Raw genomic sequence first — 57,671 nt, 5'->3', positions numbered from 1 at the left:
CCGACAACACGCCTTCGCTGTTCATCTCGAAGGTGTTGCGGATCATAGCAAACAGGGATTTCTCCTGACCTTGCCCGTCGATATCCCAGGACGCATTGAAAATCTTGTGGCGGCAGTGCTCCGAGTTGGCCTGCGCGAACATCATCAGTTCCACGTCGGTCGGATCACGCTCAAGGCCGGTGAACGACTTCACCAGGTAGTCAATCTCGTCTTCCGCCAGCGCCAGGCCCAGCCGGGCGTTGGCTTCAACCAGGGCATCACGGCCGCCGGACAACACCGGTACACGGCCCAGCGGGCGGGGTTCATCGTGGCTGAACAGCAGCACGGCACCGCCGGTTTCGTGGAAGACGGTCTGGGTCATGCGGTCGTGCAGCAGGGCGGCAATTTTTTCCCGCTGCTCCAGTCCCAGCTTACGGCTGGACTGCACATAATAGGCAATACCACGCTCGATCCGGCGAATCTGGCGCAAGCCGCAGTTGCGGGCAATGTCCGTGGCCTTGCTGGACCAGGGCGACAGCGTGCCCGGCCGGGGCACCACAAGGAACAGAACCCCTTCAGGTTCTTCAACCTGTACACTGGGGCCGTATGTCAGCAGCCTGTCCAGAATCGCGTGTTCCGCGTCGGAGAGGTCATCATCGAGATCCACAAAGTGCATGAACTCGGCATACACATGGGCTACATCCGGAACAATATCCTGGATCCTGGAGTGCAGCTTGCGGAAACGGAAAGGCGAGAGCGCGGGAGCGCCGCGAAGTTCAAGCATGATATCAACCTGTATCGCGCGAAATCGGGAGACGTCTGAAAGGCGGCCATGATACTCGAAACGGGCGGCGGGATACAGCATCAGGTAGCCGGCCGGAAAAGCGTACAATTGACATTGTTTTGCACATGGATTGAACAGATCAATTGACCACCTTCCGGCAAGGAGGGATCATTCACCTGACTGCATGGAACGTCGACTGATGCGGAGCGCAGGGATTTGTCACGATTGATCAGCACCTTTAAAACCAGCCACAGGCCTGTGGCCCTGATTCTGCTGGCTGCACTGGCGGTCAGCGGCTGCTCCCGGCCGACTGCCCTTCAGGAAGTTCGCAACGAAGGTGTCCTGCACGTTATTACCCGCATAGCTCCTTCTATTTATTACCAGGAACGGGAAACCACAACCGGGTACGACTACGAACTGGCCAGTGACTTTGCCCGGGAACTGGGCGTAGAGCTGCGAGTCCGTATTGCTGAAGACAACTCCGAAATCCTCTCGGTGCTGTCCCGAAACTACGCCCACATCGGCATGGCCGGGCTCGCCAGGCTGCCGGAGTTCGAAGGCAAGTTCCACACCGTGCCCACCGGCATCAGTGTTCAGTCCGTAGTGGTCTACCACCGGGATGCAGACAGGCCAGAAACCCTCGACGACCTGCAGGGCGATACTGTCCACATGCTGGCTGACAGCAACCACGAACACCTGCTTGAAGCACAGGAAGGCGAGTCAGCGCCGGTTATTGCCGTTCACTCTGAAATCGATGCAGCCGGCCTTCTGGCCCGGGTGGAAACCGGGGAATTCGCCTACGCGGTGGTTTCATCGAACGAGCTCGACCTGAACCACGTCTTCTTCCCCGATGTCTTCGAAGGCTTCGCCCTGAACGAACCGGAAGAGCTGGTTTGGCTGTTCCCGGCGGAGCAAGATGATTCGCTGGCCAATGCCGCTTCCAGATTCATGGAAGCCCAGCGTGATAGCGGCCAGATGGAGCAGCTGGCAGAGCGTTTTTATGGCCACCTGGACCGGCTCAATTTTGTGGGTGCCCAAACCTTCATGACCCACGTGGACAACCGGCTGCCCACCTACCAGACCACCTTCGAAAGCTACGCCCGTGAAACCGGCCTGGACTGGCGCCTGCTTGCAGCGATCGGCTACCAGGAATCCCACTGGCGCGCCAATGCGGTATCCCCCACCGGCGTGCGCGGGCTGATGATGCTCACCCGCACCACCGCCAACTATATCGGCGTGAGTAACCGCCTGGACCCGGAGCAAAGTATTAAGGGTGGTGCCCTGTATTTCCTCCGGGTGCTCGAGAAAATCCCCGACCGGATTCCGGAACCGGACCGCACCTGGTTTGCCCTCGCCTCCTATAACGTGGGCTATGGCCACCTTGAAGATGCCCGACGGTTAACGGAATCGGCAGGTAAAAACCCGGATCGCTGGATGGATGTGAAGGAATTCCTGCCGTTGCTGGCCCAGAAGGAGTGGTACACCAAAACCCGCTTTGGCTATGCCCGTGGGCACGAGCCGGTGGCCTACGTGCAGAACATCCGTCGCTACTATGATGTGCTGGTAAGGGTCACGGAACCGGAGCTGCCAGAACCGTCTGAAACCGATGTAGACCTGGCCGCCCTCAATGCCAGAGATGAAAGCGCCGAAGACGGAACCAACGGTTCCGACAACGCGGACAATCCAGAATCGGGCTCACCCAGCCTGCGAGCCGCACTGCCGCCTGAGCTGGGGCTGATCCCGCCCACACTGTAATCCGGCCAACCGGGTTACTCGTCTTCGGGAGCCCGCGCTTCCAGTGCCCGCTCAACCTGTGAACGGGAAAAGCCTCTCCCGGCCAGAAACCGTGCCTGTCGCAACTTTTCTTTCAGGTCATCATCCAGCCTTGCCAGCCCGAACCGCCTCTCCCTCAGGCGCACGGCCGATGCCAGCCATTGCTCTTCGGTGGTTTCACTGAGGCACCCGGGGCTGAAGTTCACCCCACGCTGCTGCAAGTCCGCCAGGATTCTCAGGGGCCCGTAGCCCGCATCCATCCGTTGCCGGGCAAACACATCGGCAAAGCGGTGATCATCCAGCCATCCTTCATCCTCGTATTCATCGAGGACAGTGTTGATCAGTGCCGGCTCAATCTTCCGTTGGCGAAGTTTCAGCGCCAGCTCCTGGCGACTGTGTTCACGCCGAGCCAGCAGGCGCAGCGCCACCGAGCGGGCCTTGTAATCCTGGTCTTCGGGATTTTCATCTCTTTTTGCCATACAGCCCCTTTCCGCGATGGCTTGCAAAACGCTAGACTACCGGCCGATTTCACACACCGCCCGGCACACCCGACCGTGCTTGTGGCCGGTGGCAGCACACTTTGCCGCCACCGCAGACTGGTTTCAATCCCGAAGGATACCTTTATATGGCTGCATTCATTCAGAGACTGTTCAAATCCCGCAAGGCAACCCCGGCAAGCGCTCCGAAAAACAGCACGCCAAAAGCGGCCGAGGCCAGCCAGCAGGAAGCCCAAAACGAACGACAGCTTCTGCGGGAATCCCAGGAAAACCAGCTCAGAAACAATCCGCCACAGCCCGAACTCGCCCAGCTTGCCATTGACGGCGTAACCGCTGCCATTCGCCTGGAAGCCGCCAACGGCCTTCAGCAGGAAGAGCTCCTGCAGCAGGTGCTCAAGCAGGCCAAGGGCCGGGACAAGGGTGTCTACCAGGCAATCAAGCAAAGCCTGCAAACCGTGAAAGACCAGCAGGCCGCCGAAACCGCCGTACAACAGCGTATCGAAGCCCTGATCACCCAGGTACAGGACCAGGCCCGCAGTGAAGACACCAAGCTTTACGAAGCCCGGCTCGACGCAGCACAGGAAAGCTGGCGCAGCGTTGAAGCCAGCGCCAGTGCCGAACAGGCCGGGCAATTCCTGGCTGCCGTGCACGACTGCCGGGAGCGGCTGAAACAGTTTAAACAGGTACAGGAAGACGAAAAGCGCCACCAGGAGCAGGCCCGCCAGAGAACCGAGACCCTGGAACTGCTCCAGCAGACCCTGACAGACCTGCAAACTGCCTCCGCAGAAGACCTGCCTTCGGCCTCGGCCCTGGACGCCCTGCAGAAAACCCAGGAAAACCGCTGGCTGGAGGCCACCCGTGACACCCAGGTAAGCAAGCAGGAGCAGAAAGAATACGAGCAGCAGATGCTGGGCTTGCGCAACTACCTGAGTGCCGTGCGCCGCCTGGAAACCATGAAAGACAGCATTGCCAGCCTGGGTGAAGCGGCCGGATCAGACGAGGCAACCGACGAGCAACGTGATGCTGCAAGGCAACTGCTCAAGGAACTGGAGTGGCCGGCAGAATTCCCCCAGCCCGCCAGGCTGGAACCTGTACGCAAGCTGGCCGGCAAACCCAGAGCCGCGAAACCGGCAGATGCCAACCAGGAACAGCAAAGCGCGGTTATGTCAGCTCTGAAGGCCACCCTTCCGGACCTGGAAGCTGCCCTGGAAGCCAGGCAGTTCAAGGAATCAAAGCAACTTCTGAAAACCGCCCAGAACCAGTTCCAGCAACTGGATGGCCGAAACCGTCGTGGCTTCCAGGCCCGCATGCAACTGCTTGCCGGCCAGTTCCGGGAGCTCAGCGACTGGCAGGGCTTTGCTACCGAACCCAAGCAGGTATCCCTGTGCGAGCAAATGGAATACCTGGCAGAACAACCCATCGAGCCGGAAGCCAAGGCGGAGCGCATCAAGGAGCTGCAGAGTGAATGGCGTGACCTGGGCGGTTCGTCTGACAGGGCCCTGTGGAGCCGGTTCAAGGCCGCGTCTGACAAGGCCTACGAACCCTGCAAAGCCTACTTCGAGGCAAAATCGGACCTTAAACAGGCCAACCTGCAGAAGCGCCAGGCCATCTGCGACCAGCTGGCTAGTTTCCTGGACAACGCAGACTGGACCGCCATCGACTGGAAAGGCGCCGAGCGCATTCACCAGACTGCCCGGCAGGAGTGGAAATCGGCCTGGCCCGTGGACTTCCGCGACAACCGGCAAATCCAGAAGCGTTTTGACGACTTGCTGAAGCAGCTTGAGCGCCCGCTGGACGAAGAGCGCAAAAAGAACGAAACCCTCAAACAAGGCATCGTCGAAAAAGCCGGGGCGCTGATCAGCCACGAGCCCCTGCAGGAAGCCATGGAGCAAGCCAAGGCCCTGCAAAACGACTGGAAAGCCGTCGGCATCACCCGGCACCGGGAAGACCGCAAACTCTGGCAGGCGTTCCGCACAGCCTGTGACCAGATCTTTGCCCGCCGCGATGCCCAGCGCTCCGCACAGCAGGAGGCAACCGAACAGGCAGACCAGGCGGCACTCGAAACCGTTGCCCAGCTGCGGGAACTTGGCACTGACTCCGATGACCAGTCCATCGCCGGCGCCATCGAACAATTGAACGGCCTGGCCGGTAATCCGTTGTCCAAGCCGGTTCGGGAACAGGTTCAGGAGCTGAAAAAGCGCCTGGCCCAGACCGCCCGCACCCGTAAGTTGAAACAGAAAATCGACGACTGGCAAAGCCTGGTGGCGGGCCGGGTAAACAACTCCCTGGATCCGCAAACCGCGCCTGACAGCTGGGCCCGCCTGGCACAGAACCAGCCAGCAGTGTCAGGCCGGGACCTGGCCATTCGTGCGGAGATCCTCGCCGGCGCCGATACCCCGGAACAGGACCAGCCTCGCAGGATGGAAATCCAGGTGCAGCGCCTGACCGAAGGTATGGGCAACACAGAAACAGAAGCGCCGGCACAGGAGCTGGAAAAACTGATTGCCCTGTGGTGCCTGCACCCGGAGGTAGAGGACGTATCCGCCAGCAACGCCGACCGCCTGAATCGCGCACTGGAGGTTATGCTCGGCAGCGATTAAACAGTCGCCCCGCTCCTCTGATCCAAAATCCCTGCTCCGGCAGGGATTTTTTGTTTCCGGGCTGAGCAATTTCGCCAATGGGATTGGCAGCGGCTGTCATTACCGGGTACTACACTGAACCGCTATGGTTATCACTCTTTGACAACAAGCCCGGATAACAATCAGAGGAACAGATATGACCACCGAGGCGTACATATTCGATGCCGTTCGCACTCCCCGCGGCCGCGGCAAGAAAGACGGTTCACTGCACAGCGTAAAACCCATCAGCCTGCTCACCACGGTACTCAAAGCCCTGCAGGAACGTAACCAGCTGGATACCGCCCAGGTGGACGACATTGTCATGGGCTGCGTCACCGCCGTAGGCGACCAGGGCGCAGACATTGCCAAAACCGCCGCACTCGCCGCCGACTGGGACGAGAAAGTGGCCGGCGTCACCCTGAACCGTTTCTGCGCCTCCGGCCTGGAAGCCGTCAACCTGGCCGCCATGAAAGTACGCTCCGGTTGGGAAGACATGGTGGTCGCGGGCGGCGTTGAAGCCATGTCCCGCGTACCCATGGGCTCCGATGGCGGCGCCTGGGCCACCGACCCGGAAACCAACCTGCACACCGGCTTTATGCCCCAGGGCATCGGTGCAGACCTGATCGCCACTCTGGAAGGCTTCAGCCGTGAAGATGTCGACGGCTTTGCGGTGAAATCCCAGCAAAAAGCCGCCAACGCCTGGGGCAAGGGCTACTTCGCCAAATCCATTGTCCCGGTCACCGACCAGAATGGCGTGGTGATTCTGGACCGGGACGAGCATGTGCGCGGTAACACCACCGTAGAATCCCTGGCCGGCCTCAAGCCCTCGTTCCAGATGATGGGTGAGATGGGCTTCGATGGCGTGGCTCGTGAAAAATATCACTACGTGGAAAAGATCAACCACGTGCACCACGCCGGCAACTCCTCCGGCATTGTCGACGGTGCCACCGCCGTGCTGATTGGCAGCGAAGCCAAGGGCAAGGAACTGGGCCTGAAGCCCCGTGCCCGCATTGTCGCCACCGCGGTCACCAGCACAGACCCCACCATCATGCTCACCGGCCCTGCCCCCGCCGCCCGCAAGGCGCTGGAGAAAGCCGGCATGACCGTGGACCAGATCGACCTGTTTGAAGTGAACGAAGCCTTTGCCTCAGTGGTGATGCGCTTCCAGAAAGAACTGTCCGTTCCGGACGAGAAAGTGAATGTAAACGGCGGCGCCATCGCCATGGGTCACCCGCTGGGTGCTACCGGTGCCATCATCCTCGGCACCCTGCTGGATGAACTGGAACGCCGTGAACTGCGCTACGGCCTGGCCACCCTGTGTGTGGGCGGCGGCATGGGCATTGCCACCATCATCGAGCGCGTCTGAACGCCACTTTCAAATAAAAGGAACCGACCATGAGTGCCATCCAATACGACCTGGGTTCAGACCAGATTCTGACCCTGACCATCGACATGCCGGGCCAGTCCGCTAACACCATGAACGGCGAGTTTCGCACCGCCCTGACCGACACCGTCAACAAGGTCAAAGGTGACCTGGACAACATCAAAGGCATCATTATCGCCTCAGCCAAGAAAACCTTCTTCGCCGGCGGCGACCTGAACGAACTGTACGAAGTCACCCGCGAGCAGGCCAAAGACTTCGAGGCCATGATCAACTGTCTGAAAGCCGATATGCGGGCGCTGGAAACCTGTGGCAAACCCGTGGTGGCCGCCATTAACGGCACCGCCCTCGGCGGCGGACTGGAACTGGCGCTGGCGTGTCATTACCGCGTTGCCATTGATGACGACCGCACCCAGCTGGGCCTGCCGGAAGTGACCCTGGGCCTGCTGCCCGGCGGTGGCGGCACCCAGCGCCTGCCCCGGATGATTGGCCTGGAAGCGGCTTTCCCGTTCCTGATGGAAGGCAAAAAGGTGAATCCGAAAGCGGCCCTGAAAGCCGGCATCATGAATGAATTGGCCAGTTCACCGGAAGACATGATCGCCAAGGCCCGGGCCTTTATCGAAGCCAACCCCAAGTGCCAGCAACCCTGGGACCAGAAAGGCTTCAAATTCCCCGGCGGCGCCCCACATCATCCAGCCATGGCACAGAAACTGGCCATCGCACCGGCCATGCTGCGGCAAAAAACCAAGGGCTGTTACCCTGCCCCTGAGCGGATTCTGGCAGCAGCCGTGGAAGGCGCTCAGGTGGACTTCGACAACGGCAGCCTGATTGAAACCCGATACTTTGCCGAGCTGGCCACTGGCCAGGTTGCCAAGAACATGACCGGCACCTTCTGGTTCCAACTCAACGCCATCAAGGCCGGCGGCAGTCGCCCGGATGGTGTGGAAAAAGAAACCTTCAAGAAAGTGGGCGTACTGGGTGCAGGCATGATGGGTGCCGGCATTGCCTACTCCACTGCCAGCCGCGGCATTGAGGTGGTGCTGAAGGATGTTTCCGTGGAAAACGCGGAGAAGGGCAAAAGCTACTCCGAGAACCTGCTGGCCAAGAAAGTCAGCCGCGGCCGCATGACCGAAGCCCAGAAAGACGAGGTGCTGGCCCGAATTAAAGCCACGGCTTCCGCCGACGATCTGGAAGGTTGCGACCTGATCATCGAAGCCGTGTTCGAAGACAGCGATTTGAAGGCAAAGGTTACCCAGGAATCCGAGCCGAAAATGGTGACCAACGGCATCTTTGCCTCCAACACCTCCACCATCCCCATTACCCAGCTGGCCAAGGCCTCCGCCAAGCCGGACAACTTCATCGGCCTGCACTTCTTCTCCCCGGTGGACAAGATGCAGTTGGTGGAAATCATCGTGGGCGAGAAAACCTCCGATGACACCCTGGCCCGCGCATTCGACTACGTGCAGCAGATCGGCAAAATCCCCATTGTGGTGAACGACAGCCGCGGCTTCTTCACCTCCCGGGTGTTCGGCACCTTCGTGAACGAAGGCATCAGTATGCTGGCCGAGGGCATTCACCCTTCCAGCATCGAGAACGCAGGTTTGCTGGCCGGCATGCCGGTGGGTCCACTGGCGATTTCTGACGAAGTCAGCATGACCCTGATGCAGCACATCCGCGCCCAGAGCCGGAAAGACACCGAAGCCGCCGGCGGCACCTGGCAGCCACATCCGGCCGAAGCCGTCATCGATGCGATGGTGGATACCCACAACCGCAAAGGCAAAGCCGCCGGCGCCGGTTTCTACGAGTACCCGGAGAAGGGCAAAAAATACCTGTGGCCGGAGCTGGAGAACTTGTTCGTAGACCAGGCCAAGGCCCGCAGCGTGCAGCTTCAGGACCTGAAAGACCGCATCCTGTTCATCCAGGCCATCGAGACCATCCGCTGCCTGGAAGAAGGCGTGTTGAGAACCGTGGAAGATGCCAACATCGGCAGCATCTTCGGCATTGGCTACGCGCCCTGGACCGGCGGCGCCATCCAGTTCGTCAATCATTACGGCGTTCGCGCCTTTGCCGAACGGGCCCAGCAACTGGCGGACCAGTACGGCGAGCGCTTCGCACCGCCTGCGCTGCTGATGAGCAAAGCAGAGAACAACGAAACCTTCGCCTGACCCTGCCGGCCGGAGGGGACCTCCCTCCGGCCACTTTACTTCCCGCAACCTGCCCCAATCTATTACCCCGGGGCGCAACGTATATGGACATATTGTCACGAAGCTATACCCAAGGCCTATGGCAACAGGTGTAGCGGTTGCCTACAATAAATTTATCAGTCACGGGTAGAACAGCGGCTTACGCGTTACCAGACACCCAGTATCGCCAGGTATGCATTTATGAGCATTGCGGAAAGAATCAGACAACACAGCCCCCGGCCGGCCACCCTGAAAAAAGCGGGGCTTTGTACAGCACTGGGCCTTGCCCTGCTGGTGCCGGGACTGTCCGGTTTGCAGGCAAAGCTGGATGACTCGGCTATCTACGAGCCGGTCGCGCCCACCATTGACCAGGCCCGGGCCAACATCCTGATTGCCCGCCAGCTTCAGTTCACCCATTTCCGCAACCTGGGTATCAGTGACGAACTCTCTGGCGATGTGTTTGATGCCTACCTGGACTACCTGGACAACCAGCGCGTTTACCTGACCCAGCAGGACATCGACGCACTCTCCAGCGTCCGTAACCGCCTGGGCTCGGCCCTGAAAACCGGCCAGCTGCAACCGGGCTTTGATATCTACAACCTGGTGCAGCAGCGGGTTATCGAGCGCCTGCAGTTCGCCCTGTCGCTGATCGACGAGGGCATTGATAACCTGGACTTCGAAGGCAACGATCAAATCCGCGTTGACCGGTCCGAAGCACCCTGGGAAGCCGACAGCGCGGCACTGGACCAGCTCTGGATCAAACGCATCAAGAACGCGGTGCTGGCCCAGCGCCTGAACGGTACTGAAGACGACGTCATCGAAGACAACCTGCGCCGCCGCTACGAAGGCCAGCTGAAGCGCGCTTACCAGGCTCGCAGCGAAGATGCCTTCCAGGCCTACATGAACGCCTTCACCGGCATGTGGGACCCGCACACCTCCTACTTCTCTCCGCGCACCTCGGAGAACTTCAACATCAACATGAGCCTGTCCCTCGAGGGCATTGGCGCGGTGCTGCAGTCCGACAACGGATACACCAAGGTGGTGCGCCTGGTTCCCGGCGGCCCGGCCTCCAAACAAGGCCAGCTGCAACCGGCAGACCGCATTGTGTCAGTTGCACAGGAGGGCGAAAAACCGGTCAACGTGATCGGCTGGCGCCTGGATGAAGTGGTGGACCTGATTCGCGGCCCCCGCAACTCAACCGTCACCCTGGAAGTGATTCCGGCCAACGCTTCGGACGAAAGCGTTACCCGCTCGATCGATATCAGCCGGGACGAGGTCAAGCTGGAAGAACAGAGCGCCAGCAAGGAAGTGATCGAACTGGAACGTAAGGGCCAGGACTATCGCATTGGCGTGATCACCATTCCCACCTTCTATGCCGATTTCCAGGCCATGCAGGCAGGTGATCCCAATTATAAAAGCACCACCCGGGACGTTCGCAGGCTGATCAGCGAACTGAAAGAAGACGGTGTCGATGGCGTGGTGATGGACCTGCGCAACAACGGTGGCGGCGCCCTGCACGAAGCCAACGACCTGGTAGGCCTGTTTATCGACAAAGGCCCGACAGTGCAGATCCGTAACGCCAACAACGATGTTCAGGTGCTGAACGACGAAGACCCCACCGTGGTTTACGACGGCCCGCTGGTGGTGCTGGTTAACCGCATGAGTGCCTCGGCTTCGGAAATCTTTGCCGGCGCCATCCAGGATTACGGTCGCGGCCTGGTTGTAGGCTCCCAAACCTTCGGCAAGGGTACGGTACAGGCGGTTCGGCCCCTGAACCACGGCCAGCTGAAGATTACCCAGTCCAAGTTTTACCGGGTATCCGGCGGTTCTACCCAGCATAAAGGGGTGATTCCGGACATCGAGATTCCGTCACGCATCGACAAAACCCGCATCGGCGAAGATGCCCTGGACCACGCCCTGCCCTGGGACCAGATTGAAGCGGTGCCCCATAACCGTTACTTCGACTTCAGCGGCATTATCGATGAACTGCGGGAGCGCCATGAAGACCGGTTTGCGACCAACCCGGAATTCAGCCTGCTGCAGAAAGAAATCGAATTCCTTACCCAGCAGCGGCAGATGGACTACGTAAGCCTGAACCACGCCGAGCGGAAGGACCAGCACAGCCAGATTGAAAATACCCGGCTGACCATTGCCAACGCCCGCAGGGAATTGCGCGGTGAAGAGCCGTTCGACACCCTGGAAGACCTCGAGCAATGGCAGGACGAGCAGGCCGCAGACCTGGACACCACCGATGACGAACTGGACTTCGTGATCCGTGAAGGCGGCCACATCATGGCTGACCTGCTGGAACTGGACCAGCGCACCGCCTCTATCCTGTCGCCCACACAGTTCGCGGCCAAAGCCGAAACCCGGTAACCGCATGGCAGACACCGACCGGGAGCCAGCCAACCAGGATAGCCAGCAGCGCGCCGCCCTGTTCCGGGACATGCTGCTGGATGCCCTGCACGCCATGCGCTCCATGGAAGAAGTGGAAAGCCTGGCAGGCCGCGATAACAAGGCCAGGAGCCCGGAAGGCATACTGGAGCGGATAGCGGGATTTACCGGTTCTGCCCTTCGCCTGGGTGCCAAGGCAACCGATACCTCCCTGCGGGTGGGCCGCGCGCTGATTAACTCCCAGGATCAGCTGCGGGCCATGCTCACCGCCGGCCAGTCCATGAAAGACATCCGCGAAGTGGCCGGGCTTACGCTTTCGGAAATGAGCGAAGCCCTCAACCTGAAAGACAAGTCCCTGCTGGAAGCCATCGAGAACGGTACGTCTACCCTGTCCTTCGAGCTGATTCTGCGCCTTGCGGCACTGATTGCCCGCAACGATCCGATCCCCTTCATCATGCGCACCACCCGCAACTACAACCCGGAGGTGTGGCAACTGCTGAACGACTGGGGCATCGGGCGCATACCGCTGCAGTTCGAGCGGGAGCGGGAATTTATCAATATTTTCCGGCGCCATGACGATGCCCGCACCCTGTCGGATGAAGGCTTCCGCAAGGTTCTGGAATTCACCCGCCACAGCTTTGAGATGTCCATGCACTTCGTGGAAGAGCAGGAAAAGCAGGTGGCCGACCTGAAAGCAAACCTCCAGGCCGGCCAGGCCACCGCAGGAAAGTCCGGGGCCGGCAAAGAATCAGGCAAATAGCGCCTGCATGGCCGCCAGGTCCGGATGCCGGACAGCGCCCTTCTCGGTTACGATCGCATCAATCAGGCTGGCCGGGGTAACATCGAACACCGGGTTGAACACCTCCACGCCCGCCGGCGCCAGCGCAATGCCCCGAATCTCCCGGACTTCCGTACCTTCCCGCTCTTCAATGGGAATCTGCGCGCCAGACGCCAGGGCCATATCCACGGTGCTGGACGGCGCCACCACCATAAAGCCCACATTGTGATAACGTGCCAGCACCGCCAGGTTGTAGGTACCGATCTTGTTGGCCACATCACCATTGGCCGTAATACGGTCTGCCCCCACCACAATCCACTTCACCTTACCGCTGGCCAGGATGGCGGCCGCTGCACCATCGGCATTCAGGGTGACGGGGATTTCATCACGGGTCAGTTCCCAGGCCGTCAGACGACTGCCTTGCAGCCAGGGGCGGGTTTCATCCGCGTACACCCGTTCCAGCAACTGCTTCTCATGCAAGCGACGGATTACTCCCAGTGCCGTGCCATAACCACCAGTGGCCAGGGCTCCGGTATTGCAGTGTGTCAGCACGGATATGGGTGCCTGTAAGTCCATGACCTCCAGCGCATGGTCCGCCATGGCAAGGTTGGCTGCCAGGTCTTCCTCGTGAATACGTACCGCTTCGGCAGCCAGTTGCTCCGCTGCTTCGGGCAAGGACTGGCACGCCCGGAAGACCCTGCCCATGCGCTCCAGGGCCCAGAACAGGTTTACCGCGGTCGGGCGGGAACGGGCCAGTTCATCCATCGCCCGCTCAATCTCGCCCTGCCAATCGTCAGTACCGGCATGGCGTGCCGCCAGGGCAACTCCGTAGGCGGCACTGATACCAATAGCGGGCGCCCCCCGAACCACCATATCGGTAATACACTGAGCCACGCCGGAAGCGCCCTCCGAGGTAATCCAGTGCTCCTCCCCAGGCAGCAATCGCTGGTCCAGCAGCTCAAGCCGGTCGCCATGCCAGCGCATGGCTACAGTGCCCATGGAACGGGAGGAAGGGGAATTGGCCATAAACAGCTCCGCAGAGGGTGAAAAAAACGCAGTATAGCTTTTTCCTACCTCGTTTATACCTCCATTGGCCCGGTGGCCGGGGTAGTTCTGTTGCAGCGGGCTGGTTATACTTCCGAGTTGAATTTTCCGGCACGATCAACCGTGCCAATAGCTGACAAGGCAGGTTAATGACGGCAGACACCATTACTGCGGCCGACACCCGGATCAACGCGCGCTGGCTGATACCCATGGAACCCTTTGGCGTGGTTCTGGAACACCAGGCCGTTATCCTTCAGGGCAGCCGTATTGCCGATATCCTGCCCCAGAGCGAAGCAGACCAGAAGTTCCGCACCCGGGAAACCATCAACCTGGACCAGCACGTGGTCCTGCCGGGGCTGATCAACCTGCACGGCCACACCGCGATGTCCCTGTTCCGAGGCATGGCCGACGACCTGCCACTGATGACCTGGCTGAACGACCACATCTGGCCGGCCGAAGGCCGTTTTGTCAGCGAACCCTTTGTTCTGGACGGCACCCGCCTGGCCATGGCCGAAATGCTGCGCACCGGCACCACCACCTTCTCGGATATGTATTTCTTCCCCGAAGTGACTGCCCAGATGGCCCACGACGTTGGCATGCGCGCACAGATCTGCTTCCCCCTGCTGGACAACCCGACGGTGTGGGGCTCCGGCCCGGAGGATTACCTGCGCAAAGGTGCTGACCTGATTGCCCAGTGGCAGCACGACGAATACATCATGCCCGCCATCGGCCCCCATGCACCCTATACCGTGTCTGACCAACCGCTGACGGCAGCCGTTAAGCTGGCAGAGGAAACCGGTGCGCCCCTGCAAATACACCTGCACGAAACCGCCTTCGAAGTGGACGAAGCCGTCAAAGCCACCGGCAAACGCCCGGTATCCCGGATGGCAGAACTGGGCGTACTCGGCCCGAACAGCCAGTATGTGCACATGACCCAGATTGACGATTCCGACCTGGAGCATCTGGCCCGGGCCGGAGGACACATCGTCCACTGCCCGGAATCGAACCTGAAGCTCGCCAGTGGCTTTTGCCCGGTCCAGAAGCTGATCGACAGCAACATCAATATCACTATCGGTACCGACGGCGCCGCCAGCAACAACGACCTCGACCTGTTCGGCGAACTGAAAACCGCGGCCATGGTGGCCAAGGTGGTGGCCGGGGATGCTGCCGCCGTGTCGGCACACAGCGCACTCAGGATGGCGACCATTAACGGTGCCCGGGCCCTGGGCCGCGACCACGAACTGGGCTCGCTGGTGCCCGGCAAACTGGCCGACCTGATTGCCGTTGATCTCAGCGACCCGTTCCTGCAGCCCGTGTACGACCCGGCCTCTCACCTGGTGTACAGCAACCATGGCCGGGCAGTAAGCCACAGCTGGATTCACGGCGTACCTCAGGTACAGGACGGCCGTTTGACCCGTATCGATGTGCCAGACCTGATGCTGCGTGTCAGCGACTGGCGCAACAAGATTCTCAGTTAATTATCTCAACCAGGTGCACTCCATGAGCAACCAGAACGTAGACCAGAACGAGATTGCCAAGTTTGAAGCACTGGCCGGCCGCTGGTGGGACCCCAGCAGCGAGTTCAAGCCGCTTCACGACATCAATCCCCTGCGCCTGAACTACATCGACGAGCGGGTATCGCTGGCAGGCAAGAAAGTACTGGATGTTGGCTGTGGTGGAGGTCTGCTGTCTGAAGGCATGGCCCTGCGTGGTGCCCACGTTACCGGCATCGACATGGGCGAAGCCCCGCTGAACGTAGCTCGGCTGCACGGCATGGAATCCGGTGTGAAGGTGGACTACCGCCAGACCACCATCGAAGAGCTGGCCCGGGACCCGGAACATGCCGGCCAGTACGACGCCGTCACCTGCCTGGAAATGCTGGAGCACGTTCCGGACCCGGGCTCGGTCATCAAGTCTTGCGCGGCCATGTTGCGCCCGGGCGGCCACCTGTTTGTGTCGACCATCAACCGCAACCCGAAGTCCTTCCTGTTTGCCATTGTGGGCGCGGAATACGTGCTGAACATGCTGCCCAAGGGCACCCACGAGTGGAAGAAGTTCATCCGGCCCTCGGAAATGTCCGACTACCTGCGCCACGCCGGGCTGGACGTGCGCGAGCTTACCGGTATGACCTACAACCCCATCACCAAAAGCTACAAGCTGGGCCGTGATGTCGACGTCAACTACCTGATGCACGCGCGGGATATTCGTGAAGACTGACCAAAAACCCTCTGCGGTACTGTTTGACCTGGACGGCACCCTGATCGACACCGCACCGGATTTCATCCGCTGCCTGAACCAGCTGCGCCAGCTCCATAACCTTGAACCGCTGGCGGCCGAGCAAATCCGCCCTTCGGTGTCCAATGGCGCAAGGGCCATGATCCGGGTCGGTTTCGGGCTGGAGCCAGAGCATGACGGCTACGTGGAAAAGCACACGGCTTTCCTGGACCTATACGAGGCGGGCGTAGCGGTAGAAACCACCCTGTTCGAGGGCATGGACTCACTGCTGGCAAACCTGGAAGCCCGGGGCATTCCCTGGGGCATTGTCACCAACAAGCCGGTGCGCTTTGCTGAGCCGCTGGTACAGGCACTGGGGCTGGCCCAACGTTGCGCCACCCTGATCTGCCCGGACCACGTCAGCGAACGCAAGCCACACCCGGAGCCGCTGTTCCTGGCCTGCCAGAGAATTGGTGCTGCGCCGGAACAGGCCGTGTATGTTGGCGACCACGAAAGGGATATCGAAGCCGGCCGTAACGCCGGCATGCGCACCATCGCTGTGCGCTACGGTTACATCGAGCAACCCCACACGGTTGATCTGTGGCAAGCCGACATCATTGCCGACACCGTCAGCGACCTGGCAAAGCTGTTACAATAAGCCCCCTTTTTCGTTCAACCCCGGCACTATTCGGGCCGGAAAACGCCTGAACACGGAGACAGGTTATGCAAGATTACCAGGCACCCGCCGATCTTCTGAAAGACCGCATTGTCATGGTAACCGGAGCCGGTAGCGGCATTGGCCGCGCCGCCGCCAAAGCCTACGCCGCCCACGGCGCCACCGTGATTCTGGTGGGCCGCACCGTAGGCCGGCTGGAAGAGGTCTACGACGAAATCGAAGCCGCCGGCCATCCGCAACCGGCCATTGTGCCGATGAACTTCGAAGGCGCGGCGGTCAAGGACTACGAAGAACTGGCCATGACCATCGAGGAAAACTTCGGTCGGCTGGATGGCCTGCTGCATAACGCCGGTATTCTGGGCTCCCGCAGCCCGGTAGAACTGTACGACCCGGAAACCTGGAACAAGGTGATGCATGTAAACGCCACCGCCCCGTTCCTGCTCAGCCGGGCGATGATTCCGCTGCTGCGCAAATCCGATGATGCGTCGATGATCTTCACCTCCTCCGGTGTCGGCCGCCAGGCACGCGCCTACTGGGGTGCCTATGCGGTATCCAAGTTCGCCGTGGAAGGACTGGCCCAGTTGCTGGCCGACGAGCTGGACGACGAACGCAATAACATTCGGGTGAACAGCCTGAACCCGGGTGCGACCCGCACCGGCATGCGCCTGCTGGCCTACCCGGCGGAAGATCCGAAGAAAAACCCGGAGCCCGAAGCGCTGATGCCGGTGTACCTGTACCTGATGGGTAAAGACAGCCGGGGTGTAAACGGCCAGCAAATCGACGCACAGCCGAAAAAGTAATGGAACTGTTGTTTTACACCACCTCCAATTGCCACCTGTGCGAACTGGCAGAAGCCCTGCTGGTAAACACGCCCATGCCGGAGCCCATCCCGGTGGATGTGGTGGATATTGCCCAGTCGGAAGAGCTGGTTGAGCGTTACGGCACCCGCATCCCGGTGCTGCGCCGTAACGATACCGGTGCGGAACTTGGCTGGCCGTTTACCAGGGACCAGTTACTCACGTTTCTGCAATGAGGATCTGCTGACATGCTGATGATTATTTCCCCCGCCAAGACTCTGGATTACGAGAGCCCGCTGGTGACGGAAACCTATACCCAACCGGACTACCTGGATGATGCCTGCGAGCTGATCGACCAGCTCAAGGAACTGGAACCCCATCAGGTGAGCAACCTGATGAGCATCAGCGACAAGCTCGGCCAGCTCAACGCCGAGCGCTTCCGTACCTGGCACACACCGTTCACTCCGGACAACGCCCGCCAGGCCATCCTGGCCTTCAAAGGCGATGTGTACACCGGGCTGGACGCTGAAAGCTTCAGCGAAGACGACTTCGCCTTTGCCCAGCAGCACCTGCGTATGCTGTCCGGCCTGTATGGCCTGCTCAAGCCGCTGGACCTGATGCAGCCCTACCGGCTGGAAATGGGCACGAAGTTCGAGAACAAGCGTGGCAAAGACCTCTACGCCTTCTGGGGAAGCAAACTCACCAAGGCCCTGAACGAGCTGCTCGCAGCAGACGACAAGGTGCTGGTTAACCTGGCCTCCAACGAATACTTCAAGAGCGTTCAGAAGAAAGACATCGACGGCCGCCTGGTGACCCCCCAGTTCAAAGACTGGAAGAACGGCCAGTACAAGATGATCAGCTTCTACGCCAAGAAAGCCCGCGGGCTGATGTGCCGCTACGCCATCCAGAACCGGATTACCCAGGCCGATGACCTGAAAGGATTCAACCTGGAAGGCTACTACTTCAGTGAAGAGCAGTCCGATAACAACAACTGGGTGTTCCTGAGAGACGAGCAGTAACCGGCGTGTTCCAACCTGCAAAGATCAGTTTCAGTTGATATCGGAGTAACCATGAACGAAGCAGTATTTTCCCAGATCGCCATGCTGGTGTTTCTGACCGGCCTGATTGTCTGGATGGGTTTTATCGTTTGGGACCTGGCCAAGAAATCCCAGGCCGGCAAGTTTGGCACCATCGCCCTGTTTACCGTGCTGGGCGCAGGCGTTGTAGGCTTTCTTGTGAAGACCGTACTGGTCGAGATCATGCACATCTGACCACTCGGCCGTCACTTTACGGCTACCGGCGGTAGCCGTATCATCCCCCTCCTTTTTGTACCAACAGCCTCTAGCAAGGATTTAGCCCCATGTGGTTCCGCAACGCCCGGATTTTCCGTTTTACCAAGCCTTTTGATATCTCCGCCGAAGCACTGGAAGAGAAGCTTCAGGCCGATGCTTTCAAACCGTGCGGCCCACAGGAAACCACCCGTCAGGGCTGGGTTCCACCGCTGGGCAAGCACGGCGATCAACTGGTACACAGCGCCAACGGCTATCACCTGATTGCCCTGCGCAAGGAAGAAAAGATTCTGCCGGGCCCGGTGGTCAAGGAAGCCGTGGAAGAGCGGGCCGAAGCCATTGAAGTGGAACAGGGCCGCAAAGTTCGCAAGAAAGAGAAAGAAGAGATCAAAGAACAGGTCATGCTGGAAATGCTGCCCCAGGCCTTTTCCCGCAACCGCCGCTGCTTTGCCTACCTGGCACCCCAGGACGGTGTGCTGGTGGTGGATGCCGGCTCGGCCAAGCAAGCGGAAGACCTGGCGTCTACCCTGCGCAAAAGCCTGGGTTCCCTGCCGGTTCGCCCGCCGGCGGTGGAACAGGCCCCGGCCTTTACCTTCACCGGCTGGCTGAATGAAAGCATCGACCACCCGGCTACCATTGTGCTGGGCAGCGAGTGCGAGCTGAAAGACCCGTCAGAAGATGGCGGCGTGGTGCGCTGCAAGGGCCTGGACCTGAAAGCCGATGAAATCCGCAACCACCTGGAAACAGGCATGCAGGTAACCAAGCTGGCCCTGACCTGGGACGACAACGTATCGTTCGTGCTGGATGAAGAACTGGGCATCCGCCGGCTGAAATTCGGCGAAACCCTGCAAGACCAGCTGGACGGCGTGGATGCAGACGACGCCCTGGCCAAGTTCGATGCCGCCTTCACCATCATGACGCTGGAACTGTCCCGGCTGATTCCGGGACTGCTGGAAGCACTGGGCGGAGAAGACCGCTCCGCCATCGTCGAAGAATAATCAGACAGGGGGGGCTACAGGTGCCCCCCCTTCTTCAACCGTTCCTTCTGCCAGTCCTTCTCCGGCTCGTTCAGTACCAGCCGGAGATCCATCACTTCCTCTTCCGGATTGAACTTGATCTCGAAACCCAGATGCTCCGCCAGCTGCAGCATCGGGCGGTTGTCCGGCAATACGTTACCAATCATTTCCATGGTGCCCCGGGCCCGGCAGTATTCAATCATTTTCTGCATCAGCGCCACGCCCAAGCCCTCGCCTTTCATGCGATCGTCTACCATCACGGCAAACTCGCAGCGCAGGTTGTCGGCGTCTGTCCAGGTACGCACGGTGCCCAGGGTTTCCTCACCCTCACCATCCTGCTTCGGGGCGTTGGCGATAAAGACCATTTCCCGGTCGTAGTCGATCTGCACCATCTGGGCCACGTCTTCCCGGGAGAAGTTCTTGCGGTACTGGAAGAAACGGTAGCGGATGGACTCCGGTGACTGGTGTTCGTGGAACTGGCGGTGCGCCGGCTCGTCTTCGGCCAGTACCGGCCGGATAACCACCCGACGGCCGGATTTCGGCAGCACAATCCACTCTTCCAGCTCCTTCGGATAGGGCTGGATTACCGGCTTACCCGGCTTGCTGTCCAGGTTGATGGCAATGTTAACCGCCACCGCACCCTGCTCGTTGAACAGCAGCGGAGAAATTTCCAAACCACGGATCTCGGGAATGTCGATCACGATCTGGGACAGTTTCACCAACGTCTCGGACACCGCCCGGATATCCTCTTCCGGCTTCAGGCTGTGTTCCTTCAGCAACTTGTACATGTAAGTACGGCGCAGCAGCTCACGGGCCAGCACCATGTTCAGGGGCGGCAAGGCAATCTGCCGGTCGGTCATGATGTTTACCTGGGCACCGGCGGCGCCACACACCACCAATGGCCCGAACACATCATCCCGGGTAATGCCCACGCTGAATTCAATTCCGCCCACGTGCTGGTAGGAGTGCTGAACGGCAAAGCCCAGGAAGCCGCTGTCCGGGAAATGCTCCTGGTATTCCTCTTCCAGGAAACGACAGGCATCAATGATGGCCTGCTCGCTGTTGAGCTTCTTTACGGTGCCCTTGTAGCGGCGCTGGGTGGGGCTGAGATCCAGGAACGGATGACACACCTGCTCGTGGATCACGGTTACGTCGATCGGGCGGCGCTCGATGGAGAACATCTCCAGCACTTCTTCCATATCGTCACAGTACATGGTGTCGATGGTGTGCACGCCGTAATCACGGATAACCCGCCGGGCTTCCCGGCTTGATAGATGCTTGCGGCCGTCACGCAGGGCCTTGGCAACCAGGCCGCGGGTATTGGCCCGGTCAGCAAAGTGATCGGTGAAAGATTCCGGCGTTTCTGTCAGCAGCCGCTGTACCCGCTGGTGACGCACGTGCTGCATGAACGCCATCACGGCCTTTTCCGGGTTGAAGAACGAAGGGATACCGGCCCGGTAGAACTCCTCCCGGGAATCCATCACCGTGCTCTGGCCCAGCCAACAGGTGAAAATGTTCAGGCGCGTGCCCTTGGAGGCCTGCACCACGGCATCGGCAATCTGCAGGCTGTCCTGCACCAGGGTTGGCGCGTACATCACCAGCACGTTGGCGACATTCGGGTCCTTCGCCAGGATCTTGATAGCCTGGGCATACAGCTCCGGCGAGGCATCGTAGTTCAGGTCGATGGGATTCTTGCGCGTCCAGTACGGCGGCAATAATTCCGCCAGGGCATCAATACTGCCCGGAGACAGTTCCGCCAGCTCTCCACCCAGGTCCGCCAGCCGGTCTACCGCCAGCACACCCGGCCCTACCCCGTTCCCCATAATCGCCAGGGATTCGCGGCGCAGGGGGCGCATGCGGGTCAGGGTTTCCAGGGCGTCGAACATCTGGCCCAGTCCGTCCACCCGCAGCACACCGGCCCGCTGCAGCATGGCATCGTAGATCGGGTCTGTCCGGCGAATCCCCGCCGGCAGTTGGTGGGAGAACCACTCGGATTCCGGCACCCGGCCGGATTTAACCGCAATTACCGGCTTGGTTCGGGAGGCTACCCGTACCGCCGACATGAAACGGCTGGGGTTTGGAATGCTTTCAATGTGCAGCAGGATGGCGCGGGTCTGGGTATCCTGGGCCAGGTAATCGATCAGGTCGTCATGGTCGATGTCCATGCCGTCGCCGAGGGTCAGGAAGTAGGAAAACCCCACACCCCGGGCAAACGCCCAGTCCAGTACCGAGCTTGCAATGGTGCCGGATTGCCCCACAAAGGCCACCCGGCCGGGAATCGCACCCATGTGGGCGTAGGTGGCATTCAGGTGCCGGGCCGGCACCATCAGCCCGATGGTGTTGGGGCCGAGTACCCGGATACCGGTTTCACGGGCGGCATCCCGCACCGAGTACATCAGCGGCTGCCCCGTCTTACTGTGGGTACGGGACATACCGCCGGTCATCACAATAGCCGTTCGAACGCCCCGCTCGCCCAGCTTGCGTACCATTTTAGGCACGGTGTTGGGCGGCGTACAGATAATGGCGAGATCCGGCGTAAAGTCCAGCTTCGATACCTTCTCGACACAAGGCACCCCGTGCACGTTCTCGTATTCACTCTGGTTGACCACCACCAGCCGACCGGGAAAACCGCCACCCAGAAGGTTACGCAGAACCATACCACCCAGGTTATCTGCCCGTTCGGATGCACCGATCACGACGATAGACTCGGGGTTAAACAGGCTTTCCAGATAGCGGGTACTCAACGCGACTCTCCCAGAGTGATACAACGGGCTTCAGGTTAAAAATCCCAGTAATACAGGATGCTTATCAATGTATACCTTATCTTAGATGGGGATTTCCTGATGTAAATCCGTATCACGCCCATTAGACCAAAGAAATACGACATACTTCGGGTATCCCTGATAACATGGTTTTAATAAGAAGCAGATTCAGGCACAGACTACACGTATGACCACGGCATTCTTTTCCCACGATGACTGCATGAAGCACAACATGGGCCCGGAACACCCGGAAAGCCCTGAGCGCATATCAAGCATCCTGGCCTACCTTGCAGACACCCATCTGCAGGAGGATCTCGACTGGGTAAGACCAGAAGAAATCACCCGCGACCAGCTTCTGACCGTGCATCCCGAAACCTATCTGCAGCAACTGGACCTGATGCAGCCCACCCGTGGCCGCGTTTTTACAGATCCGGACACCGCCATGATGCCAGATACCTTGCACGCGGCGCGCCTGGCCGCAGGTGGCAACGTACAAGCGGTAGACATGGTGATGAGCAGCCAGGTAACCAACGCCTTCGTTTGTGCCCGCCCGCCCGGACACCACGCCGAGCGCACCAAGTCCATGGGGTTCTGCTTCTACAACAACATCGCACTGGCGGCCATGCGCGCCCTCACCTTCCACCACCTGGAGCGGGTGGCCATCATCGACTTCGATGTGCATCAGGGCAATGGCACGGTGGATATCGTCAGTGGCGACGAGCGCATTCTGATGTGCTCCAGCTTCCAGCATCCGTTCTACCCGCACTCCCATGTGCACCGGCAGGCAGACAACATCGTTAATGCCCCCATCGAGGCCAACTGCAGCTCCACCGAGTACCGCAAGATCGTGGAAGCCGCCTGGCTGAAGAAGCTGCAGGATTTCCGGCCCCAACTGGTGCTGATCTCTGCCGGCTTTGATGGCCACAAGAAAGACCCCATGGGCGAGCTGAACCTGGAAACCGAAGACTACCGATGGCTGACCGAAATGCTGGTCAGCGTTGCCCACGACCATGCCAACGACCGGATCATCTCCACCCTGGAAGGCGGGTATCACCTCAAAGCCCTGGCTGAAAGCGTAGCCGCCCACCTGGACGTGCTGAACGCGGTTTACTGACTTCCGCGTGGAACAGGCTGATCAATAGCCGGCACCTTCTGGTATAATCCGCAAAATTTTTGGCTGCCTTGCGGATACTTCCATGACCAGAGAACTGACCATCACCCGCCCGGACGACTGGCACCTGCATGTCCGGGACGGTGCTGTACTGAACAGCGTGGTGCCTGCCACCGCAGCCTGTTTCGGCCGCGCCATCATCATGCCCAACCTGGTGCCTCCGGTAACCGATGCTTCCATGGCCATGGCCTACCGTGAACGCATCCTGGCGGCAGCTGCTGATACCGGCTTCGAGCCGCTGATGACCCTGTACCTGACCGAAAGCACCACCCCGGAAACCATCCGCGAAGCCAAGGCCGCCGGGGTTATCGCTGCCAAGCTCTATCCAGCGGGCGCCACCACCAATTCTGCCTCCGGTGTCACCGATATCCGCAACATCTACCCGGTACTGGAAGCCATGGCCGATTGCGGCATGTTGCTGCTGGTACACGGGGAAGTAACCGATGCCGACATCGATATCTTTGACCGTGAAAAAGTCTTCCTGGAGCGAGTGCTGGCCCCTACCCTGCAGGCATTCCCCCAGCTGAAAGTGGTACTGGAACACATCACCACGGCAGATTCCGCCGAGTTTGTGCGCAGCCACACCGGTGGCAACCTGGCCGCCACCCTGACGCCACAGCACCTGATGTACAACCGCAACCACATGCTGGTGGGCGGCGTTCGGCCACACCTGTACTGCCTGCCCATTCTGAAGCGCAACAAGCACCAGCTGGCGCTGCGTGAAGCGGTTGCCAGTGGCGACCCGCGCTTCTTCCTGGGCACCGATTCCGCACCCCATGCCAGAGACAAGAAAGAAGCCGCCTGCGGCTGTGCCGGCTGTTATTCGGCCTATGGTGCCATCGGCCTGTATGCAGACGTATTCGAAGAGCTGGGCATTCTGGACAAGTTCGAAGCCTTTGCCAGCTTTAACGGCCCCGATTTCTACGGCCTGCCCAGAAACACCGACACCATCACCCTGGTGCGGGAACCCTGGACCATGCCGGAGCAACTGCCCCTGGCCGATGGCACCATCGTGCCCCTGAAAGCCGGTGAAACCGTAAACTGGCGCCTGGCGTAAAACCTTTTCCATTCATTACACGAACACCGGAGTTCGCGTGTCAGAAGAAAACAAACAGCCACACCCTTTGTCCCAACGCTTTCGCGGCTTTCTGCCGGTGGTTGTGGATGTTGAAACCGCAGGCTTCAATCCCGAGCGGGATGCCCTGCTGGAAATTGCCGCCGTACTGCTGACCATGGACGAAGACGGTTGGCTGCGCCGGGGCGAAACCCACGTGCAGCAAATCGATCCGTTCGAAGGCGCCAACCTGGAACAGTCTGCCCTGGATTTCACCGGCATTGATCCGTGGAACCCGGAGCGGGAAGCGGTGCCGGAGCGCGAAGGCCTGAGCGAGATTTTCTCGCCTATCCGCAAGGCGGTAAAAGCCTTCGACTGCAAGCGCGCCGTGCTGGTGGGCCACAACGCCACCTTCGATCACAACTTTGTCTTTGCCGCAGCGCTGCGGGCGGATATCAAGCGCAACCCGTTCCACCCGTTCTCCACCTTCGATACCGCCACACTGGCAGGCCTGGCCTATGGCCACACCGTGCTAGCCCAGGCCTGCAAGCTGGCGGGAATTCCGTTCAGCAACAAGGAAGCCCACTCTGCGGCCTACGATGCCGAAAAAACCGCAGACCTGTTCTGCGGCATCGTCAATCGCTGGAAAGAGCTGGGCGGCTTTCCGCCTCCGCTGATCGAACCGGAAGAAACCCCGGCCAGCTGATCAGCCAAAACGAAAAAACCCGCCGAGGCGGGTTTTTTCATGGCTGGCGTACTGTTACCAGTGCACGCCCCGCATGATGGCGGCAAAGGCCACCTGCTCGGTGGACACCTTCGGCTTCTCTCCGGAATTGCTGCCTGCTGCGGCGGGCGAATCCGGGAACATCCGGTAACCGGTGTTCATGATGATCTCGCCCATTTTCGGCGTCAGGGAATGCAGCACCGAAGCAAACACACCCAGGCGAGTAGCAATGCGCTTGGGCCGGTAAACGATGGCATCTGCCACCATCTGCGCGGCTTCGTCCGGCGTCAGCGTGGGGACCGAATCGTAGATCTTGGTCGGCGCAATCATCGGCGTTTTCACCAGCGGCATATTAATGGTGGTGAACGTAACGTTACGATCTGACCACTCGGCCGCGGCACAGCGACTGAAGGCATCCAGCGCAGACTTCGACGCCACGTAGGCGGAGAAGCGGGGCGCGTTGGTCAGCACACCGATAGAAGAGATATTCACCACGTGCCCGCGACGGCGCTCCAGCATGCCCGGCGCAAAGCCCATGATCAGGCGCACAGATCCGAAATAGTTCAGCTGCATGGTACGCTCGAAATCGTGGAAGCGGTCAAACGACAACGCCAGTGAGCGACGGATAGAACGACCGGCGTTGTTCACCAGCACGTCCACCTGGCCGTGGTTATCCAGCACGGTTTTCACAAAGCGGTCGCAGTCTTCCATGTCGGAGAAGTCGCACTGGTAGGCGTGCACGTTTCCGCCCTTGGCCTCCAGCTGGCCGGCCACTTCATCCAGGGTTTCCTTGGTGCGGGCACCAATCACCAGAATAGCGCCGGCCTCGGCCAGCTTCTCTGCGGTCGCCAGGCCAATACCGGAGGTTGCGCCTGTCACCACACACACCTTGCCTTCCACCGTACCTTTCAGGGTGCGATCCTTGAACAGGTCCGGGTCCAGGTGGCGTTCCCAGTAGTCCCAGATAACCGGGGCGTAGTCCGGCAGGCGCGGCACTTCAATACCGGAGCCCTTCAGCACGCGCTCCAGTTCCCGGGTATCAAAACGGGTCGGGTAGTTGATGAACGACATCACCGAAGCCGGAATGCCCAGATCCTCCAGCACCGCACCGGTAATACGCTTCACCGGAGGCAGGTTCTTGATGCTCTGGCGGATAAACGGCGGAATAAAGCCGAACATCCGGGAGTCGATGCGCATGCCCATACGCGGAGCATGGCCGGCTTCGCAGAAGATATTGAGAATCTCGCCCACTTTGTACGGGTCAGAATCCACCAGGTGGAAACAGTTGCCGTCTTCACCGTCCAGGTGGGCAATGTGATCTAGGGCATTCGCCACAAAGTCCACCGGAACAATATTCAGGCGGCCGCCCTCGATGCCGACCGTCGGCACCCATTGCGGCAGCGCGTGGCGGATCTTCTGAATCATTTTGAAGAAGTAGTATGGCCCGTCGATCTTGTCCATTTCGCCGGTTTTGGAATGGCCGACCACCATGCCAGGGCGGTAGATACGGAACGGCACCTTGCACTCTTCACGCACCACTTTCTCGGATTCGTGCTTGGTGCGCAGGTACGGATGATCCAGCTTTTCCGCTTCTTCAAACATATCTTCGCGGAAAATACCCTTGAACAGGCCGGCAGCGGCAATCGACGAAACGTGGTGGAAATGCTTTGCGCCCATGGCTTCGGCGGCCTGGACAGCAGCCCGGGTGCCTTCAATATTGGTTGCTGCCTGGGCCTCTTCATCGGCGCTCATGTCGTACACAGCGGCCAGGTGGAAGAAGTGATCAACATTCCCCTTCAGGGCTTTCATGGCCTTGGCATCAATGCCGAGATTCTTGCTGGTGAGGTCGCCGATAACCGCCTTTACCCGGCTGTCATCCACACCCCAGCGCTCGCGCAGCTCTGCCAGCTTGTCCTGCGACTGCTCGCGCACCAGAACGTGTACGGTACCGCCCCGGGCCAGCAGTTTTTCTACCAGAAAACGACCGATAAAACCGGTGCCGCCTGTCAGGAAATAATTCATAAATACTCCATCCTGCCTGTTGCTCTGTTATTGTCTGTTCACCAACGAACCATAAGACTAAAGTCTTAGCCTTGTTCCATTCGCGGGCATTCTACTTATTTGCAACCTTCATGTATCGAACTTTTTTAGAGCTTTTACTCTGTAACCCTTTGTTTTTAATAGAGCTATTACTCTAAAAACCGGATAAATCCCACTCAGGGAATGTCCGGAATACCGACACACCAGCTTTTCAGACTAGCACAGGATTCGGTCAACGGCGTCGCAACAGCCGGGTTACCAACGGGCAATGCAAGCGGCCGGCAGCAATGCGATAATCAGGAACTTCCAGCGCATCGGCGCATCCAATCACATCAATCTACCAAGGTTTAGCCAAACAGCATGCAGAACGACAGCCCCAACACCGAACGCTACATCGCCATTGCCCGTGCCTGCCTCAAGGCCATCAACGATACCGCCGCCAACAGTGGCAGCCGGGAAGAGAAAATCGATGCCGTATACCAGGCCATCGACAAGGCGTTCCAGGCCGAGTTTGCAGAGTACCGCCAAGCCACCGCGATTATGGCCACCGTACTCGAACGGATTGCCACCGGTGACCTGGATGCTGAAAAAGCTGCCAGCCTGGCCCGGAAAACCCTGGCCCAGCAGCCGGCGAACACCAAAACCGGTCAGATGCACTGACCCCGGATTTCCCACTGCACTTTCCTCCATAGCACAGTAAAGAGGCCCCATGACTGCCGAACGTTCTCTGTTCCATAGACTGTTCCGTTTCCAGATCCTGGCCCTGCTTTTTCTGGGTTACCTGCTGCTCAGCCCCCTGGCGCTGGCCAGCGTATCGCCCGTTAAAAGCCCCAACGATCCGAACGAATACCGCTACCTGGAACTGGACAACGGCCTTAGAGTGGTACTGGCCTCAGACCCGGCCGCCGACAAAGCGGCTGCCTCCATGAATGTCGCGGTGGGCAGCGGCAACGATCCGGAAGACCGTGAGGGCCTCGCCCATTTTCTGGAGCACATGCTGTTTCTGGGTACCGAAAAATATCCGGACCCGGGCGAATACCAGCAGTTCATCCGCAGCCACGGCGGCAGCCACAACGCCTTCACCGCCTTTGCAGACACCAACTACTTCTTCGACGTGGAAGGAGAATTCCTCGAACCGGCACTGGACCGCTTTGCCCAGCAGTTCTCCCACCCGCTGTTTACGGCGGAGCTGGTGGACCGGGAACGCAACGCGGTGCACTCCGAATACAGCGCCAAGCTGAAAGAAGACGGCCGGCGCCTGCTGTCGGTACGCAAGGCCGCCGGCAACCCGGACCATGCCTTCAGCCAGTTCGCCGTAGGCAACCTGAGCACCCTGGAAAACACCGACGACAACCCCCTGCGGCCAGACCTGATCGAGTTCTGGGAGCAAAACTACTCTGCCAACATCATGACCCTGGCGGTGTATGGTCCCCAGCCGCTGGACGAGCTGGAAACCATGGTTCGCGAGCGTTTTTCCGCCATCGCCAATCGCAACCTGACAGCCAGGACCCACCCGGAACCGCTTTATGACCTGGAGCAACTGCCGGAAAAAGTCACTGCCCAGACCCTCAAAGACAGCCGCAACATGACCCTGTCTTTCCCGATTCCGTCGCAACGGGATAACTACCAGACCAAGCCCGCTTCCTACGTGGCCAACCTGCTCGGCCATGAAGGCCACGGCAGCCTGTTTGATGTGCTCAAGCGAGCCGGGCTGGTGGAAAGCCTGTCTGCCGGATTAGGCATGGACACCGGCGAACACGCCACCCTGGACCTCAGCATGTCTCTGACCCGGGAAGGCCTGGCCCGGCAGGATGACATCCTGGCCCTGAGTTTTCGCTATATCGACAAGGTTCGCAACAAGGGTGTCAGTGAAAACCGCTTTGATGAAATGAAACAGCTGGCAGTGATCGACTTCCGTTTCCGGGAACGCAGTGAACCCATGAGGGAAGCCATGCGCCTGTCCAGCTTGCTGCGGGATTACCCGCCCCGGGATATTCTGAGCGCGCCCTGGCTGATGGAGCGCTACGCCCCTGAACAGTACCAGGCCATTCTGGATCGCCTGACGCCGGACAACCTGATGGTCTGGGTATCTGCCCCGGCCCAGCCGGAAGGCACGCCCCTGTTCACCAACTGGTACGAAACCCCGTGGCAGCGCGAGCCGCTCACCGTGCCCGAAACCACCGATAACCAACTGGCTGCACAGCTGGCCTTGCCCGCCGCCAATCCCTTTGTACCGGAGAACCTCGACCTGGTAGCCGGCAACACCATGGAACATCCGGTAAAACTGGGCGAGCTGGACGGGCTGGATATCTGGTACGCCCGGGACACCCGGTTCAATACTCCGAAAGCCAACGTATTTATCAGCCTGCGCACACCCGCTGCCCGGGCCTCCGCCCGCAGTGAGGTGCTAAGCCAGCTTCTGGTGGATGCCATCAACACCAACCTCAACGCCTGGGCCTACTCCGCCAGCCTGGCGGGGCTGGATTACAGCGTGTACCCGCACCTGCGGGGCATCACCATCCGCGTGGGCGGATATAACGACAAACTGCACAAGCTGGTGAACCGGATCCTGCTGGAGTTTTCCGACCCGCAGTTCACCACCCAGCGATTCAACATCGCTCGCCAGCGGCTGATGGATGGCCTGGAAAACAAGGCCAAGGACCGCCCTGTGCAGCAAACCTCTGAATTCATCCAGACCGCACTGATTGATGGCACCTATCCGGTGGCAGACAAACTGGCGGCTGCCAGGGAAGTCACGCTGGATGAACTCAAAGCCTTCGGCCGGGAACTGGTGCGCCAGACGGACCCGGTTATGCTGGCCCACGGCAATCTGACCGAAGCCTCGGCCCTGAACCTGGCACGGCAGGTAAAAGCCATGGTACTGGACGGCCGGGAACGCACAACGGTGGAGCGCTCCAACATCCGCCAGCTACCGGAAGGCCAGACCCGGGCTGTGCTGGATGTTGCCCACCAGGACACCGGCTATACCCTGTACCTGCAGGGCAACGATACCTCTTATGAAGAGCGGGCCCGCTTCCGCCTGCTGGCACAGATTGTCAGCAGCCCCTTCTATGAAGAGATCCGCACCACCCGCCAGCTCGGCTACATCGTGTACGCCACCGCCTTTGAGATGCTGGAAACACCGGCCCTTGGCCTGGTGGTGCAATCACCGGGAGCGGATGCACAAGCCATTGACCAGGCGGTACAGGCGTTTTCAGCAGACTTTGAAGACCGACTGGCTGAACTGGACGACAACCGCCTGAACCGGGAAAAGCAGGCGGTAATCAGCCAGTTGCTGCAGCAGGATCGCCAGCTGGGTGAAGTCTCTGGCCGCTACTGGCGCGAAATCGACCGTAATAACGAAGACTTCGACAGCCGGGAGCAACTGGCAGACGCCATTAGGAAGGTATCACTCGAAGACCTGCAGAAAACCTACCGCAAGACCCTGCTTGATCGGGAGCGCGCGCTGATGGTCGTTACCAGCAAAGACGGCGAGAACCAGAAGCAGATCCTGGAACAACTGCGCAAGCGGGGGCCTGTGGCCCCTTGAGCCACAAGCCCTTGCCCGCTATCATACCGCCTCTTCTGAAATGCCCCCGTAGCTCATCTGGATAGAGCGATCCCCTCCTAAGGGATAGGTAGCAGGTTCGAGTCCTGCCGGGGGTACCAACTACCCTTCCATCAAGATCCACCAACCTCCACAACCTACCGTTTTTAAACATTTTTTACCTCACCCCTAGTCCATAAACATCCATTGAAATCCATGCTCAGCCACAACCTTTGGGGGTACATTTGGGGGTGCAAACTGAAATACACCCCGTTATAGTAAGTTTTATACCCCCAACCGCTGCAGGATACCCCCAATGGCGACGGACAAGCTGACCGACAGACAGATCAAATCTGCCAGCTTCGAAAAGTACGGCAAACGCACAAAGCTCTCAGATGGTGCAGGCATGTACCTGTATATCCAGCCGTCGGGCAAGTATTGGCGCATGAAATACCGATTCGGCGGCAAAGAAAAAACGTTGGCGCTGGGGGTATACCCAGACGTTCCACTGAAGCTTGCCCGGCAGAGGCGCTCTGACGCAAGAGCATTAATCGCTGACGGCATAGACCCCAATGAGATCAAAAAGCAGGAAAAAGCCGCCGAGCAGGAGAAAAGCGACACCTTTAAGGTTGTTGCGGAAGAATGGCTGAAGCTGAAAAAAGGAGAGCTCTCCGAAGGCACCTTGAGAGTGGCACGCAGAAGGCTGGAAACCTGGGCCTACCCGAAACTCGGCCACTTGCCCGTCGCAGACATCAAGCCTGCCAAAGTTCTGGAAACACTTCGCGAAATCGAGAACCAGGGTAAACACGAGACCGCGCACCGCATCCGTCAGCGCATTGGTGAGATCTACCGGTACGCCATCGCCGAAGGCCGAGCAGAAACAGATCCCACGTCAGCTCTACAGGGTCTACTCAAGACAGTTCCCACACGAAATAGAGCGGCAATTACAACACAGGCCGAACTCGGTTCTCTGTTAAAGGCCATTGAGGCCTACGGTGGCCACGCCTCCACCAGAGCAGCACTGAAGCTAGCCCCTATGCTCTTCTTGCGCCCTGGCGAACTCCGCAATGCTGAGTGGACGGAGATAGATCTCGAATCCGCCACCTGGGTTATCCCGGGAAAACGGATGAAAGGCACGCTCAAAGCAAAACGAGCCGGTCAAGTACCGGATCACATTGTTCCTCTACCGAGGCAGGCTGTGTCAGTACTGAAAGAGCTCCACACAATTACAGGCGGTAAAAATCTGGTATTCGAATCCACCCGCGTCGGCCGCCCCCTCTCTGAAAACACTATCAATGTCGCATTGAGATCGATGGGGTTTGATGGAAACACAATGGTTGGTCACGGCTTTCGTGCTACCGCGTCCACGTTACTTCACGAGCATGGCTGGGACCATCAGGTTATTGAGCTCCAACTCGCACACAAACAGAGAGATCAGGTGGCTGCCGCATACAATCGATCCGCTCGTTTAAAGGACCGGACTATGATGATGCAAGCATGGGCTGACTACCTGGACAAGCTACTCAATCAAGCTTGACCTATTCCCAACCCCGGCTTGAGCCTAGTGAGGTATCTTTTCCTCACTTCGTCCTCTTGCTCGTAGGTAAGGGATACTCGGTCATGGGCGGAAATACCTGCACTTACTTCAAGCTCGCACAACCTCTGAAGCGCCGCTTTCATCTCATTTTCTGATCGCAAAGCCTTCGCCCGCCAGGTAGCCAGCTCCACTTTGAGCTCCTCGTTTTTTCGCCCTAGATAAGATTCTTCAGTCCTCCTCTCAACAGCCGTAACCTTCTTAGAAAACCGTCTCGCCAACTCCTCTTTGTCATCTCGAAGTTCCTCTGCACATTTACGCTTCAGCTCGTCCATTTTCAGGATCAACGACTCGAGCATCGCAACTTTGGTCATATCCTCGTCTTTCGCCAATTTGGCGAGCGCTGAATTGGCGGTCTTAGACAAGTGAAACTGAACAGGCTTCTTCTTCGGGTCTTTTCTCCGATCTCGAGAAGAGTGCGCCCTCTTCATCTTCTCCAAAATGGGGGCATATCCCTTCTCGTCAGCGGCAATGTCTACAATCAAATAGCGAAAGAACGAAGCATCACGATCATTCACCCAAGATGAAGGATAAACGCCTCGCTCCGTCAAATAATTGATCCCCCACTCAACCTCCTTCTCATCTTTCAGATTCAACCAACCAAAATACTGTTTCAGCCAATTCTTCATAGCTTCTCAATGAACCTCGATGGTTAACTCTCCGCCCACACATACTCGCTGCAATTTAAACAGGAATGCTAAGACGTGGAACAAACACATTAAATTAAGCATTACATTAAGTCTAACTACTTAGTCTCTAACAAGTGCTACACTAAGTATAAATTACGAGGTTTTACCTATAGGTATTTTTTAAGACGCTTATTCGGCAAAAGGATTGTATAACGTGCGGCTTTGCATCACTCAAATCTCGGACAGTATAGGACCGGAAACACGTTTTTTCCTTTTAAGATTTTTTATGACAGATGCCTTAGGCCTGCCAGGAGTACTCAGGGTTGAGGACGTTGCCAAAAAATTGGTGATGGGTCGCAGCCAAACGGGAAAGGCGCTAAAGGAGCTGACCGAAGCAAGATATCTGTCAGTAACGCCTGTGGCTCAGCCCGGGAAGGGCCGGCCAAAGAGTCGATACGACGTGACGACTAAGTTGAAGGCAGCGCTAGATGCTTCGAGCACTATCCCATTGCCCCATCACCGGCTCATTGAGAGCTTGATCGCCCCAGATAAAGGTTCAAGCGCTACAGACCGGAGACATCAACTCAAAATTCCATCCCGACTACTGCTTGCAACGCTTCTTGCGCTTTCGGACGAAAAGGGAGTCGTCAGAGATGCAGGCATATCTACCCTAGTTGTTCACACAGGAATGGGACCAGACCGAATTCGGAACCATATTTCCAAACTTCGCGAGCTTGGATACATTCGCCGAGTCGTTCCAGGAGTGTCCAGCAGCAGGTTGTTTGGAACAGTGGGAAGCGCATACATTCTGAATCTGAAGCATGACAGCTACAGAGAGTCTGCATACTCTGGGACCTTATGGCTCATAACACTCAGTGCTGAAGATTATCGCCAACTACCATTCGAGGCTCACAGGCTGGTAAAACTTGCCAGGACATCTGGTGGGAATTCTCTCCAATCACTCTGCCAAACTCAGAGAGGCCTCGAAGATCTTAGGATCGATTACGATCCTAAGAAATTTCACTCATTCGCGTCGCGACTAATTGAGGCCGATCCTTATCGTCTTGCCCCAAGACTTCAGTTCGAGCTGGAAATGACGGCATCGAAGATTTTATCAGAGTTGGGTGAGACGCTTTCTTCAGCCACCCTTACTGTGGACGAACAAATCCAGGAGCAATATTTTGGCGCCTCTGTTGCACCAAAAAAGTTATTTGAGGGCGAGGATGAAGCTCGCACATCACTGCTGAATGTTCTTTATCAGCTCGCCTGGCAGATGGCAAAGGAAAGGCGGGACCTCATAGCTAGCCTCAATAGCCGAGGAACGAGTTATTTACTACATCACCCTCCCGGCAAGCTGAACCCAATGACACAACTTCCGGGCAGCAAATACTTCGCAGTAGAGTCCATTTGCGATGCCACTGAAAAGTCGAGCATCGTTGATATTGCTATCAATCCGGACCAACCTCACCTATCGACCCGTACAGAGTTTAGCCACCATTCGCTTGAAAGCGCCATTTTGCGTCGTTTTGGTCTCGGGTAAGAGCAACCCCAGCATGATCATTCATCCACTCCGGTCCTCTGAGAACATTACACAGCTAGAGCGAGACCTACCGACCCCGACAGACCACCATCCATAGAACGACATCGGCGTCCAATCATTTCTTACAGGGTTTGGCAATACTCTGAACGCAACTGTTTCGGAGAATCCACATGCGAATCCTCAGACTGCAAGATGTCATCAGCTATACCGGTCTCGCCCGTTCGACAATTTACAAATATGTCGATGAGGGCTCTTTCCCAAAACCGGTGCCTCTCGGAGGCCGTTCTGTCGGTTGGGTTGAATCCGAGGTTCAGACATGGATCAAGCACGCCATCCGAAGGCGAGATAACGCCTGAACCAGGAAAGCGTACACAACCCACCAAGTCTTCCATCTAAATATCTATTATTAGGCAACTACTGAACATCCGAAAAACATTACATATCAATACCTAACACCAATAATCCGAAGGGTTTCGTCGCAAAAAAAGCATGATGAAGCCCTATTTCACCATTTCAGTCAGATAAATCCGTATCACCGCATGAGAGCCTAACCAATGACCTTTCTTAACAATAACGACGCGCTTCTTGAACACCTCACCACTCTCAAACGCCAAGCAGAGCAGGTTGGTCGAATCTTACTCAGCAACCCTCTAACTGAAAGCGCGGGTAAACGAATCTTGGAATGCGCTGAACAAGTACTCATCACTCCCCGCGATCAATTTAAAACTAAGCCGATAACGTTCTACTGCCAACATAGACAATGCCCCATTTGCCAATGGCGACGATCAGATAGGGCTCGAGCCAAAATGCACGGGCTCTTTGACGTGAATCCCGGACTTGCCGACGGAAAGTGGCTTTTCCTCACACTTACAGCGAGAAATTGTCAGACGTGGAATCTCCGAGAAACGCTGAAAAGAAGGGCGAAAGCCTTCAAGCGCTTGACGAGAAGGAAGTTCTGGCGAGAAAACGTACTGGGTGCAATTCGCTATACCGAGGTTGATGTCGGGCAGGAAGAGCCCGATACAGCGCACCCGCATTTTCATTGCTTATTGCTAGTTAGGCCCTCTATGTTTGAGGGCAAAAACTACTTGTCAGAAGAGCGGTGGCGCGATGCGTGGGGCCAGGCACTGCAGGAGGGCTATCTACCAAGACTAGAGGTAAAGCGTTTACAGGGCACTCCAGACCAAATCCGCTCCCAAGTCGTTGCAGTTTCTGGCTATTCAACGAAAGCACGAGCCGGAGTACCAGACGCTAGATGGCTGATATCCACTACTCAGCAACTTAAAGGGGAGCGACTCATTCAGACATCGGGAGTATTGAGCGATATTGCGCAGCATCTCAACAGCGAAGACGTAGTCGACGCTGATTGCTCTCCGCCCCTACGGCAAGCGTTGCAGGGACCGACGTTCCGTTGGGACCATCGAAGTGGATATTATTATTCTGTTTGACCGATTCCCCCGTCTTAATCTGATCGCGGATAAAGTAGTCCAGACCAGTATCTACCATAGACCGGGGTAGATACTGGTAGAGCTCAAATCCACTGACTTCAGTTAGGTGCCTCTAGCGCCGGCGCTCTATTCTGCTCACAGTGGATAGCATCTCCTGAAGAGATCTTCTCTTGCTCGGAGTCGATGGAATCACCACCATTTCCCGCGAATCCGGCGAGAACAATTTTCCATGCTTTCGACCCCGTTTGAATATCCAGCCATCACGAACGAGGTGTTTTGTATACAGATTAATGTCCTTATCCGAAGAGAACTTCATACGGTACCTCCGGCTTCATTCGAATACCGAGAGAGAAACCGCTCCGGATTAAAGTTCACCTGCTCAAAAGCTTTCTGAACACCAACCTCCAGAATTGGCTGGCTGTACTTATATCCTGCTGAACATGGCGAGTTCTGGAAAAAGCGACCCTGAGGATCGATCATGATGTAGGACTCAACCATGTCCTGATTGTCCTCAACAACGGCAATCCGGTGATAACGCCAATGGCGCTCCACGAACGACTGAAACTTCTTCTCATTGATGGTCATGGACCGATCTGTAACCGGCAGAGCTCTGAGTATCTTCCACTTATCCGGTTGCAACAGGCTGATCAGATCCGAAAAATCATCCTCCCAGTTCACCCGATTTACCACGGTGTTGAGCTTGATCTTGATTGCAGGGTTTCGTTCTCTAATCGCGTCGACAGCACTCTGCAGCTGCCTGAGATCCAGAAAATCCCCTTTTGAGTTCAGGCGGCCAATGAGCTGATTACTAAGGGCATCGCCCGAATCGATGCTGATACCAAGGACCTCTAAGCCCGACCCGATCCTGCGAGCAATCCGCTCAGTGAGAAGCGACCCATTCGTTATCAGGGAGGCCTTCAGCCCTACCCTACTCGCGAACTTGACGGTCTCTTCGACAACAGAGGGAAACAATAGAGGTTCTCCTCCCGCGATATTCAACCGCGTATTGGCCCAAGCCATTTTCCAGGCCAAAGGATTCCTCGAATTGATCGGATCGAAGAACTCCCGAAGCTCCAACAACAGCTGATGTATCTGATATTCTTGGCGGATCAGATCTTTGACATCTTGATCGCGCTGCCAATGCGCGTAGCAATAACGGCACGAATAGTTGCAGGCTTCGGTCAGATGCCAGTTGATAACTAGCTGTTTCGGATCGTGAGCACTGTAGTACAGCATCGTTGACTCTCCTCGGTTTAACGAAATGAGAGCCAACAATAAATTTAGGTTGGTTGGGTTAGTGGAAAACGCTTTCCCGCCCCATGGATGGAAGCAGTTTTGAGCAATATTCCCTCGAAAGAGTCAGTCCTAGCCTTCATTCGAGACGTATTCCAGGCAGGACCAGCCGACAAAAAAAGAAAAGAGTTCGAGCAACTTCGCAGGCAGAGCAACATCCAGCTCAAGACGACAGAAGATTATGTAGATGAGATTTTGTCCGCTCTCGGCTTGGATGAAGTTGCTCAGTTACAAGCCCGAGAGCTCTTTTTTCGTTGGTCCGAAGTCAATAACTTTCTCGAACGTAACATATGGGTTTCACATTCAATACCCAGACACATCATTTGGCTGATGGCGACACACGTCTACGCTCCAGGCCTTGGCAGGCACCTTGCGTTCTGGGACTCAGTCCAAAAAACTGATCCCGGAATGTCTGGAGGGCGCTTTTGGTTTCTTCCGTCGGTAATGTCGGAAAGCGATGTGAAACTGACAATGCCGGTTACCCAAGTTCTGAATTGGCTTCTAGACTCACTCTCATGTTCGCTGGACGAGCTTGCTCAGGTCCTTTCCAACTCCCTCACCATAACGGGCCGAGAGAAAGATACGGCCGCAGACTTTAGAGCCATTCGTAAAACGCTACGGAACTGGCATGCCGCGACAAGCACCCCTGGAGTCAACAAAATCCTGGAGCTCTTTAACAGCAGACTGAATCTTCCCTTCAACGGCACTTTCGATTGGGATGACAACCAGAGCCTAAACGACAACTTTAACAGAGCAAAGGCTTTCGTAAATCAAAAGGGTCTGTCAGCCAAAGTGTTGAGTATCGAAACCCCGATTCCTGAGGCAACAGTCAAAGAACTCCTGGAAAACCCACAGCCGGGGACCGCAGAGAAAGAGTACTTTTGCTACCACCTTACCCGGCGCTATCACACTCCAGACACGCGAACCATCCGCAAACGTCTTCTCTATGCCAGGGCATTTCAAGCCACGTATTTTAAGCTTGCAGGAGCCATCGGAGTCCCAAAAGAGGCGCAGAAACTACCCAACCCCTCAATCAACCCTGCGATCCAGGTAGTTTCCATTTTTCAGATTGCATACAACCTGACAATTGATAGTTGCAGGAAATCCGAGGATGAGCGAAACGAATACGAGCTGTTCATCAAGTCGATAGAAGAACGATATCCTCTGGAAGCTCACACAACATTTCTGTCGCTGAATAAGCTAAGTGGCAGCCTCCACTCTCTCGCAAATCAATTAAACAAGAGATTAATGTGGTTAGGTCAAGACGATGCCGTTGAGGATGAGCTACCCATGGGCTGCTCCAAAGAGCAATTCGCTGCACTGTACAAGCGAAAGTCTGAACTTTTGATGTCATGCCAGATAGATCATGATGAAAGCCATCGGTTGAATACTGCGACGAAAGATGGCGATTTATATCAAGGTATCAACCGCACTCGAAACTGGCCTGCCCTCAACAGCGTTATTAACTCCAACACAATCTCATTGCCCGTGCGGAGGGCCGCAGCATGGAGAATGGTGGATATAGCAAGCACCGACCTGGAACACGCCTACGGACTCGTTGCTTTGTTATCACAATTGCTAAATGATCCAGATAAACGAAACCGCCCCACGGATGCTCAAGATCTTGCAGATGCTCTGTTCCGCCGAATCAAGCGAACCTCAACAGAGAAAAACCTTAGCCCCGTCATACGCCAGCTCGAAGCGAAACATGAACTAGCGAAAAACCACCTAAAAGAGTCAAAAGCGAAATTCGACCAGGCACTTGATGAGCTGCGTGTTAAAGGCTTCGGAACTTTGCGAGGAGAAGTTGCGAGAGATGCCCTCGCAGTCTTCGCAAGCGGGCTCTATCGGGGTTTCAACTCAGGCGCCTGTGACCAATACACGCTATCGATTATCAACTACGGCGGGCTTGAAACCCCTGCTCCATGGTACCTGCCTTCTACCGAGGAGCTGGCCAATAAAGCAAAAGACTATTTCTGGGAGTGCCTTTATCAGCCCTATGCAGGCGTACCAAGACTCAGTCTCAACGGAGTTCAACCAAGCGATGCATGACCTCAGCGACATTACATCGATTACAAAAATTTGTTCAGGACGCAAAATCGATTTGCCACATGTCGCCGGTATTTACGCGTTTTGGTGGATTGGTAACAGGGAAACGCTTTTAAACTCTAACCGTTCTATTGTTCTTAAAGGTCCCGGAGGGAAAGGCGTCACGGTACGATACGAAAACTGGTGGCCAAAATACTTGAAGTTCCCGTGCCTTTACGTGGGCAAAACCACAAACATTCGTAGGCGATTTTCACTTCATCTGAAAAGGGGATGCCCAGGACAACTACACAAACCCGAGAGAGAAAACCGAAAAGTTGCCCCGAACACCACCTCATGCCAGCTTCGTTGGGGCATTGAGCACATCTTTCCCGATGAGAAACACCCACTAAAAATCATTGAATCGTCAGTGGGTTTCTCTTATCGCACTGATTTTGGAGAGAATGCTGTTGCCGAACGTTTTTTCCAAGAGGACCTTTTAATTGGTACCTGGCGGCCATGGTTCAATATCGACTCAGAGCGATAGCGAATACGCTACGTCTGTGTCAGTCGGCAAAGCGGCAAGGCTTTTCAAAAGTGGCTACTCACCTCAAAAATAGCTCGACTCCTGCAACTGTGTGATGACGTCAAAGGCGAGCTGTTCATCCCTATCAAATGCCGTATCGAGCATTTCGGTGTGTCGTGAATCTGGATAAGCTCCGTGTAAACAGGCTAGCTCCTGTACGAATGGCTCCTCACTACTCATTAAGTCGGAGCCAGGTTTCCACTCTGCAAAATCATTGATTGGAGCCCGATGGCCATCAATCCCATCAAGTCTGAGTCCATTTATAACTAGCATCGCCGCGCCTTGACTTTGCACCTCGCCTAATCGTTCAGCATTGCAACTTATTTGGTACCTCCCGGTCCGGAGTACTTGAGCTGCTGCATTGACGGCATTCGTTCCCAGATTCAAAACCTCGGTCACATCTCTTGTGGCGATTGCTCTGCTGACCCGAGAGATGAGAAATAACTCTGGGTGCTCGTCCAGCTTTCCAGCCATTGCTAGCAGCTGGTCGTCCGGCAGAAGGTAAATCAGTCTGCCGGCAAAATAACGAAGCTTTGGGATCGCCCGTTTTCGTCCAAAGCCACTTGCGGGCACGTGTTCCAAATGGCTATCGAGAGCTTCGGTATAATTACTCCGTGCCAGTAATGCTTGGCGTACCAGGGATGCTACCGAGATTTCCCGAATCCGCCTTCTTGCCCAGCTATATCGACGAGCCCAGTCGTATGTCCGTTCAACAAAAGATGACTCGGCAACGGCGCTTTCGTAATCCAAGAGGGGGAGGCGAATTCCATTGTCTGAAAAAGCCCGATGAAGCTCAGCTTTCAGTCCTGGCTTGTAAAGGAGCAGCTTTTTTATATTCGAGACGAGCTCCATCCAAAGACCGCTATCTGAACTTGAGAAATCATTCTCTCCTTCTAACCAAGTCGAGGCTGAAACCCTAAAGTCTTTATCCCCGGTATGAAGTTCGAGTTCAAGTTCACCCAGCAATTCAGAGAGGCGATGCCTTCCATCCGCGGTTCTGCCCTTCGTACCTGCTATTACAACGTCATCCACGTAACGCCAATAGTGACCCGGAAATTCTGACTCCATCTTTTGGTCGATTTCATCCATTACCAAGTTTGCGACGAAGTGGCTGAAGGCAGGCCCAGTCAAAATCCCCTGCGTCCCCGCACGCTCTGAGATCAAACCATGGTCATGGATTATTCTTTCCCCTAGCTCAATCCAACCCGGCTCAAGGCCCGCCAGCTCACTGCGTTTCTTCCATACTTCCTGAGCCCTATCTATCTTGATTGATGGGTAAAACTTCTTGATATCTGTGTACAAAAGAAAGTCGACGTCATCAGCGTGGCTCGCCGCTGCAATTGATCGATGTCGCTCCCGAAATCCATTAAAGTATGGCTCGAATATGCCGTCTTCCGAGCCATTTTGAGGAAGGCGATAGCTATACACACAAGACCGGGCTTGAAAGGGAGGTTCCGCAGCACATCGATTGATCAGAGCAGCTTCGGCGTACATCTCTGTGGGAGAGGGTATATCTATTCGTCTATGAAGAACTTCCCCCTCATCATCCACCTCCTTGAAATGCTGGGATCCGAAGTAAGGGGCGTTGCTCCGGGTCCGGACCAAATGCGTCGCTATCTCATTCGCCCACCGATCTCTGCGGGCACACCGGTTATTTAGAAAATATCGCAGCCCAACATAGGCTAGCGTATCTCTCCGTCGATACTGGTTGATAGCCCGCAGTGCCAGAGTCTGAGCCCTCATTCCGCACCACCTACTTCCGGCAAATCGAATCGAACAACGGTTAGATTGGAGCGAACGTCATGGTCTTTCAGCGGATGCTTAAACTGACTCGTCGAGGAAGCAAAACCAATATCTTTCGCGTTCCTGCCATTGCCGAAGACGACTTGGAAATTATCCTTGAACCACTTAGTTACTTTGCCCAAAAAGCCGGATTCACTAGTGACATCGTTTTTTCCTGGCTCGATCCAAATTGCTGTACTAAAGATTTCGTCGGTGCTGTGCCTGAAAATCTCTTCGAACTGTGGTTTGGCTTTCTTCCAATTACTACTCGAATTTAGAAAGCCGGAAAAATTGGCCAAAATAACCATTCGGGCAGCTGCGTTTTGAGAGTGGAGGGTCATTTTTCGAACCAAGTTCGTCGTCGAGAATGCATCCAAGGCATTCCAAGGCACTATGTGAGGCTCAATGGTGATAGCCTGATCTGCCAGATCTTTTTTGACACTCTGCAGCATCGAGTTCGCGTAACCTCTGGAGAACTCTGAAATCTCTCCAGCAAGGATCACCACTGTCAGAGGGTTCCTCGGAATACGTTCTTGCTTGCGAAGCTCTGCGAGAGTTGTCAGTACTGTGAGAATGGACGCCCCTGCACCTGCGGGAATATCAGCGATAAAAACGCGATTACCGGAAAACGTTTGATAAAAAGCGTCAGAGATATCATCTAATTTTCCTTTTGGATCGAGCATTAGCATCGATACCCTCGCTGACGAACCGGTGAATCGCCACGTCAGATGATCTTTAGATTCCTTCTCAGTCAAACCACCGATTAACTTTTTTGGCGCAGGTTGTCTGGCCTTATCGAGCAGTCCATGCTTCTTGAGGAGGCCTGTCCATGAAGAAATCAACATGGGAGGCAGGTGAATCATTGAGGATACTGAACACCAGAGCTCTTCCGGTATATCGTAGCGCCCAACAAGCCGTCTTTTACCCCGCTTGAACAATTCCATGCGTACTGCCTTACCTATCCGTTTGTATCCATTAATATCAAGCAGAAGTAGACTGCTTGGAATGAGCGCCAATCACATCCCTAACCTGGCTAGGATCGAACACGGTATCAAAGCACCAGGAACCAAACCCACCTTGCTCGTTAACCGCCTTGATCCATGTATCCATCGCTGCACGCTTGGCCCGGTTCTGCTCTGAATCCTGGCCCTTTACTTCAAGAACCAGAGTCTGTCCGTTCTTAAGTCGAATCAGATAGTCGGGCACAAAGTTACGGGATGAGCCATTCCAGAGATATCGAACTTTAAAGCCGAGATGATCATTTTTAGCCCAAGCCTGAATCGACTCATCCTTCTCACAGATGTCTGCCACCGGTTTTTCCCAGGTACTGTCATACACTACATGGCTGATCTGTGAACGCTCGGTCGGCCGACAGGGTTTGGTAGTCAGCCACGGGCGCATTTGTGAGGTCGCGCCAATAGGCTGTTGCTCATCGAACAACGCCTCCAGGCGCTCAACGTTCTGCTTGCTCACGAAGCGGTTTACATGGGTAACCACGTTGTCCATATTCAAAGCAAACAACAGTCTGCGGCGCACCGGGTCTTGATGCCACAGGCTCGGGATATCGAGTTTGTCTGACTCCAGAAATTGCTCAACAATTCGAATCAGCTGCACCGCCAGATACTGCTTGTCTCCTTCAAAACCGTCGCTACTACTCAGGAACAGCTTTCGTGCAGCCCGGAAGATCAGGTGTTGTAAGCGGAAGTCTTCTACAGCCTTCTCAAGGTCGATCTGAGAGACCTGCGCAAGGTTTGGAATACCAGTCAACGCAGGGGCAATCTCAGCGTTGAGCGGTGTTTGAGCGGGATCCAGGGTCAAAGGCTCCACCTCGCTCCAATCCATCTTCAGTTCAGGTTTCAGAACGGTCTGAACGCGGTCAATATTGGGCCAGCGTATTTCGAAGTGGTTTCTGCCTGGCTCCACTTCAACACGCACACTCGGTTTCGGCGGAGGAGGCGTTTCGCCACCCTCACCGACTTCCTGGAATATCGAAAGCGGCACACCGAACACATTTACGTACTCCGGAATAAACTTACCGCTCTCGTCCATGTCGTGAGCGACACGACGCAAGCCTCGTCCAATCACCTGCTCACAAAGAAGCTGGCTACTAAACGCGCGCAGGCCCATGATGTGAGTTACGTTGGCTGCATCCCAACCTTCGGACAGCATGGCCACCGAAATCACGTTCTCAAGGTTCTGGCCAGGCTTGCCACGCTTCCCTACGGTGTCGACCAACGCCCGAAGTTGGTCTTCTTGTTTCTCCGCCAGCAGGGCCTCTTTCTTGTCTGCGGGCAAACCGGATGCCTCTATAATTTCCTCAAGCCGAGCAACGTAATCTTTATCCTTCGTGATGCTCTCACCACGCTCTGCTTTTTCCAAAACCTTTGAGTCCACACGCAAGGTGGCCTTTGGGTTCTGGGTGCCAGAAATCAGGCAATCACCGCTATTAAAAAAATGCTCAATACGAGAAGCCGTTTCCGTCCGGTTACAGACCGTTAGCAGCACTGGCGGAATGGTATGACCGTTTTCTTCCCAGCTCTTCGCGGTCTCCCTCCAGTCATAGGCCAAAATCGCATAGGCTTTCTGGACCAGATCCGGAAGCGGATCGGTCGGCTGAGCCTTCCTAGCCAGGTCCTGCTTTACAGCGTCATCGCGATACAAATGGTAGAGCTTGCTGGCGTAGGTCTTCGCATCAGGCAATGCATCATCCCGGACCACGATTCGAGGCGTTTTGACCAACCCCGCCTCAATCGCATCGTTCAACCCGAAATCCGAGATAATCCACTCGAAGAGCCCTTTCTCAGTATTCTTTTTGCCGGTGGGAGAAAACGGCGTCGCCGTCACGTCGAAGCAGCGACGAATACGGCGGGTTTTATGAATACGGTCCAGCCCCTCAATCCATCGAGTGGCTTCCTCCAGATCGATCCCCATTTCCTCCGCTTCTTTCTTGCTGACCTTCACTTCAGCTTTCTGGCGGTACGCATGATGGGCTTCATCATTGATGACCAGAATGTCTTTGAAGGAAGCCAGCTTGCCCAATACCCGGCGGGTGAAAGCTTCATCACTTTCCTTACCCTTTTTCACTACAGAACGAGTTTGTTCCTTCAGGGGCATCAGGCTATGCCAGTTCTCGATCACCAACGATACCTGGTTCAGCTTTTGGCGCATGGCTTCGTTAGGGCACAAAACAAACTCGTCGTAGACGTTGCTTTCATTGCCTGGGTTAAGGACCTGAAGTCGACTTTTGACCGTCAGACCAGGGGCCACTACGAAAATGGCTTTGGAGTAACGCTTGTCTTTCGGATAGGTGACGGCATTGAGGGTTTGCCAGGTAATGATCAGAGCCATCAAAGAAGTCTTACCAGACCCGGTGGCCATCTTGTTGCAGATACGCTCCCACGGCCCGCCATCACCTTGGAGGAAGATGCCTTGACGGTATTCCTCCGGAGCCTCCAACCACCAGATCAAGGACTCGATCGCTTCGAGCTGACAATAATAAAACGGGTATGGTCTCGGGCCGCCATTCCAACGTTTTGAGTCGGGATCCCACTCACCTCGGGAATACCAGTGGTTGAGCAACTCCCGGGATACGCTAGTTACGCCAGGCCAACCGGCATCACGCCACTCATCGACTCGCTGGCGGATCCGGTTGACCGTTTCCAGTTCCTCTACCCGTCTGGTGTTGTTGCGGGGGTCATAAAGCTCATAGGCGGCAGGCCTGCGACCCTCAACTACCCCAGCAACCCGACCATTATCGTCCTGAGACCAGTATTGGTTGGGCTTGTCATAAGGTGAATTGATCACCAGGGAATTCGGTTTATCTGCCATGATCCCCTCCTCAATCCAGCCTGATGACTTTCAGTGACTCGATACCCCGATCGTCGACAATCTTGACGGCAATACAGCGATTGTCACCTGGTTCAAAAGGTATAGATTTCGTTCCGTGGAACTTGTCCAACAGTTCTTCATTGAGTTCGGAACGAATATCTTTCTTGAGCTTGTACCAACCATCCTTCTTGCCAGCCATGGGGAAGAAAACCTGACGGGCATAGAGTGATCGGTTGTCGTAATCCGTATCAAGCTGCCACATGGCGATATTCTTCTTGCCGCCAGATTTCAGCTCACCGGTTTTGGTGTCGAAATAGTCGAAGCCATGAACCTCGACCTGCAGTTTACCGCCCTTGACTTCATGCACCTCAATGTCTGGCTGACCCATGAGCCAGAAGGACTGATTACTCGCCCGACCTTTTTTGAGATCTTCCGTAAGCAAGTCTGTATTCATGTGCACTTTGAGCGCCTGAATACCTTTTATATTATCGATATCCTTGGCCGCTTCAGGATCAAAGTTGAAAGCACAAAAAACAAGCATCTTCGGGAGAGGAAAGAGATCGCCCGCTTCACGCATTGCGATCTCTACTTGACGTTGCTCTAGTGCGGTATGTTCTGGTCCAAAGCTCACTGCCACCCGATCACCATTTTCTGCAAGAGAGCCGACAGCGTGAATATAGTGAGCACCTGGTAGCACCTCCAAGTCCAACAATTGGAGTTGTTGTCCACCTTTACCCCGGATACCGGTCTTCAACAGCTCTTCCTGCCATTGGGACTGCCGTGAAGTGGCCCCCGAGCGCGCTACTGCCGCATCGGCTTTCGCCGGCTGCTCAGCTTCATCAAGGCCCAGGACTGTCGCAAACGGCACAGCTTCCACTGTGAACGGCCCCGTGATGCGTAGTTTGTTGCGACTAACTTCTGGTTGGTCGTAAAGGAGCTCTCTACCCGCATGATTTGCAATGCTTTCATCGATACGACGCTTCATCGCCATACGAGTTGAATGAAACTCTTGGAACCAATGCTCAATCCCTGAAAGCTCGCGGCTTTGCCCAGGCTGACTTTGCTCATCAAATTCCCGGAATTCCTCGGGTATCCATTCCGTCGGAAGTTCAAGTGGAACCTCCCACTCTAGCAAACAGTTATTTGCGACTTTTTCTCCCGTGGGGAGGGCATCTTGGGTACCGTTACCCTTTGAAAAATCGAGCTTTACTCCCTTTCTTCCTCCTGTTTTTACCTCAAACCAAGGCAGGCTTTGATCGGAATCATGAAGTTTAGAGTTGAGACCATCTAAAGCAGCAAGAATCTTTGCATGATATTCTTCATAAATATCATCCACTTCCGGATTATTCGCAATCGACTTTAAGGTGATCCTAGGGACAGACTTATAAATAAAGCCGCCTCGTAAGCCTTCTTCCGGGTACTTCAACTCGTAATAATCGAAACTAGAAGTCATTAGCCTTTGCTTTGCCAACGTGATCGAAACACGCGACGTATCGCAGGTTAACCAACGCCTTCCCAATTTTTCCGCAACATACGCTGTAGTACCAGACCCGCAGGTAGGATCAAACACCAGATCTCCTGGATCTGTTGTCATTAAAGCGCATCTTTCGATCACCTTTTCGTTAGTTTGAACAACATACATTTTCCTAGAGCTAGTAAAACCAGCCACACCAGTGTCAGTCCAAACATTCGTTCTAGGAAATGCACAAAAGTCATCGAAATATCGTTTGTACCTTATATTGCTACCCGACTCTATGATTCTTCCAGCCTTAGATAGTCGATACATTCCCAAAGTCGATGTAGACCAATACCTTGCATTAGAAGAGAAAGTAATTCCTTGAAAATCGATAGGTTCGGATAAGCTATAATGAGAAGATGTTAGATCACTTGCCGCAAAAGCCTTTCCTTGCTTCAACTCACTTTCAGAGCACTGAGCGACTCGCGAAATTCTGCCATTATCCAGTTCTACATATGAGTAACCCGAGCTACCCGTAATACCAAACTCTTTTACTTCGTATAATGGCCGATATTTAGTGTGGTTTATATTTTTCGCGTACCACACAACATAATCGTTAACAACTGGTATCAAGCCACTCCCTTGGGAACTTGTTGTAACGTACGCTATTTGCGCAACAAAGTTGGATTCCCCAAAAATCTCATCCATTAGCTCCCGAACATGGTGTAAGTTCTCATCGGATATCTGCACAAATATGCTTCCCGACTCTGCCAGAAGATCTCTAGCCGGTAATAGCCTGTCGCGAAGATAGTTGAGATAAGAATGAACCCCCAACTCCCAAGTATCTCTGAAGGCCTTAATCATTTCTGGCTCTTGAGTAAGATCTTCGTCCTTACGATCTTTTACATCTTTTTTATGAACAAATGGCTGAAAATTTGAGCCGTATTTGATCCCATATGGAGGATCGACGTAAACCATTTGAACCTGCCCCGCCATACCTTCCTTTTGCAGCAGAGAGTTCATGACCAACAACGAATCCCCAGCAATCATGCGGTTACTCATGCTTATAGAAGTCGATGGCATCCCGGAGCGGCAGGTTCTCAAACGGTGCATGAAACAGGTCAGGCTGCAAAGCGGGAGAAGACTTTCCCTTTGCATCTTTAATTCGCTTCTGAACTGCGGCCAAAATTGTGGCCGGATCAATTCGCTCATGAACATGAAGCGAGACGGTATCCACTTCGAAACTGGTGCGCTCCGCTTTACCAGTCCAATTCAGATAGGGAGCCTGCATACGCTTAAGCTCAGAAAGATCCTCTCGCTCCCGTTCCAGGAATTCCTTATCAGCCACCCTTTTGCGAAGATTCGCTACTACCTCACGAATAGCAGCTTCGTTATCAGCCGCCAGCGCATGGTCCAGCCACGTCAACAGATCATCTTTCGCCTGTTTTGCTTCGACCTCTCGGGCGTGTAGCGCGTCTTCAATCAGATCTTCGACTTGCGACCTGCTTGAATCGAATTGCAGCTCCGGAGAGAGGTGCGGGTCATACTGCCAGGTCGCTTTTTGCTCCTCACCGTCAGAATGGGTATCCACCATGCCCACATGCGGGTTGTTCTTCCGCTTCTCGTCATATCGGTACGACAAAACCTGACTGTGCTCTCCCTTTTTCTTTGCCGGCTGGCGAGGCGATTTCGGAGAGGCTGGCTTCTGACTGGAATAGACGAGATCTTCCTGTGAAGGCGCTTGCTGAGCTTGCAACTCAAAACCATCAGGTATCGCCTGCTCGCCTGCGACAGGCTGGTTTAGGAAGGTTGCACCACCGCGTCCACGCCCTTTCCCAATAGCCCCCTCATCGAGGAGCTGGTTTCGAGCCGCGTCAAAATCCTCGTCGCTGATGGCGAGTTGATGGTCGTCGCGAATCTGGTCTTTGAGGCTCATGTTGCCGACGGTTGAGCCATCCTTGGGTAACAAGGAAAGCAACAGGGATTTGATCTGCTCGATATTGGTGCTCATGGAATACTCGCTGCGAATACTTGGTTCCGTCCTCCCCGTCGTTGCGACAGGGCTGGCAAGTGGCCGAGCTGATGGGCTCAGGCTTCGACCACGCTCTCTGGTGTTGTCAGCTGGTAAAAGTAGCAGAAAGGGATATAAACATCAGGTGTTTATCTCATCTACCGAGGGAGCCAGAGATCCTGCCAGTAGCCTTATTGAACGATAACCCACTTAAGGGCACCATCTAGCCTAAAGCTCATCCCTCAACTTGGACCCAGCCCACCTCATGAGATTTGAACCACCGGAACTAAAAATTGATCAGGAATCTCCTTGGTCTGCCAGTGCTTTTCCCCTCAGCGATACAGGGCAGAAATTGACCCATCTCGTTAAAGGGGTGGAGGGCCCGGCGGTCATTTCATTGACCTCGCCGTGGGGGACCGGGAAAACAACGTTCCTCGACATGTGGGCAGCGTCTCTGAAGAAAGATAAGGCGAAAGTAGTCAAATTCAGTGCCTGGGAGGTGGACTACACCCACGATGCGTTAGTCGCGCTGATTCAGGAACTGGGCAGCCAGTTACAAGCTCACCAAGCAAAAAGCCCCAGCTTCGATAAAGTGCGAAATAAAGGTTTGGAGCTCGTGCGAACTGTCACTCCCTTCGCAGTGAAAATAGCTACTAGCGGTCTGATTGATCTAGAAGGTGTCGGCGAGCTGTCGAAGGAGCTGGTCGAGAAGAAACTACAGGCCCACGAGAGCGCCAAAAAGTCTGCAGAAGGTTTTCGAGACTGCCTTCAAAAATACGCGGAAGACCTTCAAGAGGTTGGCAACGAATTCCCGTTGGTTATTATCGTGGACGAACTGGACCGATGCCGACCCAGCTACGCCGTTGAACTTTTGGAATCAATCAAGCATTTCTTTAATGTTCCTGGTGTCGTTTTTGTGATTGGCATCGATGGAGAGCAACTCGGCGAAGCGATCAAAGGACATTATGGTCAGGGCTACGACGGGCATCGATACCTTCGAAAGTTCTTCCATCTTCAACTGCGCCTTCCTGAACCAGATTTAGAAAGTTTCTGCGCAAACCTTCTCAACAAACTAGGCATCAAAGAGGGCTTCGACGGACTGGGCCGCTCGTCCAGAAGCGAAAGCAGCTTCCCTAATGACTTCATTGTCAATCTTGCCCGAACCTACCGGCTCTCACTTCGAGACATTGAACGGTTAATGCTCGAGGCTGGAGCCATACATGCCGCCAATCCTAAGTTCCCGCCAATCCTGGCCGCCCCTATTCTCTGGTTGCTTGTGCAAAGATATGAGAACCCCAGCCTGTTTGATGAAGCCACCTCGAAGAGACTGAATAGCGAGGCTCTCTGGAAACATATCGAAAACGATCGGAAAACACTGTTCAGAGGCTCCGAGGACCTGGAAATCAGGTTTCGAGTTATCTTCACCTATCTGATTGAGGGCAAAGTAGGTGTGGGCCAGCTTCATCGCCGAGCTAAGGAAATAACTGAGGCCGACGGGGCAAAGGCGCCCGACTCGAGGTATTGGGGGCAGATAATCTCCAAATGTCTGCATTTTTTGGAAATCGACAGTCAACGCGATTTTATGGATGACGCCTTATCAACGATGAGCTTACTCGGTTATCGGCGGTTAAATGACATTTACTATTAAGATCTCGGGGAAGTAACTACTACCAGCAGTTCGATTCTCCAAAAGGCAAGTGACATATGACGGGCTTCTAGTTTCTAGAAGCCCGCACCAATCAGCTAGATGCATTCACTTTGCGAAGCAGCCTACTAAAGGTTCTGCTCTTCTAGCTCCTCTTCTTCGGTTTTTCCGCAATCGGCACAAACCTGGCCCCACGATGGGTCATAACCTTGATCTTGAACCACTGGCGAATCTTCTGTTCCGGGAGCCATTGCTTCGTAACAGTCGTCACAAAAGGTTTCTACTGGATACGCCTCGCTAGATTTATCTGAGGTCATATCCCCCTGAATCATACAAGTTCTCATCTCATACCTCGTCTCGTTGAGAGCAGACAAAACGTCATCAAAAGGCTAGCCTAGCGGGACTTTTTCTACCAATGCAAAAAAATTTAGGAGTGGCGATTGAACCGTGGGCGAGCAACCAAGCGATGGTCACCCGCCCTACGTTCAAATTGAAGCCTGGCTGGCTGAATCCAAATTCTCTCTTAATTTCGAGACAGAGGAAGAGCGCAGTTGACTGGGTTCCGGATTGGTCGCCGGAAAAAACTCCTCCACTACTTGCTCCATTTCATCTTCGTCATACTCAAATAGTGCATTACTGAATCCCTTCGCAGCCGCCGCATCCAATGCAGCCTGATCAACGCCTTCATCCCTGACCTGTTTGTCCTTCTCCCTTGCTTCAACCACCGCCTCCTGCAGTGACAAACCCTCCTTGACTACCAGATCCACATAGTAGATCGGCGTCCGATGACTCTGCATCGTGCTTTTTCCTCTCAGCTTCAATTCCAACGGCATGTACGCCAACAGACCACCAGAGACTGCCTGGTAGTAGCTCAGCCTGGCTGCAAGTGTCCGGATGCTGTTATAGCCAGTCGTGCGGAAGATGAAAGTGCCAAGATCATCGTCGTCACCGACCTTCACGTTCAGGCGGCCATACGGCTTGCACAAGCCTCCTTTACCGAACTCGCACAACGTTGGTCCAGGGCATGGCAAAGACTGCACTCCTGATTGCGTCAGGCGCTTACAGGTGTCGCCATTACCAACGCACATGGGTCGCCCGCTCTTGCGGTCGAACATGGTGTACTCAGCCCTTAGATTAAGATCCGCGTCGTTGAAAAGCATGCGCACCGGGATGGTTCGCAGCTTCCCGTTTGAGGCCTCCTTTCTCAGCTTCTGATCCATCGGGTGAAGCACCCAACCGTCCTTTTCCTGGATCTGAGAGGTGATGGTGAATTGATCATCTTTCTGCGGGAGCCGGATACCGTTCTTTTCAGCGACCCGACCAATGCTGATACGCCCCAACACGGGAGGCGTGATGGCTAAACCTTTAATCATGATGACTCTCCTGAAAAAGGACCACGGGGCACTCGTCACGCCCGCGTGGCCAAAGGGGGTTTATGCTTGGATGAGGAATCGACGGCTTCCTGGCTTCGTCAGTGGGTATTGCTCCAGCAGTTCTGGCTGATCCTTCAACAGCTGTTTCACGTTAAGCCCAACGGAATCCTTGCTCCTCTTCCAGCTGACGCTGCCGCTTGGGAAGGTTGCCTTTGAGGCTTCGCCCATCTGGCTCTCGATGCGCTGTCTCAGGTGGGATTCAGTGGATTTGAGGCTTTCCATTTCCGAACGGATGGCCAGCAGCTCGTCGAACGCATCCGACAGATCCTTGCTTTGGCTGAAGTCCAGGGTCTCGCCTCTGTCTACTGGGTACAGATGGCGGAGGGCACGTTCTGCAGAGTCAGTTCCATCGACCGGTGGCGGAGTGTCTGTTTCCACGAGATCCCAGAATTGGCGTTCCAGCACGTACAGTGCCTCGATGAGTTCTTCGTTCCGTTCAACGCGGTAGATCTTCAACTCTTGGCCACACAGAAGAACGCACACGTCCGCCGCCTGTTTGCCGGTGACAGCCAACTGGTGCTGCACCTGGCACTGAATGTAGTCCGGCACGCCCTCTTTCCAGAGTCGTGACCCGAATTCCCCGGCTGTTTTGCACTCGAGGATCTGGACATCGTCATCGGCCACCACGGAGTAATCCAGGTTGGCCAACATCCAGTGCTTTTCTGGATCAGGGTGCTGCAGTACCGCATTCACCCGACGTACCTTCCGGCCCGTTTGCCGGCTGTACTGCTCAGCCACAATCGGCTCCAAAATATGGCCCCAGTAGACCGGTGAGGTGGGGTCGTCAGAGTCCGGTTTTGGTAGGCCAGCATCCCTGCCGGTTTTGACCATCCAGAGTTCCAGTTGGGACTGATAAGGGTTCATGCCGACAGCGGCTGCGGCATCGCTACTGCCAATGCCCTGCTTACGCACCCTCAGCCATTCATCCCTGCTGAGGCCCTTGGTGGAGACCAGGCGCAATGCTGGTCGCTGTTTTTGAATCGTGTTTGCACTCATGCCCATGGTGTTTTCCTCCAGACATAAAAAAGCCCACCGGAGCATCAGGCTCCGATGGGCTTTATGGCGGTTTTGCGATTTGTAGGATTGGCTCATGCCACAAGTGACATGGCCTGCTCCAATGCACGGTTCTTGACGGCGGCACCGGTTCCGAACCAGGCGGAATCAAGCCGGTGGTCGACGGTTTTGGCCCGACGCTGGTGATCGATGAATTCCGTTATCGCATTCAGCAGTCCGTAGGCCGTGCCTTCTGAAGATGCCAGGTTGGCACCCATGCCCTCGCCTTCATACAAACTCAGAGCCTTCGCCATGGAGCGCTCGTTGGTTTTGCCGACGCCAGCACCGGAATCGTCAGTGAACACCTTGAGGAAGTAGTTCCTGGCCTCTGTGGTCTTCACCTTCCGTTCGCTCAGAGTCTTCAGACGGTACATGAAGTCATCCCACGCACTCACCGAAATACCAAGCTGCTTCTTCACCAGATCCGCATCAAAGGCCGTGTTGTGCTTCACCTTGACGGCGGTGGCGGTGGAGCCCTTCAGAGCGACGGCCAGAGTGTTGTTACATACAACACGAATACTCGTGAACTGAGCTGTCGTGGCCATGGTGCCGTCACAGGCGGTGGCCAGCAGCACGTAGGCATTGGTTTGATCGTTGCCCTTGAGCATGCCCGATTGGCCGGTGCGAGCCAGAGCCCACATCTTTCGGCCACCTTTCAGGACACCCGCTGTTTCCAGCTCAAAACCGGAAACCTCAGTCAGATCCCGATAGAACTCAAGGATTTCCTCGGGCTGAACCACCTTGAAGCGATTACCGACGACTGACAGCGGCGCCTTGGTATCCGAACGGTAAAGCACTTTGGAGTCCGGGTAGGACAGGATTTCACCCAGGCTGCCACTGGAATTGGTGACATAGCGGACAGGGCTTTCCTGAATCTGCCAGTCCAGGCCAGCTTGTTTTGCCCAGACCTCCAGGGGTTGATTGGAAGTCAGTTCGTTCCCCAAGCCATGCCAGGGGGTTTGGCCAACGTAGGCCATTTGCTCTATGAGATGAGCCATGGTTGTTCTCCTTGGAATTTGCGAGGGGAATCAGCGGATATCGTCGCGGGCGTCGGGATCGGTACTGAAGGAATAGCCACAATCAAGGCAGCGAAGGTTATCCAGCACACGGTCATCCAGGACATCGCCCAGAATCACACCAGCGGAAGCGCCAGTGGCACCACCCAGCAGCGCACCAATGACGGCACCGCCGATACCACCGACGGTTGCACCTACGGGACCGGCAACGATTCCCAGGGCAGCACCCGCTTGGGCACCGGCCGTGGCAGCCGCATAGCCGCCGTAGGTCCCGGCAGACGCACCAACCACACCAGCGGCCTTCTTGCCATAATTGTTCTTGCCAATCCGTCGCGACAGACAGTTGGGACATTGTTCAGACATTGGGAATTACCTCTGTGAAATGGGAGGGAAGGCACTGTCAGTGCCCTGGTTCACAGAGGTGATATAGGTTTCAAATTTGATGGAATCATGAAACGGATAAAGACGTAGATCCCGTTGTGTCTTGAAGCCGACTGTTCGCACAAAAGCCAACGATAATTCTGTGTCACCCAGAGCTGACTAACCAAAACGAGGACCGAGCTGTGGCGAAAGGCTCCTCTTCAACAACGGTCTACCGGACGGGCTACTCGGCTAAAAGAGCAAGCTGAGGTCGCAAAGCGAACGTTCAGATGGTGCGATAACGCCGGCGCACACTAAGCGTTCGGTGATCCCAAATTGATTCGATGACCACCATCGGGCCAATTAAACCCAGTCAGTAACTTGTAGGTACTCCTCGCACCTTTTGACTGAGAGCGGCTTAGCATATAGATAGCCTTGTCCCGCATCACAGCCAAGGATTCGGAGATGGTTTTCTTGCTCTTTGGTCTCAATTCCCTCGGCCAGTACATCGAGTCCTAGGCTATGTCCCATCTGAATAATCGCTTTGGCAATTGCTCCACTTTCCTGGTCGTTAGGTAAGCCCCGGGTGAATGACTGGTCACTGTGGCCATCACAGCTGGGCTGGGCGATTCTGTATCTCCTGCTCTACAGCAGAGCTTGTGGGAGGGCCAGAATCCCCCTGCAGCTGGATATGCTCAGTCACGAGGCTCGACACATAGAAATCTCAGAGATGAGAATGAGTTGCATCCCATCTCGCTTACACTTACCCGGAGAGAGCTTTAGATAGCTTGGCTTGCCGGGTGGGAAGATTGACCGTTTCAGCTGCGATCATCCGGTCTCCGGAAAAGAGCCAGAATTCACAGGCATTGTCACTCTCTGTGGGACGCCGCTGAATTCGGTCGTATCCAGTGGCGATTCCAATACACTGGACTTTCATGCCGTTGAGATCTGACCAAAAACGAGGAGGAGAGGCAGGCGGAGACGGTTTACCACAAATATGAGCCGCCGCAATTTGTGCTTGAAGCATGGCATTGTGAATAGTTTCTATTCGGATGGGTGTATTGGTGGAAACGTTGACGGCTTTAGCGCAATCTCCGATCGCAAATATGTCAGGGTCAGAGCTACGCATGCCGCTGTCTACTATAATACCACCGTCGCAATCCAGGTTTGCGTCTTGCGCAAGTTCAGCATTGGGGATGGCTCCTATACCGATAACAACGACGTCTGCGGGTTTCGTAGTGCCGTCGGACAAACGGATACCGGAAACTCGGTCTCCCTCAGTGAGAATCTGGTTGACGCTAGCATTGAAGTAGAACATTACGCCGGCGGAGGCCATGCGGTTTCTGACAAAATTACTTGTTAATGGTGACGCTACTCGACACATCGCTCGGCTGTTGGCCTCAAACACAGAGACTTGTTTTCCCTGTAGATTGGCAGCGGAGGCGACTTCAAGCCCGATAACACCCGCGCCGAGAATGGCCACCTTCTCGCATTCCGGGGCTAACAGGGCATTACGTAATGCGGCGGAGTGGTCAAGATTCCTGAGATAGAAAACATTTTTTGCGCTCTCACCAGGTAAATCAATAGGACGTGGCCTCGCTCCTGTTGCCAAAATCAGCGTGTCGTATTTAATTTTCCTGCCGCCTTGAATCACTACTTGCTTTGCCGATCGTTCAAGCGCTATTACTTTACCGCCTTGTTCAAATTCAACTTTGTTGTCCCGAAAGAAATTAGGAGAACGGATCGGAGTTGGCGAGGGCAACTCATCTGAGGTCAAATAGGCTTTGGACAACGGGGGACGCTGGTAAGGCAGCGTGTTTTCCTCGCCCAAAATGGTAATCGTTCCGTCGAATCCATTCTGGCGGAGAGCCTCTGCGGCGGTCAGGCTGGCTATTCCAGCGCCAATGATAACTATTTTTTGCATATTCGCTCGATTCCTCTTTTGTTTTTGTAGCACTATAAAAGTCCGCGCAGTCGAGCTTTGAAGTGGACCCCAAATTTTGGACAGGTGCCTAAGCTCTGATTCATCATCTCCATAAGGAGGAGAATCATGAGCAAGAAACGCAAGCAATACAGCGCATCATTCAAGTCCAAAGTCGCCCTGGCTGCCCTCAAGGGCGACCAGACCACATCCGAAATTGCTGCCCGTTTCCAGATCCACCCCACCATGGTCAGCACCTGGAAGCGCGAACTGCTGGAGAATGCCCCGGGCCTCTTCGAAGGCAAGAAGAAAGCCGGCAAGCAATCCGATGAGCCCAGCACAGACGAACTTTACCGAGAGATTGGCCGACTGACGGTGGAACGCGATTTTTTGTCGCGCAAGCTCGATCAGTAAGCCGTCAACAGCGGTTGGCGATGATCGAGCGTGGTCATCCCCAAGTCAGTCTTTCGCGCCAGTGTGAGCTGCTCAAGCTGAGCCGCTCATCGGTGTACTACGTCCCTCGTGAGCAGTGTCAGGAGGATCTGGATCTGATGTACCTGATTGATCAACAGCACCTGGAAACGCCGTACTATGGCTCTCGCAAGATGCGGGTCCACTTGCAGCACCAGGGCTATCGGGTCAACCGGAAGCGGGTGCAGCGGCTGATGCGCACCATGGGCATTCAGGCGGTGTATCCGCGCCCCAGAACCAGCATTCCGGGCGATGGGCACAAGGTGTACCCGTATCTGCTCACAGGGCTGAAAATCGACCGCCCCAACCAGGTGTGGGCAACAGATATTTCATATATCCCGCTGGCCCGGGGCTTCATGTATCTGGTTGCCATCATCGACTGGTACAGCCGCAAGGTGTTGTCCTGGCGAGTCTCCAACACCATGGACACAGACTTCTGCGTCGATGCACTGGAGGAGGCTCTACAGCGCCACGGAACACCGGAGGTCTTCAACACCGATCAGGGCGTCCAGTTCACCAGCGAGGCCTTCACAAGCGTTCTCAAAGAGCATGGCATCCGGATCAGCATGGACGGCAAAGGCTGCTACCATGACAACATCTTTGTGGAACGGCTCTGGCGCAGCGTCAAACACGAGTGCGTCTACCTCACTGCCTTCGAGGATGGCCGACACTTGAAGCAGGCGCTCCACCGGTACTTCCGGCATTACAATCAGACCCGGTACCACCAAACCCTTGATTACCAAACACCGGATGAGGTGTACTACCAACAACCCATGACCCTGGCAGCTTGAGCCGGGAATACAGCCGGATCAGAGCTTAACTGCACCTTCAGGCTGTCCAACTGATGGGGTCCACCTCA

General features: G+C 55.7%; 45 protein-coding genes and 1 tRNA gene (1 of these 46 running past the window's edge). 28 read left to right on the top strand and 18 right to left on the bottom strand.

Annotated elements, in window-relative coordinates; all coding sequences use genetic code 11:
• On the bottom strand, positions 1–763 hold the 5' portion of the coding sequence (gene purL / locus AQ621_RS06055; RefSeq protein WP_058340702.1) for a phosphoribosylformylglycinamidine synthase. It extends 3,143 nt beyond the left edge of the window; the window shows 763 of its 3,906 coding nt (coding positions 1–763); its start codon is at positions 761–763; the stop codon falls past the left edge of the window.
• A 216-nt stretch (positions 764–979) separates the two neighbouring features.
• On the opposite strand from purL, the gene mltF reads away from it, so the two are divergent.
• On the top strand, positions 980–2,518 hold the full coding sequence (mltF, locus tag AQ621_RS06050; protein ID WP_058340695.1) for a membrane-bound lytic murein transglycosylase MltF: 1,539 nt from the start codon (positions 980–982) through the stop codon (positions 2,516–2,518).
• A gap of 14 nt (positions 2,519–2,532) precedes the next feature.
• On the opposite strand, the gene AQ621_RS06045 is transcribed toward mltF, so the two are convergent.
• A complete protein-coding gene (locus AQ621_RS06045; RefSeq protein ID WP_058340694.1) occupies positions 2,533–3,015 on the bottom strand; it encodes a regulatory protein RecX in 483 nt (160 codons plus the stop codon).
• Positions 3,016–3,161: 146 nt separating this feature from the next.
• On the opposite strand from AQ621_RS06045, the gene AQ621_RS06040 reads away from it, so the two are divergent.
• From AQ621_RS06040 to AQ621_RS06020, 5 genes are all read left to right on the top strand, one after another.
• Positions 3,162–5,633 (top strand): DUF349 domain-containing protein, encoded by a 2,472-nt coding sequence (locus tag AQ621_RS06040; protein WP_058340693.1) that lies wholly within the window; start codon positions 3,162–3,164, stop codon positions 5,631–5,633.
• 175 nt (positions 5,634–5,808) lie between these two features.
• Complete coding sequence (locus AQ621_RS06035) at positions 5,809–7,017, top strand: acetyl-CoA C-acetyltransferase (RefSeq protein WP_058340692.1); 1,209 nt, start codon at positions 5,809–5,811, stop codon at positions 7,015–7,017.
• Positions 7,018–7,046: 29 nt separating this feature from the next.
• Positions 7,047–9,197, top strand: coding sequence for a 3-hydroxyacyl-CoA dehydrogenase NAD-binding domain-containing protein (locus tag AQ621_RS06030; protein ID WP_058340691.1), 2,151 nt, complete (start codon positions 7,047–7,049; stop codon positions 9,195–9,197).
• Between the two features lie 219 nt (positions 9,198–9,416).
• Positions 9,417–11,591, top strand: coding sequence for a carboxy terminal-processing peptidase (locus AQ621_RS06025; protein ID WP_058340690.1), 2,175 nt, complete (start codon positions 9,417–9,419; stop codon positions 11,589–11,591).
• Between the two features lie 4 nt (positions 11,592–11,595).
• Positions 11,596–12,369 carry a helix-turn-helix domain-containing protein gene (locus tag AQ621_RS06020; RefSeq protein ID WP_058340689.1) on the top strand — a complete coding sequence of 258 codons (774 nt, stop codon included), beginning with the start codon at positions 11,596–11,598 and terminating at the stop codon, positions 12,367–12,369.
• Here the strand turns inward: AQ621_RS06020 and mtnA are convergent.
• The gene (gene mtnA, locus AQ621_RS06015; RefSeq protein ID WP_058340688.1) at positions 12,358–13,413 is read right to left on the bottom strand and encodes an S-methyl-5-thioribose-1-phosphate isomerase; all 1,056 of its coding nucleotides are present in this window, start codon (positions 13,411–13,413) and stop codon (positions 12,358–12,360) included. The genes AQ621_RS06020 and mtnA overlap by 12 nt on opposite strands.
• 167 nt (positions 13,414–13,580) lie before the next feature.
• On the opposite strand from mtnA, the gene AQ621_RS06010 reads away from it, so the two are divergent.
• From AQ621_RS06010 to rdgC, 8 genes are all read left to right on the top strand, one after another.
• The gene (locus AQ621_RS06010; RefSeq protein WP_058340687.1) at positions 13,581–14,909 is read left to right on the top strand and encodes a TRZ/ATZ family hydrolase; all 1,329 of its coding nucleotides are present in this window, start codon (positions 13,581–13,583) and stop codon (positions 14,907–14,909) included.
• 22 nt (positions 14,910–14,931) lie between these two features.
• On the top strand, positions 14,932–15,648 hold the full coding sequence (gene ubiG / locus AQ621_RS06005; RefSeq protein WP_058340686.1) for a bifunctional 2-polyprenyl-6-hydroxyphenol methylase/3-demethylubiquinol 3-O-methyltransferase UbiG: 717 nt from the start codon (positions 14,932–14,934) through the stop codon (positions 15,646–15,648).
• Positions 15,638–16,303, top strand: coding sequence for a phosphoglycolate phosphatase (gene gph, locus AQ621_RS06000; RefSeq protein WP_058340685.1), 666 nt, complete (start codon positions 15,638–15,640; stop codon positions 16,301–16,303). Before ubiG ends, gph begins: the two co-directional genes overlap by 11 nt.
• Positions 16,304–16,368: 65 nt before the next feature.
• Entirely contained in the window at positions 16,369–17,121 is a 753-nt protein-coding gene (locus AQ621_RS05995) for a YciK family oxidoreductase (RefSeq protein WP_058340684.1), read from the top strand.
• Positions 17,121–17,354, top strand: coding sequence for a glutaredoxin family protein (locus AQ621_RS05990; protein ID WP_058340683.1), 234 nt, complete (start codon positions 17,121–17,123; stop codon positions 17,352–17,354). The genes AQ621_RS05995 and AQ621_RS05990 overlap by 1 nt, the downstream gene beginning before the upstream one ends.
• Positions 17,355–17,366: 12 nt before the next feature.
• On the top strand, positions 17,367–18,137 hold the full coding sequence (gene yaaA / locus AQ621_RS05985) for a peroxide stress protein YaaA (RefSeq protein ID WP_058340682.1): 771 nt from the start codon (positions 17,367–17,369) through the stop codon (positions 18,135–18,137).
• Between the two features lie 51 nt (positions 18,138–18,188).
• On the top strand, positions 18,189–18,389 hold the full coding sequence (locus tag AQ621_RS05980) for a DUF2788 domain-containing protein (protein ID WP_058340681.1): 201 nt from the start codon (positions 18,189–18,191) through the stop codon (positions 18,387–18,389).
• A gap of 89 nt (positions 18,390–18,478) precedes the next feature.
• On the top strand, positions 18,479–19,405 hold the full coding sequence (gene rdgC / locus AQ621_RS05975; protein WP_058340680.1) for a recombination-associated protein RdgC: 927 nt from the start codon (positions 18,479–18,481) through the stop codon (positions 19,403–19,405).
• A 14-nt stretch (positions 19,406–19,419) separates the two neighbouring features.
• On the opposite strand, the gene AQ621_RS05970 is transcribed toward rdgC, so the two are convergent.
• Positions 19,420–22,167: a bifunctional acetate--CoA ligase family protein/GNAT family N-acetyltransferase gene (locus tag AQ621_RS05970; protein WP_058340679.1), complete on the bottom strand. Its 2,748-nt coding sequence runs from the start codon at positions 22,165–22,167 to the stop codon at positions 19,420–19,422.
• Between the two features lie 205 nt (positions 22,168–22,372).
• Here AQ621_RS05970 and AQ621_RS05965 point away from each other — a divergent pair, with 205 nt between their 5' ends.
• From AQ621_RS05965 to rnt, 3 genes are all read left to right on the top strand, one after another.
• Positions 22,373–23,299 (top strand): histone deacetylase family protein, encoded by a 927-nt coding sequence (locus AQ621_RS05965; RefSeq protein ID WP_058340678.1) that lies wholly within the window; start codon positions 22,373–22,375, stop codon positions 23,297–23,299.
• Positions 23,300–23,381: 82 nt separating this feature from the next.
• A complete protein-coding gene (gene pyrC / locus AQ621_RS05960) occupies positions 23,382–24,413 on the top strand; it encodes a dihydroorotase (RefSeq protein ID WP_058340677.1) in 1,032 nt (343 codons plus the stop codon).
• A 37-nt stretch (positions 24,414–24,450) separates the two neighbouring features.
• Positions 24,451–25,116: a ribonuclease T gene (gene rnt, locus AQ621_RS05955; RefSeq protein WP_058340676.1), complete on the top strand. Its 666-nt coding sequence runs from the start codon at positions 24,451–24,453 to the stop codon at positions 25,114–25,116.
• A gap of 54 nt (positions 25,117–25,170) precedes the next feature.
• Here the strand turns inward: rnt and AQ621_RS05950 are convergent, their stop codons facing one another.
• A complete protein-coding gene (locus AQ621_RS05950) occupies positions 25,171–27,156 on the bottom strand; it encodes an SDR family oxidoreductase (protein ID WP_058340675.1) in 1,986 nt (661 codons plus the stop codon).
• A gap of 378 nt (positions 27,157–27,534) precedes the next feature.
• On the opposite strand from AQ621_RS05950, the gene AQ621_RS05945 reads away from it, so the two are divergent.
• The 4 genes from AQ621_RS05945 (at position 27,535) to AQ621_RS05930 (ending at position 32,258) form a co-directional block, all read left to right on the top strand.
• Positions 27,535–27,834: a hypothetical protein gene (locus AQ621_RS05945; RefSeq protein ID WP_058340674.1), complete on the top strand. Its 300-nt coding sequence runs from the start codon at positions 27,535–27,537 to the stop codon at positions 27,832–27,834.
• Between the two features lie 49 nt (positions 27,835–27,883).
• Complete coding sequence (locus tag AQ621_RS05940; protein WP_082640918.1) at positions 27,884–30,724, top strand: insulinase family protein; 2,841 nt, start codon at positions 27,884–27,886, stop codon at positions 30,722–30,724.
• Between the two features lie 42 nt (positions 30,725–30,766).
• Positions 30,767–30,843: transfer RNA gene (locus AQ621_RS05935), tRNA-Arg, on the top strand.
• Positions 30,844–31,037: 194 nt separating this feature from the next.
• On the top strand, positions 31,038–32,258 hold the full coding sequence (locus tag AQ621_RS05930) for a tyrosine-type recombinase/integrase (RefSeq protein WP_058340673.1): 1,221 nt from the start codon (positions 31,038–31,040) through the stop codon (positions 32,256–32,258).
• Here AQ621_RS05930 and AQ621_RS05925 read toward each other — a convergent pair.
• Positions 32,249–32,944, bottom strand: coding sequence for a hypothetical protein (locus tag AQ621_RS05925; RefSeq protein WP_058340672.1), 696 nt, complete (start codon positions 32,942–32,944; stop codon positions 32,249–32,251). The two genes, AQ621_RS05930 and AQ621_RS05925, sit on opposite strands and share 10 nt — an antisense overlap.
• 286 nt (positions 32,945–33,230) lie before the next feature.
• On the opposite strand from AQ621_RS05925, the gene AQ621_RS05920 reads away from it, so the two are divergent.
• From AQ621_RS05920 to AQ621_RS17980, 3 genes are all read left to right on the top strand, one after another.
• The gene (locus AQ621_RS05920) at positions 33,231–34,484 is read left to right on the top strand and encodes a hypothetical protein (RefSeq protein ID WP_058340671.1); all 1,254 of its coding nucleotides are present in this window, start codon (positions 33,231–33,233) and stop codon (positions 34,482–34,484) included.
• A gap of 170 nt (positions 34,485–34,654) precedes the next feature.
• Positions 34,655–34,840: an AlpA family transcriptional regulator gene (locus AQ621_RS17255; protein WP_082640916.1), complete on the top strand. Its 186-nt coding sequence runs from the start codon at positions 34,655–34,657 to the stop codon at positions 34,838–34,840.
• A 198-nt stretch (positions 34,841–35,038) separates the two neighbouring features.
• Positions 35,039–35,932: a protein rep gene (locus tag AQ621_RS17980; RefSeq protein WP_064227459.1), complete on the top strand. Its 894-nt coding sequence runs from the start codon at positions 35,039–35,041 to the stop codon at positions 35,930–35,932.
• A gap of 312 nt (positions 35,933–36,244) precedes the next feature.
• Here AQ621_RS17980 and AQ621_RS05905 read toward each other — a convergent pair whose 3' ends face one another.
• Positions 36,245–37,168: a viperin family antiviral radical SAM protein gene (locus tag AQ621_RS05905; RefSeq protein WP_058340668.1), complete on the bottom strand. Its 924-nt coding sequence runs from the start codon at positions 37,166–37,168 to the stop codon at positions 36,245–36,247.
• Between the two features lie 99 nt (positions 37,169–37,267).
• On the opposite strand from AQ621_RS05905, the gene AQ621_RS05900 reads away from it, so the two are divergent.
• Together AQ621_RS05900 and AQ621_RS17530 are read left to right on the top strand one after the other, a co-directional pair.
• Positions 37,268–39,277, top strand: a complete 2,010-nt coding sequence (locus AQ621_RS05900) for a hypothetical protein (protein ID WP_064227458.1) — start codon at positions 37,268–37,270, stop codon at positions 39,275–39,277.
• Positions 39,270–39,797: a hypothetical protein gene (locus AQ621_RS17530; RefSeq protein ID WP_138103029.1), complete on the top strand. Its 528-nt coding sequence runs from the start codon at positions 39,270–39,272 to the stop codon at positions 39,795–39,797. Before AQ621_RS05900 ends, AQ621_RS17530 begins: the two co-directional genes overlap by 8 nt.
• A 63-nt stretch (positions 39,798–39,860) precedes the next feature.
• Here the strand turns inward: AQ621_RS17530 and AQ621_RS05895 are convergent, their stop codons facing one another.
• From AQ621_RS05895 to AQ621_RS17705, 5 genes are all read right to left on the bottom strand, one after another.
• A complete protein-coding gene (locus AQ621_RS05895; protein ID WP_138103027.1) occupies positions 39,861–41,264 on the bottom strand; it encodes an RNA-directed DNA polymerase in 1,404 nt (467 codons plus the stop codon).
• A gap of 311 nt (positions 41,265–41,575) precedes the next feature.
• Positions 41,576–42,562, bottom strand: coding sequence for a hypothetical protein (locus AQ621_RS05890; RefSeq protein WP_058340665.1), 987 nt, complete (start codon positions 42,560–42,562; stop codon positions 41,576–41,578).
• Positions 42,563–42,599: 37 nt separating this feature from the next.
• On the bottom strand, positions 42,600–45,446 hold the full coding sequence (locus AQ621_RS05885; protein WP_058340664.1) for a BPTD_3080 family restriction endonuclease: 2,847 nt from the start codon (positions 45,444–45,446) through the stop codon (positions 42,600–42,602).
• A gap of 10 nt (positions 45,447–45,456) precedes the next feature.
• Positions 45,457–47,964 (bottom strand): site-specific DNA-methyltransferase, encoded by a 2,508-nt coding sequence (locus AQ621_RS05880; protein ID WP_201785319.1) that lies wholly within the window; start codon positions 47,962–47,964, stop codon positions 45,457–45,459.
• A complete protein-coding gene (locus AQ621_RS17705; RefSeq protein ID WP_201785318.1) occupies positions 47,957–48,913 on the bottom strand; it encodes a hypothetical protein in 957 nt (318 codons plus the stop codon). Before AQ621_RS17705 ends, AQ621_RS05880 begins: the two co-directional genes overlap by 8 nt.
• Before the next feature lie 265 nt (positions 48,914–49,178).
• On the opposite strand from AQ621_RS17705, the gene AQ621_RS05875 reads away from it, so the two are divergent.
• Complete coding sequence (locus AQ621_RS05875) at positions 49,179–50,561, top strand: KAP family P-loop NTPase fold protein (RefSeq protein WP_064227456.1); 1,383 nt, start codon at positions 49,179–49,181, stop codon at positions 50,559–50,561.
• 482 nt (positions 50,562–51,043) lie between these two features.
• On the opposite strand, the gene AQ621_RS05870 is transcribed toward AQ621_RS05875, so the two are convergent.
• The 6 genes from AQ621_RS05870 to AQ621_RS05850 form a co-directional block, all read right to left on the bottom strand.
• Positions 51,044–51,931 (bottom strand): recombination directionality factor, encoded by an 888-nt coding sequence (locus tag AQ621_RS05870; protein WP_058340662.1) that lies wholly within the window; start codon positions 51,929–51,931, stop codon positions 51,044–51,046.
• Between the two features lie 60 nt (positions 51,932–51,991).
• Positions 51,992–52,993 carry a YqaJ viral recombinase family nuclease gene (locus tag AQ621_RS05865; RefSeq protein WP_173637035.1) on the bottom strand — a complete coding sequence of 334 codons (1,002 nt, stop codon included), beginning with the start codon at positions 52,991–52,993 and terminating at the stop codon, positions 51,992–51,994.
• An 86-nt stretch (positions 52,994–53,079) separates the two neighbouring features.
• Positions 53,080–54,042 (bottom strand): DUF932 domain-containing protein, encoded by a 963-nt coding sequence (locus tag AQ621_RS05860; RefSeq protein WP_058340661.1) that lies wholly within the window; start codon positions 54,040–54,042, stop codon positions 53,080–53,082.
• Between the two features lie 30 nt (positions 54,043–54,072).
• Positions 54,073–54,423 (bottom strand): hypothetical protein, encoded by a 351-nt coding sequence (locus AQ621_RS05855; protein ID WP_058340660.1) that lies wholly within the window; start codon positions 54,421–54,423, stop codon positions 54,073–54,075.
• A gap of 360 nt (positions 54,424–54,783) precedes the next feature.
• On the bottom strand, positions 54,784–55,050 hold the full coding sequence (locus AQ621_RS17250; protein ID WP_081496573.1) for an EAL domain-containing protein: 267 nt from the start codon (positions 55,048–55,050) through the stop codon (positions 54,784–54,786).
• 133 nt (positions 55,051–55,183) lie between these two features.
• Positions 55,184–56,344 (bottom strand): NAD(P)/FAD-dependent oxidoreductase, encoded by a 1,161-nt coding sequence (locus tag AQ621_RS05850; RefSeq protein WP_041654924.1) that lies wholly within the window; start codon positions 56,342–56,344, stop codon positions 55,184–55,186.
• Between the two features lie 126 nt (positions 56,345–56,470).
• On the opposite strand from AQ621_RS05850, the gene AQ621_RS05840 reads away from it, so the two are divergent.
• Positions 56,471–57,603, top strand: a protein-coding gene (locus AQ621_RS05840; RefSeq protein WP_413772290.1) for an IS3 family transposase whose coding sequence is annotated in 2 segments (ribosomal slippage) — positions 56,471–56,753 and positions 56,753–57,603 — 1,134 coding nt in all. Because the reading frame shifts where the segments join, the coding sequence is not laid out codon by codon here.
• The last annotated feature ends 68 nt before the right edge of the window (positions 57,604–57,671 follow it).

Origin of the sequence: Marinobacter sp. P4B1 (assembly GCF_001447135.1) — a bacterium.
Classification (GTDB): Bacteria; Pseudomonadota; Gammaproteobacteria; order Pseudomonadales; family Oleiphilaceae; genus Marinobacter; species Marinobacter vinifirmus.
The sequence above is the reverse complement of the archived record's forward strand: the minus strand, read 5'-3'. Positions and strand labels throughout refer to the sequence as shown.

What these genes read in the sequence shown, in the direction of transcription:
- AQ621_RS06045 (WP_058340694.1), bottom strand. Translation starts at nt 3,015, where the DNA reads ATGGCAAAAAGAGATGAAAATCCCGAAGACCAGGATTACAAGGCCCGC.
- AQ621_RS06040 (WP_058340693.1), top strand. Translation starts at nt 3,162, where the DNA reads ATGGCTGCATTCATTCAGAGACTGTTCAAATCCCGCAAGGCAACCCCG.
- AQ621_RS06035 (WP_058340692.1), top strand. Translation starts at nt 5,809, where the DNA reads ATGACCACCGAGGCGTACATATTCGATGCCGTTCGCACTCCCCGCGGC.
- AQ621_RS06030 (WP_058340691.1), top strand. Translation starts at nt 7,047, where the DNA reads ATGAGTGCCATCCAATACGACCTGGGTTCAGACCAGATTCTGACCCTG.
- AQ621_RS06025 (WP_058340690.1), top strand. Translation starts at nt 9,417, where the DNA reads ATGAGCATTGCGGAAAGAATCAGACAACACAGCCCCCGGCCGGCCACC.
- AQ621_RS06020 (WP_058340689.1), top strand. Translation starts at nt 11,596, where the DNA reads ATGGCAGACACCGACCGGGAGCCAGCCAACCAGGATAGCCAGCAGCGC.
- mtnA (WP_058340688.1), bottom strand. Translation starts at nt 13,413, where the DNA reads ATGGCCAATTCCCCTTCCTCCCGTTCCATGGGCACTGTAGCCATGCGC.
- AQ621_RS06010 (WP_058340687.1), top strand. Translation starts at nt 13,581, where the DNA reads ATGACGGCAGACACCATTACTGCGGCCGACACCCGGATCAACGCGCGC.
- ubiG (WP_058340686.1), top strand. Translation starts at nt 14,932, where the DNA reads ATGAGCAACCAGAACGTAGACCAGAACGAGATTGCCAAGTTTGAAGCA.
- AQ621_RS05995 (WP_058340684.1), top strand. Translation starts at nt 16,369, where the DNA reads ATGCAAGATTACCAGGCACCCGCCGATCTTCTGAAAGACCGCATTGTC.
- AQ621_RS05990 (WP_058340683.1), top strand. Translation starts at nt 17,121, where the DNA reads ATGGAACTGTTGTTTTACACCACCTCCAATTGCCACCTGTGCGAACTG.
- yaaA (WP_058340682.1), top strand. Translation starts at nt 17,367, where the DNA reads ATGCTGATGATTATTTCCCCCGCCAAGACTCTGGATTACGAGAGCCCG.
- AQ621_RS05980 (WP_058340681.1), top strand. Translation starts at nt 18,189, where the DNA reads ATGAACGAAGCAGTATTTTCCCAGATCGCCATGCTGGTGTTTCTGACC.
- rdgC (WP_058340680.1), top strand. Translation starts at nt 18,479, where the DNA reads ATGTGGTTCCGCAACGCCCGGATTTTCCGTTTTACCAAGCCTTTTGAT.
- AQ621_RS05965 (WP_058340678.1), top strand. Translation starts at nt 22,373, where the DNA reads ATGACCACGGCATTCTTTTCCCACGATGACTGCATGAAGCACAACATG.
- pyrC (WP_058340677.1), top strand. Translation starts at nt 23,382, where the DNA reads ATGACCAGAGAACTGACCATCACCCGCCCGGACGACTGGCACCTGCAT.
- AQ621_RS05950 (WP_058340675.1), bottom strand. Translation starts at nt 27,156, where the DNA reads ATGAATTATTTCCTGACAGGCGGCACCGGTTTTATCGGTCGTTTTCTG.
- AQ621_RS05945 (WP_058340674.1), top strand. Translation starts at nt 27,535, where the DNA reads ATGCAGAACGACAGCCCCAACACCGAACGCTACATCGCCATTGCCCGT.
- AQ621_RS05940 (WP_082640918.1), top strand. Translation starts at nt 27,884, where the DNA reads ATGACTGCCGAACGTTCTCTGTTCCATAGACTGTTCCGTTTCCAGATC.
- AQ621_RS05930 (WP_058340673.1), top strand. Translation starts at nt 31,038, where the DNA reads ATGGCGACGGACAAGCTGACCGACAGACAGATCAAATCTGCCAGCTTC.
- AQ621_RS05925 (WP_058340672.1), bottom strand. Translation starts at nt 32,944, where the DNA reads ATGAAGAATTGGCTGAAACAGTATTTTGGTTGGTTGAATCTGAAAGAT.
- AQ621_RS05920 (WP_058340671.1), top strand. Translation starts at nt 33,231, where the DNA reads ATGACAGATGCCTTAGGCCTGCCAGGAGTACTCAGGGTTGAGGACGTT.
- AQ621_RS17255 (WP_082640916.1), top strand. Translation starts at nt 34,655, where the DNA reads ATGCGAATCCTCAGACTGCAAGATGTCATCAGCTATACCGGTCTCGCC.
- AQ621_RS17980 (WP_064227459.1), top strand. Translation starts at nt 35,039, where the DNA reads ATGACCTTTCTTAACAATAACGACGCGCTTCTTGAACACCTCACCACT.
- AQ621_RS05905 (WP_058340668.1), bottom strand. Translation starts at nt 37,168, where the DNA reads ATGCTGTACTACAGTGCTCACGATCCGAAACAGCTAGTTATCAACTGG.
- AQ621_RS17530 (WP_138103029.1), top strand. Translation starts at nt 39,270, where the DNA reads ATGCATGACCTCAGCGACATTACATCGATTACAAAAATTTGTTCAGGA.
- AQ621_RS05890 (WP_058340665.1), bottom strand. Translation starts at nt 42,562, where the DNA reads ATGGAATTGTTCAAGCGGGGTAAAAGACGGCTTGTTGGGCGCTACGAT.
- AQ621_RS05885 (WP_058340664.1), bottom strand. Translation starts at nt 45,446, where the DNA reads ATGGCAGATAAACCGAATTCCCTGGTGATCAATTCACCTTATGACAAG.
- AQ621_RS05880 (WP_201785319.1), bottom strand. Translation starts at nt 47,964, where the DNA reads ATGAGTAACCGCATGATTGCTGGGGATTCGTTGTTGGTCATGAACTCT.
- AQ621_RS17705 (WP_201785318.1), bottom strand. Translation starts at nt 48,913, where the DNA reads ATGAGCACCAATATCGAGCAGATCAAATCCCTGTTGCTTTCCTTGTTA.
- AQ621_RS05875 (WP_064227456.1), top strand. Translation starts at nt 49,179, where the DNA reads ATGAGATTTGAACCACCGGAACTAAAAATTGATCAGGAATCTCCTTGG.
- AQ621_RS05870 (WP_058340662.1), bottom strand. Translation starts at nt 51,931, where the DNA reads ATGATTAAAGGTTTAGCCATCACGCCTCCCGTGTTGGGGCGTATCAGC.
- AQ621_RS05865 (WP_173637035.1), bottom strand. Translation starts at nt 52,993, where the DNA reads ATGGGCATGAGTGCAAACACGATTCAAAAACAGCGACCAGCATTGCGC.
- AQ621_RS05860 (WP_058340661.1), bottom strand. Translation starts at nt 54,042, where the DNA reads ATGGCTCATCTCATAGAGCAAATGGCCTACGTTGGCCAAACCCCCTGG.
- AQ621_RS05855 (WP_058340660.1), bottom strand. Translation starts at nt 54,423, where the DNA reads ATGTCTGAACAATGTCCCAACTGTCTGTCGCGACGGATTGGCAAGAAC.
- AQ621_RS05850 (WP_041654924.1), bottom strand. Translation starts at nt 56,344, where the DNA reads ATGCAAAAAATAGTTATCATTGGCGCTGGAATAGCCAGCCTGACCGCC.